The 57,671-nt window shown below is 43.8% G+C and carries 63 protein-coding genes and 1 pseudogene (1 of these 64 only partly in view); 53 read left to right on the top strand and 11 right to left on the bottom strand.

Annotated elements, in window-relative coordinates:
* From AC0VXY_RS16245 to ppsA, 7 genes are all read left to right on the top strand, one after another.
* A protein-coding gene (locus AC0VXY_RS16245) for an AraC family transcriptional regulator (RefSeq protein ID WP_475525854.1) crosses the window boundary here: on the top strand, window positions 1–20 show its 3' end. The gene continues 643 nt to the left of window position 1, outside the view; only the last 20 of its 663 coding nucleotides appear in the window; the start codon falls outside the window, past its left edge; it ends in the stop codon at window positions 18–20.
* Between the two features lie 75 nt (window positions 21–95).
* Complete coding sequence (locus tag AC0VXY_RS16240; protein ID WP_475525853.1) at window positions 96–311, top strand: hypothetical protein; 216 nt, start codon at window positions 96–98, stop codon at window positions 309–311.
* Between the two features lie 60 nt (window positions 312–371).
* The gene (locus AC0VXY_RS16235; RefSeq protein WP_475525852.1) at window positions 372–770 is read left to right on the top strand and encodes a VOC family protein; all 399 of its coding nucleotides are present in this window, start codon (window positions 372–374) and stop codon (window positions 768–770) included.
* A gap of 16 nt (window positions 771–786) precedes the next feature.
* Window positions 787–1,329, top strand: a complete 543-nt coding sequence (locus AC0VXY_RS16230; protein ID WP_475525851.1) for a ribonuclease FAU-1 family protein — start codon at window positions 787–789, stop codon at window positions 1,327–1,329.
* A gap of 183 nt (window positions 1,330–1,512) precedes the next feature.
* Window positions 1,513–1,863, top strand: a complete 351-nt coding sequence (locus tag AC0VXY_RS16225) for a PadR family transcriptional regulator (protein WP_475525850.1) — start codon at window positions 1,513–1,515, stop codon at window positions 1,861–1,863.
* Complete coding sequence (locus AC0VXY_RS16220) at window positions 1,850–2,677, top strand: permease prefix domain 1-containing protein (protein WP_475525849.1); 828 nt, start codon at window positions 1,850–1,852, stop codon at window positions 2,675–2,677. Before AC0VXY_RS16225 ends, AC0VXY_RS16220 begins: the two co-directional genes overlap by 14 nt.
* A gap of 200 nt (window positions 2,678–2,877) precedes the next feature.
* Window positions 2,878–5,466, top strand: coding sequence for a phosphoenolpyruvate synthase (gene ppsA, locus AC0VXY_RS16215; RefSeq protein ID WP_475525848.1), 2,589 nt, complete (start codon window positions 2,878–2,880; stop codon window positions 5,464–5,466).
* 52 nt (window positions 5,467–5,518) lie between these two features.
* Here ppsA and AC0VXY_RS16210 read toward each other — a convergent pair whose 3' ends face one another.
* The gene (locus AC0VXY_RS16210) at window positions 5,519–7,219 is read right to left on the bottom strand and encodes a pyruvate oxidase (RefSeq protein WP_475525847.1); all 1,701 of its coding nucleotides are present in this window, start codon (window positions 7,217–7,219) and stop codon (window positions 5,519–5,521) included.
* Window positions 7,220–7,333: 114 nt separating this feature from the next.
* Between AC0VXY_RS16210 and gpmA the strand changes: the two genes are divergently transcribed.
* Window positions 7,334–8,101 (top strand): 2,3-diphosphoglycerate-dependent phosphoglycerate mutase, encoded by a 768-nt coding sequence (gpmA, locus tag AC0VXY_RS16205; RefSeq protein ID WP_475525846.1) that lies wholly within the window; start codon window positions 7,334–7,336, stop codon window positions 8,099–8,101.
* A 79-nt stretch (window positions 8,102–8,180) separates the two neighbouring features.
* On the opposite strand, the gene AC0VXY_RS16200 is transcribed toward gpmA, so the two are convergent.
* The 3 genes from AC0VXY_RS16200 to AC0VXY_RS16190 form a co-directional block, all read right to left on the bottom strand.
* Entirely contained in the window at window positions 8,181–8,519 is a 339-nt protein-coding gene (locus AC0VXY_RS16200; protein ID WP_475525845.1) for a type II toxin-antitoxin system PemK/MazF family toxin, read from the bottom strand.
* On the bottom strand, window positions 8,509–8,706 hold the full coding sequence (locus AC0VXY_RS16195; protein ID WP_475525844.1) for a DUF2281 domain-containing protein: 198 nt from the start codon (window positions 8,704–8,706) through the stop codon (window positions 8,509–8,511). Before AC0VXY_RS16195 ends, AC0VXY_RS16200 begins: the two co-directional genes overlap by 11 nt.
* Window positions 8,707–9,176: 470 nt before the next feature.
* Window positions 9,177–10,403 (bottom strand): TolB family protein, encoded by a 1,227-nt coding sequence (locus AC0VXY_RS16190; RefSeq protein ID WP_475525843.1) that lies wholly within the window; start codon window positions 10,401–10,403, stop codon window positions 9,177–9,179.
* Window positions 10,404–10,551: 148 nt separating this feature from the next.
* On the opposite strand from AC0VXY_RS16190, the gene AC0VXY_RS16185 reads away from it, so the two are divergent.
* The 14 genes and pseudogenes from AC0VXY_RS16185 to AC0VXY_RS16120 all read left to right on the top strand — a co-directional run bounded on the left by AC0VXY_RS16185 (window position 10,552) and on the right by AC0VXY_RS16120 (window position 17,764).
* On the top strand, window positions 10,552–11,022 hold the full coding sequence (locus AC0VXY_RS16185; protein ID WP_435989870.1) for a DinB family protein: 471 nt from the start codon (window positions 10,552–10,554) through the stop codon (window positions 11,020–11,022).
* A 137-nt stretch (window positions 11,023–11,159) separates the two neighbouring features.
* Complete coding sequence (locus tag AC0VXY_RS16180) at window positions 11,160–11,576, top strand: MarR family winged helix-turn-helix transcriptional regulator (RefSeq protein ID WP_435989871.1); 417 nt, start codon at window positions 11,160–11,162, stop codon at window positions 11,574–11,576.
* Window positions 11,567–11,935 (top strand): DUF3147 family protein, encoded by a 369-nt coding sequence (locus AC0VXY_RS16175; protein WP_435989872.1) that lies wholly within the window; start codon window positions 11,567–11,569, stop codon window positions 11,933–11,935. The genes AC0VXY_RS16180 and AC0VXY_RS16175 overlap by 10 nt, the downstream gene beginning before the upstream one ends.
* Window positions 11,936–12,038: 103 nt before the next feature.
* Window positions 12,039–12,584 carry an N-acetyltransferase family protein gene (locus tag AC0VXY_RS16170; RefSeq protein ID WP_475525842.1) on the top strand — a complete coding sequence of 182 codons (546 nt, stop codon included), beginning with the start codon at window positions 12,039–12,041 and terminating at the stop codon, window positions 12,582–12,584.
* 12 nt (window positions 12,585–12,596) lie between these two features.
* Entirely contained in the window at window positions 12,597–13,337 is a 741-nt protein-coding gene (locus AC0VXY_RS16165) for an HAD family hydrolase (protein ID WP_475525841.1), read from the top strand.
* A 78-nt stretch (window positions 13,338–13,415) separates the two neighbouring features.
* Window positions 13,416–13,766 carry a nuclear transport factor 2 family protein gene (locus tag AC0VXY_RS16160; protein ID WP_475525840.1) on the top strand — a complete coding sequence of 117 codons (351 nt, stop codon included), beginning with the start codon at window positions 13,416–13,418 and terminating at the stop codon, window positions 13,764–13,766.
* A 64-nt stretch (window positions 13,767–13,830) separates the two neighbouring features.
* Window positions 13,831–14,223: pseudogene (locus AC0VXY_RS16155) on the top strand (DinB family protein); the annotation flags it as partial.
* A 149-nt stretch (window positions 14,224–14,372) separates the two neighbouring features.
* Window positions 14,373–14,690, top strand: a complete 318-nt coding sequence (locus AC0VXY_RS16150; protein WP_475525839.1) for a hypothetical protein — start codon at window positions 14,373–14,375, stop codon at window positions 14,688–14,690.
* Between the two features lie 181 nt (window positions 14,691–14,871).
* Entirely contained in the window at window positions 14,872–15,069 is a 198-nt protein-coding gene (locus tag AC0VXY_RS16145; RefSeq protein ID WP_475525838.1) for a hypothetical protein, read from the top strand.
* 117 nt (window positions 15,070–15,186) lie between these two features.
* The gene (locus AC0VXY_RS16140) at window positions 15,187–15,648 is read left to right on the top strand and encodes an NUDIX hydrolase (RefSeq protein ID WP_475525837.1); all 462 of its coding nucleotides are present in this window, start codon (window positions 15,187–15,189) and stop codon (window positions 15,646–15,648) included.
* Complete coding sequence (locus AC0VXY_RS16135; protein WP_475525836.1) at window positions 15,645–16,406, top strand: hypothetical protein; 762 nt, start codon at window positions 15,645–15,647, stop codon at window positions 16,404–16,406. The genes AC0VXY_RS16140 and AC0VXY_RS16135 overlap by 4 nt, the downstream gene beginning before the upstream one ends.
* Window positions 16,407–16,521: 115 nt before the next feature.
* Window positions 16,522–17,046 carry a phosphoribosylanthranilate isomerase gene (locus AC0VXY_RS16130; protein WP_475525835.1) on the top strand — a complete coding sequence of 175 codons (525 nt, stop codon included), beginning with the start codon at window positions 16,522–16,524 and terminating at the stop codon, window positions 17,044–17,046.
* 54 nt (window positions 17,047–17,100) lie between these two features.
* Window positions 17,101–17,310, top strand: coding sequence for a hypothetical protein (locus AC0VXY_RS16125; RefSeq protein WP_098350720.1), 210 nt, complete (start codon window positions 17,101–17,103; stop codon window positions 17,308–17,310).
* A 49-nt stretch (window positions 17,311–17,359) separates the two neighbouring features.
* Window positions 17,360–17,764, top strand: a complete 405-nt coding sequence (locus AC0VXY_RS16120; RefSeq protein WP_475525834.1) for a hypothetical protein — start codon at window positions 17,360–17,362, stop codon at window positions 17,762–17,764.
* A 73-nt stretch (window positions 17,765–17,837) separates the two neighbouring features.
* Here AC0VXY_RS16120 and AC0VXY_RS16115 read toward each other — a convergent pair whose 3' ends face one another.
* Window positions 17,838–18,332, bottom strand: coding sequence for a hypothetical protein (locus AC0VXY_RS16115; RefSeq protein WP_475525833.1), 495 nt, complete (start codon window positions 18,330–18,332; stop codon window positions 17,838–17,840).
* A gap of 133 nt (window positions 18,333–18,465) precedes the next feature.
* On the opposite strand from AC0VXY_RS16115, the gene AC0VXY_RS16110 reads away from it, so the two are divergent.
* The 5 genes from AC0VXY_RS16110 (at window position 18,466) to AC0VXY_RS16090 (ending at window position 21,203) form a co-directional block, all read left to right on the top strand.
* Entirely contained in the window at window positions 18,466–19,266 is an 801-nt protein-coding gene (locus AC0VXY_RS16110; RefSeq protein ID WP_475525832.1) for a class I SAM-dependent methyltransferase, read from the top strand.
* A gap of 36 nt (window positions 19,267–19,302) precedes the next feature.
* The gene (locus AC0VXY_RS16105; RefSeq protein ID WP_475525831.1) at window positions 19,303–19,830 is read left to right on the top strand and encodes a chloramphenicol phosphotransferase CPT family protein; all 528 of its coding nucleotides are present in this window, start codon (window positions 19,303–19,305) and stop codon (window positions 19,828–19,830) included.
* A gap of 21 nt (window positions 19,831–19,851) precedes the next feature.
* Window positions 19,852–20,190: a hypothetical protein gene (locus AC0VXY_RS16100; RefSeq protein WP_475525830.1), complete on the top strand. Its 339-nt coding sequence runs from the start codon at window positions 19,852–19,854 to the stop codon at window positions 20,188–20,190.
* Window positions 20,191–20,271: 81 nt separating this feature from the next.
* A complete protein-coding gene (locus tag AC0VXY_RS16095) occupies window positions 20,272–20,466 on the top strand; it encodes a hypothetical protein (protein ID WP_475525829.1) in 195 nt (64 codons plus the stop codon).
* Between the two features lie 284 nt (window positions 20,467–20,750).
* Window positions 20,751–21,203 carry a GNAT family N-acetyltransferase gene (locus AC0VXY_RS16090; protein WP_475525828.1) on the top strand — a complete coding sequence of 151 codons (453 nt, stop codon included), beginning with the start codon at window positions 20,751–20,753 and terminating at the stop codon, window positions 21,201–21,203.
* A gap of 42 nt (window positions 21,204–21,245) precedes the next feature.
* Here AC0VXY_RS16090 and AC0VXY_RS16085 read toward each other — a convergent pair whose 3' ends face one another.
* Window positions 21,246–22,211 carry a quinone oxidoreductase family protein gene (locus AC0VXY_RS16085; RefSeq protein WP_475525827.1) on the bottom strand — a complete coding sequence of 322 codons (966 nt, stop codon included), beginning with the start codon at window positions 22,209–22,211 and terminating at the stop codon, window positions 21,246–21,248.
* A 305-nt stretch (window positions 22,212–22,516) separates the two neighbouring features.
* On the opposite strand from AC0VXY_RS16085, the gene AC0VXY_RS16080 reads away from it, so the two are divergent.
* From AC0VXY_RS16080 to AC0VXY_RS16060, 5 genes are all read left to right on the top strand, one after another.
* Window positions 22,517–23,791 (top strand): MFS transporter, encoded by a 1,275-nt coding sequence (locus tag AC0VXY_RS16080; RefSeq protein ID WP_475527881.1) that lies wholly within the window; start codon window positions 22,517–22,519, stop codon window positions 23,789–23,791.
* Between the two features lie 122 nt (window positions 23,792–23,913).
* A complete protein-coding gene (locus tag AC0VXY_RS16075; protein ID WP_475525826.1) occupies window positions 23,914–24,315 on the top strand; it encodes a cytidine deaminase in 402 nt (133 codons plus the stop codon).
* A gap of 199 nt (window positions 24,316–24,514) precedes the next feature.
* Window positions 24,515–25,555 (top strand): DUF4362 domain-containing protein, encoded by a 1,041-nt coding sequence (locus AC0VXY_RS16070; RefSeq protein WP_475525825.1) that lies wholly within the window; start codon window positions 24,515–24,517, stop codon window positions 25,553–25,555.
* Window positions 25,556–25,665: 110 nt separating this feature from the next.
* Entirely contained in the window at window positions 25,666–26,559 is an 894-nt protein-coding gene (locus AC0VXY_RS16065) for an alpha/beta fold hydrolase (RefSeq protein ID WP_475525824.1), read from the top strand.
* Window positions 26,519–26,920, top strand: coding sequence for a GNAT family N-acetyltransferase (locus AC0VXY_RS16060; RefSeq protein ID WP_475525823.1), 402 nt, complete (start codon window positions 26,519–26,521; stop codon window positions 26,918–26,920). The genes AC0VXY_RS16065 and AC0VXY_RS16060 overlap by 41 nt, the downstream gene beginning before the upstream one ends.
* A gap of 100 nt (window positions 26,921–27,020) precedes the next feature.
* Here the strand turns inward: AC0VXY_RS16060 and AC0VXY_RS16055 are convergent, their stop codons facing one another.
* The 4 genes from AC0VXY_RS16055 to ytrH form a co-directional block, all read right to left on the bottom strand.
* On the bottom strand, window positions 27,021–28,037 hold the full coding sequence (locus AC0VXY_RS16055; protein ID WP_475525822.1) for a DUF4179 domain-containing protein: 1,017 nt from the start codon (window positions 28,035–28,037) through the stop codon (window positions 27,021–27,023).
* Window positions 28,034–28,597 carry a sigma-70 family RNA polymerase sigma factor gene (locus tag AC0VXY_RS16050; RefSeq protein WP_475525821.1) on the bottom strand — a complete coding sequence of 188 codons (564 nt, stop codon included), beginning with the start codon at window positions 28,595–28,597 and terminating at the stop codon, window positions 28,034–28,036. Before AC0VXY_RS16050 ends, AC0VXY_RS16055 begins: the two co-directional genes overlap by 4 nt.
* A 393-nt stretch (window positions 28,598–28,990) precedes the next feature.
* Window positions 28,991–29,524 carry a sporulation membrane protein YtrI gene (gene ytrI, locus AC0VXY_RS16045; protein WP_475525820.1) on the bottom strand — a complete coding sequence of 178 codons (534 nt, stop codon included), beginning with the start codon at window positions 29,522–29,524 and terminating at the stop codon, window positions 28,991–28,993.
* Complete coding sequence (gene ytrH / locus AC0VXY_RS16040; protein ID WP_034756917.1) at window positions 29,494–29,829, bottom strand: sporulation membrane protein YtrH; 336 nt, start codon at window positions 29,827–29,829, stop codon at window positions 29,494–29,496. Before ytrH ends, ytrI begins: the two co-directional genes overlap by 31 nt.
* A gap of 137 nt (window positions 29,830–29,966) precedes the next feature.
* Between ytrH and dnaE the strand changes: the two genes are divergently transcribed.
* From dnaE to AC0VXY_RS16000, 8 genes are all read left to right on the top strand, one after another.
* Window positions 29,967–33,317, top strand: a complete 3,351-nt coding sequence (dnaE, locus tag AC0VXY_RS16035; RefSeq protein ID WP_475525819.1) for a DNA polymerase III subunit alpha — start codon at window positions 29,967–29,969, stop codon at window positions 33,315–33,317.
* A 163-nt stretch (window positions 33,318–33,480) separates the two neighbouring features.
* Entirely contained in the window at window positions 33,481–34,719 is a 1,239-nt protein-coding gene (gene ystJ / locus AC0VXY_RS16030; RefSeq protein WP_435989900.1) for an NADP-dependent malic enzyme, read from the top strand.
* Window positions 34,716–35,375 (top strand): FadR/GntR family transcriptional regulator, encoded by a 660-nt coding sequence (locus AC0VXY_RS16025; protein WP_475525818.1) that lies wholly within the window; start codon window positions 34,716–34,718, stop codon window positions 35,373–35,375. Before ystJ ends, AC0VXY_RS16025 begins: the two co-directional genes overlap by 4 nt.
* 128 nt (window positions 35,376–35,503) lie before the next feature.
* On the top strand, window positions 35,504–36,379 hold the full coding sequence (gene accD / locus AC0VXY_RS16020; protein ID WP_034756926.1) for an acetyl-CoA carboxylase, carboxyltransferase subunit beta: 876 nt from the start codon (window positions 35,504–35,506) through the stop codon (window positions 36,377–36,379).
* Complete coding sequence (gene accA, locus AC0VXY_RS16015; RefSeq protein WP_435989902.1) at window positions 36,373–37,353, top strand: acetyl-CoA carboxylase carboxyl transferase subunit alpha; 981 nt, start codon at window positions 36,373–36,375, stop codon at window positions 37,351–37,353. Before accD ends, accA begins: the two co-directional genes overlap by 7 nt.
* 330 nt (window positions 37,354–37,683) lie before the next feature.
* Entirely contained in the window at window positions 37,684–38,643 is a 960-nt protein-coding gene (gene pfkA, locus AC0VXY_RS16010) for a 6-phosphofructokinase (protein WP_435989903.1), read from the top strand.
* A gap of 30 nt (window positions 38,644–38,673) precedes the next feature.
* Window positions 38,674–40,434 carry a pyruvate kinase gene (gene pyk, locus AC0VXY_RS16005; protein ID WP_435989904.1) on the top strand — a complete coding sequence of 587 codons (1,761 nt, stop codon included), beginning with the start codon at window positions 38,674–38,676 and terminating at the stop codon, window positions 40,432–40,434.
* Between the two features lie 195 nt (window positions 40,435–40,629).
* On the top strand, window positions 40,630–41,016 hold the full coding sequence (locus AC0VXY_RS16000; RefSeq protein ID WP_475525817.1) for an FxsA family protein: 387 nt from the start codon (window positions 40,630–40,632) through the stop codon (window positions 41,014–41,016).
* Window positions 41,017–41,057: 41 nt separating this feature from the next.
* On the opposite strand, the gene ytvI is transcribed toward AC0VXY_RS16000, so the two are convergent.
* A complete protein-coding gene (gene ytvI / locus AC0VXY_RS15995; protein WP_475525816.1) occupies window positions 41,058–42,164 on the bottom strand; it encodes a sporulation integral membrane protein YtvI in 1,107 nt (368 codons plus the stop codon).
* A gap of 173 nt (window positions 42,165–42,337) precedes the next feature.
* On the opposite strand from ytvI, the gene AC0VXY_RS15990 reads away from it, so the two are divergent.
* The 13 genes from AC0VXY_RS15990 to coaE all read left to right on the top strand — a co-directional run bounded on the left by AC0VXY_RS15990 (window position 42,338) and on the right by coaE (window position 57,535).
* Window positions 42,338–42,781 carry a DUF441 domain-containing protein gene (locus tag AC0VXY_RS15990; protein ID WP_475527880.1) on the top strand — a complete coding sequence of 148 codons (444 nt, stop codon included), beginning with the start codon at window positions 42,338–42,340 and terminating at the stop codon, window positions 42,779–42,781.
* A gap of 324 nt (window positions 42,782–43,105) precedes the next feature.
* Window positions 43,106–44,224, top strand: coding sequence for a citrate synthase (citZ, locus tag AC0VXY_RS15985; RefSeq protein ID WP_475525815.1), 1,119 nt, complete (start codon window positions 43,106–43,108; stop codon window positions 44,222–44,224).
* Between the two features lie 116 nt (window positions 44,225–44,340).
* Complete coding sequence (gene icd / locus AC0VXY_RS15980; protein ID WP_435989909.1) at window positions 44,341–45,615, top strand: NADP-dependent isocitrate dehydrogenase; 1,275 nt, start codon at window positions 44,341–44,343, stop codon at window positions 45,613–45,615.
* A 78-nt stretch (window positions 45,616–45,693) separates the two neighbouring features.
* Window positions 45,694–46,632, top strand: coding sequence for a malate dehydrogenase (gene mdh, locus AC0VXY_RS15975; protein ID WP_435989910.1), 939 nt, complete (start codon window positions 45,694–45,696; stop codon window positions 46,630–46,632).
* A 570-nt stretch (window positions 46,633–47,202) separates the two neighbouring features.
* Entirely contained in the window at window positions 47,203–47,679 is a 477-nt protein-coding gene (locus AC0VXY_RS15970; RefSeq protein ID WP_060671058.1) for a MaoC family dehydratase, read from the top strand.
* Between the two features lie 222 nt (window positions 47,680–47,901).
* Window positions 47,902–48,621: a response regulator transcription factor gene (locus tag AC0VXY_RS15965; RefSeq protein WP_435989911.1), complete on the top strand. Its 720-nt coding sequence runs from the start codon at window positions 47,902–47,904 to the stop codon at window positions 48,619–48,621.
* Entirely contained in the window at window positions 48,618–50,417 is a 1,800-nt protein-coding gene (gene pnpS, locus AC0VXY_RS15960) for a two-component system histidine kinase PnpS (protein ID WP_475525814.1), read from the top strand. The genes AC0VXY_RS15965 and pnpS overlap by 4 nt, the downstream gene beginning before the upstream one ends.
* 271 nt (window positions 50,418–50,688) lie before the next feature.
* Window positions 50,689–51,651 (top strand): FtsH protease activity modulator HflK, encoded by a 963-nt coding sequence (hflK, locus tag AC0VXY_RS15955; protein WP_475525813.1) that lies wholly within the window; start codon window positions 50,689–50,691, stop codon window positions 51,649–51,651.
* Window positions 51,644–52,579, top strand: coding sequence for a protease modulator HflC (gene hflC, locus AC0VXY_RS15950; RefSeq protein ID WP_435989914.1), 936 nt, complete (start codon window positions 51,644–51,646; stop codon window positions 52,577–52,579). The genes hflK and hflC overlap by 8 nt, the downstream gene beginning before the upstream one ends.
* 139 nt (window positions 52,580–52,718) lie before the next feature.
* Window positions 52,719–55,349: a DNA polymerase I gene (gene polA, locus AC0VXY_RS15945; RefSeq protein ID WP_475525812.1), complete on the top strand. Its 2,631-nt coding sequence runs from the start codon at window positions 52,719–52,721 to the stop codon at window positions 55,347–55,349.
* A gap of 24 nt (window positions 55,350–55,373) precedes the next feature.
* Window positions 55,374–56,198, top strand: a complete 825-nt coding sequence (gene mutM / locus AC0VXY_RS15940) for a DNA-formamidopyrimidine glycosylase (protein WP_475525811.1) — start codon at window positions 55,374–55,376, stop codon at window positions 56,196–56,198.
* A gap of 68 nt (window positions 56,199–56,266) precedes the next feature.
* On the top strand, window positions 56,267–56,899 hold the full coding sequence (gene ytaF, locus AC0VXY_RS15935) for a sporulation membrane protein YtaF (RefSeq protein ID WP_435989917.1): 633 nt from the start codon (window positions 56,267–56,269) through the stop codon (window positions 56,897–56,899).
* 30 nt (window positions 56,900–56,929) lie between these two features.
* Complete coding sequence (coaE, locus tag AC0VXY_RS15930) at window positions 56,930–57,535, top strand: dephospho-CoA kinase (protein WP_475525810.1); 606 nt, start codon at window positions 56,930–56,932, stop codon at window positions 57,533–57,535.
* Window positions 57,536–57,671 lie beyond the last annotated feature (136 nt).

Raw genomic sequence — 57,671 nt, 5'->3', positions numbered from 1 at the left:
GTTGTCGTCAGAATCGATGACATTCTAACAAAAAATTCTTTAAATATAAATGTGTCCATTCTTTTAGTCATTTAAAAATTTAACGAGGTGATCTAATGGGTATTTATTATTTTGCTATTCTATTCATAGGTTTTTTTCTCATTTTCCGTGCAGGTTTGCAGGCGTTTAAACAGGGTTCATTCTTAAAGCCAAGAGTGTTTGTGTATGGTGTAATGGGTGCTGTGTTGATTGGAGTATCGATTTTCATGTTTACACCGGGGAGTGCGGAATTGGTTGCTGAACTTTTAGGGTTGGCTAATAAACCAGATTAGAAATACCATTTATATTCAATTATACTTTAGAAAAAAGTTGTTAAAAGGAGTAGGTCAACCATGAACAAGGTCACACCATTTTTAATGTTTCAAAACGGAGATGCCGAGGAAGCAATGAATTTTTACACCTCACTGATTGAGGATTCAGCCATTACCAATATTGCGCGATATGGAGCAAATGAAAGTGGAGATGAAGGAACGGTCATGCAGGCAACGTTCACGTTGAAGGGGCAGGAATTTATGTGCATTGATAGCAATGTGAAGCATCAGTTTGTTTTTACACCTTCTTTCTCCATCTTTCTAACGTGTGATTCGGAAGAAGAACTTGAGCTTATCTATGGGAAGCTAAGTGAAGGTGGTCAAGCACTCATGCCACTGGGAGATTACGGTTTTAGTAAGAAATTTGGCTGGCTGAATGACCGTTTTGGTGTTTCATGGCAGCTGAATCTGCCTAAATGAGGTAAGGAATGAATATATGCTTAAAAGAAAATACGGAAATCGTGCTGATTGGAAGAGAGTAGAACAAAGGAAATACGCTCAAACCCATCTAAATACGAAAGAATTTCAAGGGTATATTACTCTATTAGAGACAGTGAAAGTGAAGAAACCATTGCTCACCCGGTATGGAGACAAAGAAGTATGCATCGTTGATAACGGATATATGTGGCTTCAGCACTTTCCTTTTGGAAAACATTATTCCGTCACTACCATGTTTGAAGCAAATGGGGAGATCGTGCAGTGGTACATAGATATATGCCTGGAAAATGGAGTGGAGGACGGTGTTCCGTGGCTAGATGATCTCTACTTGGACATTGTGGTGCTGCCTTCTGGTGGAATCTTTCTACTTGATGAGGATGAGCTTGAGCAGGCGTATAAAAACAGAGCTACTTCTGAAAGCATGTATGGTTTAGCTTGGAATGAAAGCAGAGAGATTATGAAGCAGCTGCAAAATGACGAATTTATGTTAATAAAACTGGCTCATGAACATAAGGGAATGTTGGAGAACGAACTTAAGTAAACAACGTAACTTGAAAGGGTACATGGAGTATGGTGTCAATCTTAGAGCGTCGCTTGTTAAATAAATCTGAATAATAGCTCATTTAACAAAAATCATCCTTTCACTGAAGGATGATTTTTATATAAATGAATACCTTGCATTATTAGGTAATATATTATATAAATATGTAAGGGGGTGTAAAATTTGGGAATTAATAAAGAGGTTTTAAAAGGGCATATCGACACGTTGATCCTTTCACTTCTGAATAGCCGGGATATGTATGGTTATGAGCTGGCGAAAACGGTCCGTGAAAAAAGCGGAGATCAATTCGAATTAAAAGAAGGTACGCTCTATTTATCATTGAAAAGGTTAGAAAAAAACCAGTGGATCTCTTCTTACTGGGGTGATGAGCAGGGACCGGGGGGAAGAAGAAAGTATTACACTCTTACTCCATTAGGCCAAGAGGGTTTTGAAGAAAAGCGCAAAGAGTGGCATTTCGTTAAGAAAATCATTGATACCTTTATCGAAGGGGGAGAGAGCCTTGAGACAGATTGATGCATATGTAGATTCTGTTTATCAAAATATCGGGGGGAATCGAAAAGAAATTCAGGAATTGAAAGCTGAGATGAAAAGTCACTTGATGGAGGCTGTTCATGAACTAAGAGCTGAAGGAATGGGAGAGCAAGAAGCTGTCGATGTGGCCATTGAGCGTTTCGGTGGGGAGCAGGAAATGCGTTCGATTGTAGGACAGCTCTTCAAGGCTCAAAAAACGTTCGCTAAATGGGTGCTTTACCTTGCGCTTGCTGTTCTTCTTTTTACCGTTTCTGCGTTCGGGTATGTTTGGTCGATCGAAGAAGAAAATGCTTTGGAAAATGCTGAAATCGCTACACAGGTTGCTTATGTTTTAGAAAATAAAACAAGTCTCACGAATGAGATGCAAGTGAAAATAGATAGTTTAATTGAAATGACGGATCAAATCGCAAGTGTTGAAATTTATGATGTAAGTAGTGTGGAGAATACTAACATGGTATTTGATTATGTCAGAGACGCAAAGCCAGATTACCGGTTTGAACAAAAAGTGTGGAATCCAGAATGGCTCCAAGCAGATTTTTTTCCATACGGAAACGGGGATGGAAAACAGTGGTACATCCAAATGGAAACAAGGCATATAGGTGATTGGTTGGCGATCATTTTGTTCTCAGGAATGGCGACTTATATCACGTTGTTTACGATCTGGGCAACGATTAACGCATATCATCATAGACGATTAAACATTGGGTGGATTTTGGTGTTTGCTTTGTTTAATGTTTTGGGGTATTTGGTTTATTACGTTGTGGGGAGAAAGAAGCCTAAAGTTTTAAGTGAGTGACCTTATAAAGTTGAACTTAAAAAGCTCAGAAAAATTCTGAGCTTTTTTTATATGTATTCGTTTCAAATGCAATTTTCACACATCCAAACTTCTCTTCCTACTTCTATTATACCACGCTAAAAAAATTCATTACAGACTGTTTCTTCCTATGCACTACTGCTAAAATCAAAGAACATTGATGGATAGGGGGAGTTGCAATAATGGATTCACTGGTTCTCAGTTTTGAGGAAATGGAACAATCGGAGCTTTCACTTGTAGGTGGAAAAGGGTTGAATCTAGGGGTGTTATCAACGATTCAAGGTATACAGGTGCCGGACGGATTCAGTGTGACGACGGTTGGATTTCAACGCGCGGTTGAACAAAATGAGATGTATCACACATTGCTGGCAAGGTTGTCCAAACTCAAACCCGAAGATCGGAACCAAATCGGGGAAGTCAGCAAGGAGATTCGGGAAGTCCTCCTGAATGTAACGATTCCTTCCGATGTAGTGGAAGCTGTTACGCACTATCACTCTCGGTTTGGAGTGGAACATGCTTATGCGGTCCGTTCAAGCGCAACGGCGGAAGATTTGCCACAAGCCTCTTTTGCCGGTCAGCAGGATTCGTACCTCCATGTGATCGGCAAGGATTCCATCCTGGAGCATATCCGCAAGTGCTGGGCATCCCTTTTCACGGATCGGGCTGTCATTTACCGCATGCAGAACGGATTTGATCACAGTCAAGTTCACCTTTCCGTTATCGTTCAGAGGATGGTGTCCCCGCAGGTTTCTGGGATTCTGTTTACGGCTGACCCCGTGAGTTCCAATCGGAAAGTGGTATCCATCGACGCAGGATTTGGTCTTGGAGAAGCTTTGGTCTCCGGCATGGTTTCACCAGATTCCTATAAAGTTCAGGACGGATTGATCATAGAAAAGAAGATTGCAACGAAGAAATTGGCAATCATTGGGGTGGACGGTGGAGGGACGGAGACGCAGCCTATCTCTCCAAATCAGCAAAAGGCAGCGGCCCTAACGGATGAACAGGTTATACAGCTCTCCCGAATCGGCAGAAAGATCGAAGCCCATTTTGACTGTCCTCAAGATATTGAGTGGTGCTTGGATGATGGCACCTTCTACATTGTCCAAAGTCGGCCGATTACGACGCTATACCCGATTCCCGAAGCGGTTGATGAGGAGAATCGAGTGTATCTATCCGTCGGCCATCAGCAAATGATGACAGATGCCATGAAGCCACTCGGGTTGTCGTTTTTCCTGTTGACGACGCCTGCACCGATGAAAGTCGCCGGTGGAAGATTGTTTGTGGATTGCACACCTCGTTTGGCATCCCCTGCAAGCAGACAACCGTTCATCGAATTAATGGGCAAATCTGAACCACTTATAAAAGATGCCCTCACAAAAATTGTAGAGCGGGAAGGTTTCATCAAAACTGTAGAGGATGAAGCTATGGCTACTCCAAGGAAAGATGGAGTGGATCCAATCGACCCCGATCCTGCCATCGTTGCGGAACTAATAAAGAAAAGTGAAACCTCGATCGAACAGTTGAAACAAACCATCCATTCGAAAACGGGATCCGAGTTATTCGATTTCATCTTAAAAGATATGAAGGAATTAAAAAGGATTCTATTTGATCCGGAGAGTTCCCGGGTCATCATGGCCGCGATGGAAGCTTTATTCTGGATCAATAACCATATGTACGAGTGGTTGGGAGAAAAAAATGTGGCAGATACACTGTCTCAATCGGTCCCGAATAATATCACCTCTGAAATGGGGTTGGCATTGATGGACGTAGCCGATGTGATTCGTCCACACCAGGCGGTCATCGATTATTTGCGCCAGGAAAAAGACGACCATTTCCTGGATGAACTAGTGGAAGTCGAGGGTGGACAGGAAGCCAGGGAAGCCATCGAAGACTTTCTCTCGATATATGGAATGAGATGCAGCGGAGAAATCGATATTTCGAGAGTGCGCTGGAGTGAAAAGCCAACTACCATTGTTCCGATGATTCTGAGGAACATCCAACAGTTCAAGCCGCAGGAAAGCAAACGTAAATTTGAGCAAGGGCGACTGGAAGCGTTACAAAAAGAACGAGAATTGCTGGATAGATTAAGCTCATTACCGGATGGCGAACAAAAGGTAAAAGAGGCGAAAAAAAGGATCGACATCATCCGGCATTTCACCGGTTATCGGGAATATCCGAAATACGGCATGATTCAGCGCTACTTCGTTTATAAGCAGGCTTTATTAAAAGAAGCTGAACAGCTTGTAGAACAAAATATTCTTCAAGAAAAAGAGGACATCTTTTATCTTACATTTGATGAATTGCAGGACTTGGTGAGAACTAAGGAACGGAAAGAGGATTTCATTTGTAAAGGAAAAGAAGAGTACGACCTTTATGAAAAACTGACGCCGCCACGCGTAATCACGTCGGACGGGGAAATCATCACCGGTGAATACAAGAGGGAAGATCTCCCGGCACAAGCGATTGCTGGCCTGGCTGTTTCATCAGGAGTGATAGAAGGACGGGCACGCGTGATTCTCAATATGGAAGACGCGGATCTGGAAGAGGGCGATATACTCGTCACCCCTTATACCGACCCGAGCTGGACACCATTATTTGTATCCATCAAAGGATTAGTCACAGAAGTGGGTGGACTGATGACCCATGGAGCCGTGATTGCACGGGAGTATGGACTGCCAGCAGTTGTCGGGGTTGAACGTGCGACCGAGAGAATACAAGATGGACAAAGGATCAGGGTGCATGGGACAGAAGGGTACGTTGAGCTATTGTAAGAAAAAACACAAGAGGGACGGACCTTGCATTTCAAGGTCCGTCCCTCATCTTTTACAACGGTGGAAGGTCAAACTTTCCTTCTTCGAATAGTTGTTTAAGCATGTGTTTCGTATAGCCGGCGGCTTGGGAGAACTGGATTTTGGCCGGCATTGGTGCTTCGTCAGCGTCGACTACGACGTCGATGATGCATGGTTTCTTTTGTTGAGTCGCTTTTTGGAGTGAAGGCAGGATGTCCTCCGGGCGTTCGACACGGTATCCGACTCCACCACAGGCTTCAGCGTATTTGGCGAAGTCCGGGTTCTGTAAGTTGGTGCCGAACTCAATATTCCCCATTACTTCCTGCTCGAATTTGATCATAGCGATCTTATGATTGTTTAGGATCACGACAATGATAGGTAAATCATATTTGACTGCTGTGACGAAGTCCGCCATCGTCATGGCGAATCCTCCGTCCCCGCATATCGCGAACACCTGACGATCCGGATAGGCGATTTGACCGGCGATGGCACCAGGAAGGCCGCAGCCGAGGGTAGCGAGCCAACTCGAAATGACAAAGGACTGATTGGTGATCGGAAAATGCCTTGCCATCCACACCGTTACGTTTCCGACGTCAACGGACAGGACGGCGTCGTCGGACGCGACTTCCTTAAGAGCATGAATCAGTCGCTGCGGTTTGAGCGGGACCGATCCATCCTCCTCTTGTGATTCTAAGTTATCCCACCATTTAACCGTACGCTCCTGATTTTTCTCCAGGAATGTTCGATCTTCTTTCCTTAAGACATGTTCGGTGAGCCACTTAAGGGAAGTGCCGGCGTCCCCGGCAAGACCGACATCGACGGGGTAGCGCTTCCCTATTTGAGATGGGTCAATGTCAATATGAATCGTTTTGGCACTGTCAGGCAGGAATCCGGTGAAGGGGAAAGAGGTCCCGATCATCATGAGCATATCCGCTTCCTGCATCGCTTCATACGAAGGCTTTGTCCCAATCAGTCCGAGACCTCCCAGGCAATACGGATGCTTATCAGGGATGACCCCTTTACCAGGCAGGGTCAACACGATGGGTGCCCCCACTTTTTCAGCAAAGGATAATAGTGTTTCCCGGTGCCCGTGGACGCCTTTTCCGGCAAGGATGATTGGTCGTTCCGCACCCTCGATGAGTTCTTTTGCCCTTTGCAAATCCTCAGGAAGAGGTGAAATGTCCTGTTTCACTGAAAAATTTGCCGTAACACGAGCTTCTTTTCCGACTTCAAAACGAGGGATGTCATCGGGAATTGTTAGAACAGATACCCCTTTTTTCGCATAGGCGGTCCGGATCGCCTGATTGACGACGGCAGGGAGCTGATCTGCGGACATGATGCGTTGATTATAAACAGCCACATCGTCGAACATCCGCTCAAGATTCACTTCTTGAAAAGAGTCCGTCCCTAAAAGGTCCGTTTCGACTTGACCAGTGATCGCTAAAACAGGGGCTTTATCAAGTTTTGCATCGTACAATCCGTTGAGAAGGTGGATGGCTCCGGGACCTGCAATCGCCGTACATACCCCCAGTTTTCCCGTTAATTTCGCATATGCAGCAGCGGCCAGTGCCCCTGCTTCCTCATGCCTGACTTGGATGAATTTGATTTTGTCCTGTCTTTTCCGAAGTGGTTCTATAATGGAATTGATGGAGTCCCCGGGCATGCCGTAAATATGGTCGACTCCCCATTCAATTAAGAGATCAATTAATTTTTCTCCAGCGTTTTGTTTGAACATTACATCGTCTCCTCTCAAAAATGGTTATTCCTATTTTGGTACAATACTCCCTAAATTACTCAATATTTCTATTCCGAGATGCACATACTGAAAAAAAGATCTGGAGTGATGAAAATGAAGAAGCTTGTGTTCCTTCGTCACGGCGAGAGCCTCTATAATCTTGAAAACAGGTTCACCGGTTGGACGGATGTCGATTTAACCGATGACGGCTATACAGAAGCAAGAAAAGCAGGGGCGGTCCTGAAGAAACACGGGTTCATTTTCGATGTTGCCCATACATCGGTCTTGAAAAGGGCGATCCGGACGCTATGGATCGCTCTCCACGAAATGGACCTGGTCTGGATTCCCGTGTATAAATCATGGAGGTTAAATGAGCGGCATTATGGGGGTCTGCAGGGACTGGATAAAGATGAAGTGACGGAGCAATTCGGGGAAGAGCAGGTTCATGAATGGAGAAGGTCGGCCGATATCCGGCCACCGGCCATTTCAGAAGAGGGTCATCGCGGCAACCTGTCCGATCCGAAATACGCCACCGTTGGCAAGGAGAATATGCCACTATCAGAAAGTCTCCTCGATACAGAAAAAAGGGCTCTCGTCTATTGGCATGAGGAGATTGTCCCGAGCATCCGGAACAATAAGCGTGTCATCATCTCAGCACACGGAAACACGCTCCGGGCCCTCGTGAAATTCCTTGACCACATCCCAAATGACGGGGTTGTCAGTCTCAATATCCCCAATGGCATCCCACTCGTGTATGAATTGGATGACGACTTGAACCCCATCAGGCATTATTATTTGGATGACGAGGGAGAGGTTCCTCATGATCGAATTCCGCGGCATATGGATATGGAGGATAGGGAGAATTGGGATTGGATGGGGTGAGGGACAAGGGAAAAGGACAGTTGTTTAATGTATGAAAATGAGAAATGGCCAGTGGTTAGATGCCACTGGCCGTTTCTTGTTATTTAATTAACTCATTAAGTTTTGTTCGAACTTCTTCTAAAACTCTGTTATGAACTGCTCCAAATTTTTTTCTTACAATATCTTTTGATAATGTGTAAACTTTGTCGGCTCTAATTGCAGATGTAACCTTCAGCTCACCATCTTTTAAATCTTTTGCTTCAATTATCACTGAATAATCAAGGTTCCTTAATTGTGAGGTAACAGCCATAACTACAATATCGTCAGTTGTTTTATTATAACGGTCACTTGAAATTACGAGAACAGGACGTTGCTTTCTATTTGTTAAATCACTGAATGGAACAGGTAATAAAACTATATCACCTTGTTTATACATCATTCCACACCTTATCATCAATGTCATTATCCCAAAAATCCAGGCTACTTTCACTGGCTTTTGCTAAATCATCTGATAAGCTTTTTTCTCTTTTTATTTTCAGGTACTCTGCGAAGTCCAAAATTTTATTGACTTCTTGTTCAGGTATTTCATCAATTATCTTAAGTAAACGCTCTTTAGCTGTATTCATATTGCGTTCACCTCTTCCGTAAGAGTAGTTTATTCTATTATATTATCATGACATGTTTTCTTCAACGATATTCCAAATGTAAAAGATTCTCATGTTATACATGTATTCTTTACTTAATAAAGAATTGAAAATTGATTGTGAGGTTCTATTAGGTTTGGGTTGGATGCGAAACTCCCATATTAGACTGCAGATTGTCTCCTTTTCAGCTGGGAGTTGTCTCCAAAGACCTCCATCCTGCCCGAATATGTGATGATTTCTCTGGTAGGAAGCATTTTCCCGGGAGGATCATGCGAGATTAGGGATGAATCATGCCAGATGGAAGATTTTAGAGCGGGATCTGATTTTTTCATGCGGGTATAGTATTTATCATGCGAGAATTCGAATAATCCTGCCAGCATGTCGAATTTCCTTTATATACTTTTGGGAAGTAAAGCACATCCCTGGCATAAAATCACTATCCATTGACTCAATCACCCTGGGTAAAATACGATCTCCTCTATATCCAGAAGCCACTCCTTAGCTTCAGTCCCATCCGTATTACCAATCCACAGATCCCTTTTCATATCAGTAAGGGATTTCCCCCTTAACCAAGAGAGTTTTCCAATGGAAGGGATATACTGAGGAGCATAGTCCCCATACCCTTTAGGAGGACTCGTTATCTTCGTTTGTTTCTTCGAATCGATATTCAAGGTGTAAAGGACGGGCAGCGGATGCTTGTTAAAGTCGTTCGTCCACTCCTGTTCCTTAATCCTCGACACGACCAGTGATTTGTCAGTCATCCAATCAAAGTCAACATCAGCATAATCAGCAGGTGTGTAAGTTCCTGACGCAGGCATTTCTTTCACCTTTATATCCTTGTTTTTGAAGCCGAACACGATTCTTCCGCCGCCTGCGATATAGGCTAAAGTATCGGTTGAAGGTGACCATTTGGGCTGTCCTACCTGCAAAATCATTTCATCCAATACCTCGAAATTCTTCCCGAGATTATCAATGACACAGACCATATCGCTGTCCATGGACCAGGAAGCGGTGGGAGATACGACAAATGAAATCCAGTTGCCGCTGGGTGAATAGGTCAGCTCTTCTGCATTGACGGCAATCAGTTTGTTTTGTTCATTTGTCCCGATTTCTTTAGGTAGTGTGAAAAACGGCTCCACGCCTCCGAACAAAACAATATCCTCATAGTTTTCGCCGACTTTTTTAGTAAACAAAGAGGCGCTTGACCATCCATCCGGGTTAAGGGTTCCTGATGAAGAAAGAAGGAATCCACTGCCGTCCGGAAGCCACGTGAAATCACTGACCCCGGTTGCGATGTTGTAGAAGCGGTTGAGGTCAGAGATATCTAATATCCCTTTGTCATTATAGGCGATATGGTTTTTATGGGGAGCCCATTCCGGTGTGGTGCCATTATATGAAATTCGATTCTCTTGTCCGGTTTGGAGATTGTAAGTCCATAGTTCTGACTGCCCTTCCGATGCTGTCTCTACTTGATAGGCAAGGAGGGTGCCATCAGTCGACCATTTGGGCTTAGAGTGAACATTACCGGTATTGGTTAGTTGTTTTTCCTTTCCATCTACCAAGGTCCACACATTCCCCTCCCTGACAAAAGCGGCTTTCACTTGATTTACTGGGGCTGCAGATGTGGCTAATGGAAAAAGTAGAAACAGGACGATGGTCAGGAGGATTGCTTTTTTCATTTGGTAAGGCTCCTTTTTTGTAGATGGTCTTACTATTTTCCTTAAGGGAAAACTTTATGTGACAAAGAAGGTATTTCAAAAGAAGGAGTTCTTCCCTTTATGATGAAATACTATCCATGGCACGACAATATAAAGGAGGCAGACGAAAATGAATCGTACCGATCTACTCTTAAGAATGCTCGACACTACATACGACCAGGAAAGTTGGTATGCACCGTTAAAAACAGCAATTGAAGGGCTCTCTGCAGAACAGGCTTGTTGGAGACCGGATGGAGAAGCGACGAAAACCATTTGGGAGAATGTGAATCATCTGATTTATTATAAAGAGAGAATGACGGCAAAGTTGGAAGACCGTGAATGGACGAATACTCTTGATGGCAATGATACTTTCTACCTGACCGAGCAACTAAATGATGACAAGGAATGGGGGGCAGTCGTTGCACGTGTTGAGGCGGCTCATCGGGGATTAAGAGAGGCGCTTGGTAAAACAACCGAGGCAAAGATTGAAGAGGATTCCCTTGAGGAAAAGCTACTGGACATCATGCTTCATGATGCTTACCACACCGGGCAAATTATGCAATTGAGGAAGATGCAGGGGTCGTGGCCGTCGCATCGGTGAGTGGCGGGAGAGAAATTTATAAAAAAGCTGGGGATCAAAAATGATCTTCAGCTTTTTTCTATGTAGAAAATAAAACCCTTTATTTTACATCGTATATTACGATATAATCTTTAGTAACGATATAAAGGGGTGTTTTTTTGAAAGATAAAGTTATGTTGGTAAATCAGTATTGGACAGATATTTATTTTCACTTGCATTATCTCCATAGAGAAAAAATTTCTCATCAGGTGGTGCGTATTCTTCAACTTGTAGACAAGAAGTCAGGGGTTGGAGTAAATGAAATTGCTTCATACTTACAAATTTCTCATAATACTGCGTCAGAACATGTGAAGAGAACGATTGAAAAAGGGTATTTAGTGAAGGTGAGAGATCCCCTTGATGAACGAAAAGTAATTCTGAGTTTAACTGAATCTGGGGAAGAGGTTCTGTATCGGAATACAAGCCTTGATGAAGAAAAGCTAGGAAAGGTTCTGGAGCAACTGAACGATCATGAAGGAGAACTGGTTGAACAAGCTCTCAAAATACTAAGTAAGAGGGCAAAAAAATGTACGTAATGGCGAAAATTATTGTATCAGCAATTGTTATAGGTGTGGTGACTGAAATTTCAAGAAGGTTTCCTTCATATGGTGGAATAATCGCTGCACTGCCTTTAGTGAGTTTACTGAGTATTATTTGGCTCTACGTTCAAGGAGAACAATCCACTGAAATAAGCAAATTTGCATTAGGGGTCCTTTGGGGATTCCCGGCTACCGCTTTCCTTCTGGTAATCGTTTATGTAGCGATTCAGCATTCGATCAATCTATTTTTATCTATTGGGATAGGAATATGTGGCTGGGGATTGTTCTTATCCATTCAAGAGTTGTTTTTGAAATATTTTAAAGAATCTTTTATAAATTGGTTCGTTCAGAAATAGGACATGTGCAGTTTTTTCTCTAGTAGATCAATAGTGTTGTTATGAATTAGAAATTATTGGATAATGGGTATAGGCTTAATCATCAAAGTTGGGAGAAATTAAAATGATCATTAATCCAATAAAATTTCATAATCGAAATCTAACCTATACCATAAGATCAGCAAAAGTAGAAGATGCTCAGAAATTGTCAGAAGTACGGCTGCAGGTAGACGGAGAGACGGAAAACATGGATAGGGAAAAAGGTGAAGCGTACATAGATGAAGCGGGTTTTAAACAAATAATCAGAGAAGATACAGAGAGTCCCCTGAATCTCTTTTTGGTTTGTGAAGTGGGGGACAGGATTGCAGGTTTCTCCAGGTGTGAAGGGAAATCATTAAAGCGCATCGCTCATAAAGTTGAGTTCGGTGTAGGAGTATTACAGGAATTCTGGGGATACGGCATTGGAAAAAATCTATTAAAAGAGAGCATACGCTGGGCAGATGAGAACGACATTAAGAAGATCACTTTGAATGTACTTGAAACCAATGAAAAAGCCATCATGCTCTATAAGAATAAAGGTTTTGAAGTTGAAGGAGTATTGAAGAGAGATAAATTATTATCGGATGGACGTTACTACAATACTGTGGTGATGGGACGATTTCATCCGTAAGGGGTGGTTCCTATGAATCTGACATATAAGCCAATGAAAAAGTATAGCCTTCTTTTATTTGACCTGGATGACACGTTGCTTGAAAATTCCTCATGGTTTGACGATGGACTGGTTCAGACTCTTGCGGAACATCCATTGACAAAGGGAATGGATGGACAACAATTTTTGAAGAGAATAAAACAACCTCCAAGATTTCTAATAGATAAACTTGTAAGTGGTGAACTAACTACATTTGAATTTAAAAGAGAAAGATGGAAGAGTGCTCTTGATTCCTTTGATGTGAAAGCAGACATTGAGGAAATTGATCGACTGGAATCACTCTTTAATAACGCAAGTATGAACTTTATAACGGTTGACGAATCAGTGTTAAATTTAATGAATGAACTGAATAAGCATTTTGAAGTTGGAATTGTTACAAACGGACTTTATGACCCTAAACAAAAGATACTCAACATGGGTTTAGGAGATATATTCAGCCAGGATAAAATATTCCATGCAGAACCATTAGGTTTTAGAAAGCCTGATTCCAGAATCTATACTACTGCTCTAGAAGCATTTAATAAGAAACCTGAAGAGACGATATTCATAGGTGACTCGTGGACGCATGATGTTGTTGGTCCCATGGAAGCAGGGATGGAAGCGATATGGGTCAATTTCAGAGGGGAAGAAAAGCCAACGCATCATACTCCGTATGCAATTGTGTCTTCTATTATGGAAATAAGAGATATTTTGGTGAGTGGCAGTGGTAAATAGTCAGATACGAGCGAAAAAAAGAGATATTAGATAAGTACGGAATTCTATGGAGCCGTACAAAAGGAGGAGAAGAAAGTTATGAATGAAACTTTAAAAGAACAACTCCACCAGCTAGAAGAGAACCTATTGAAACCAGAAATTCGCTCATCCAAAACAGAGCTCAACAGAATTCTAGCAGATGATTTTTTTGAAATTGGGAGTTCGGGTAAGATACTTTATCAAGATGAGGAGATCAGTGAAGAAGGTATTGGTTTAGTGAAGATGACAATGGATCACTTTGAAGTTCATCCATTATCTGATGAAATCGTACTGACTACATATAGAATTTTCAACGAGGAAACTCAACAACATTCGTTAAGAAGTTCGGTTTGGAAATTGGCAGATGAAAGATGGCAAATGGTATTTCATCAAGGTACCAGGGTAAGTTAGGATACAAATTTTTTCTTAGGGGTGAAAATATGCAAAATGCTAAGCCTAGAAGGGGTTATCTAATGATGATTTGGACTTGGTTAGAGCTGAAGGGAAATGGTCCATTCGACAAACCGTGCTGCATTTCATTGATTCGGACTTGACCATGTTCCATCGTATTAAGTTTGCGCTCGCTGAAGACGGTAGAATTTATAAGAATAATCCATTCGACCCCAATCTATGGGAAACGGGAACGAATTACAAAGGTCGTTCAATTGAAACCGAGGTATCCCTTTTTAAATTGATACGGGAACACGTACTCAATCTTTGTGAGAGCTTACCGGACTCCCTCGATAGAAAAATTCAAACGGAAGACCAGGGTGAGCTGACCGTTAGAAAAATGATCAAGATGGTAGCAGGACATGCAAAAGGTCATCTCGAACAGATTGAAGAAACAAGAGACATTCATCACGTGTGAGGCGAGAAGCTTATCAAATTCTAATGATAAGCTTCTTTTTTATAACTATATATTGAGTTGTTGTCAGTAAACTGGAATAATTGGAATTGTCAGTAATAAAGCTATTGTATCAGGGGGGGGAACTTTATTTGAAAAAAATTAGCATTTTTATGATTAGTATTTTAGTTGTCCTTTCTCTGTTCGGCTGTGGAAATAATGGAATCAGCAGCAAGGAAGCGGAGAACATTGCAATGGAACAATTTGAAAAGGATGTAAAGAAACACAATGAAACTGCCGTTAAAAAAATCAATCTAAACGATGTCGAACTCCTTTCGAAAGAAACCAATTTCAGCAGCTCGTCCAGGGCTTGGGAGCTTACATTTAATTATAAAGACTGGTTTAAGAGAGAAGATAATGTCTCGAATTCGATTGCTCAATATAGTGTGAATCTTGATGGCGAGATCATTCGTAATTCGAATTCATTTTAAGATTTGTAGACGCAATAATCACATGTTAGGAGTGTATCCTTATGATTAGAAAATTCGTCATACTAATAGGAACGATTCTTCTATTAAAATGAGTGAAGACACTAAGGTTAAGGTAACGGTGAAGTGGGATGATCAAGAGGAAACATTTCCTCTAGAAAAAAATTAAAAAAGGATGGATTCTATGTCAGAGAAACCGTTTCAAGTGGGGTTGTGGTTGACAGCCGTGCTGGGCTCGCTTGCCCTGTTTGTTGCGACAAAAATCATCTGGAATGAAGCGAATGATGTCCTTTTACTGGTTTATTTAGTTGTTGGGTTTCTGATGAATTTGGTTGTTTCGAAAATCACAAAATGGAAGACTGAGGAAGTAGATGAAAGGTAAATTCAAATGATCTTGAATCAGGTTGAATTATATTATTTTTGAAATACGGATAAATAGTTGTTCAAACTGGTTGAATAAGTGTAAATGGCTGGTTTTTCATGTCACAAGGAGGAAATAATGAACTACGTCAAAGACCTGCGTAAACTCGTTGGCACCAGACCCCTCATTCTCCCCGGGGCTGTCGTCATAATCCTAAATGACCAACAGAAAGTCCTTCTGCAGCACCGGACAGACGGTGGCTGGGGGCTACCGGGAGGATTGATGGAACTGGGTGAAAGTTTAGAGGAGACGGCAAGGAGAGAAGTGAAGGAAGAAACCGGTCTTGAGATTGGGGAGCTGGCTCTTGTAAATATCTTTTCCGGTAAGGACTATTATTTCAAAGTATCGAATGGGGATGAACTATATTCCGTCACGGCTGTTTATGTCACAAAGGACGTGAGAGGGAAAATGGACATCGATGAAACCGAATCGGTTGCAGTTCAATTTTTTAAACTGAATGAATTGCCGGATGGATTAACGGATGAATATAAAAGCTATATTATGCCATACATAGATCAATTAAAGAAGGTGCAAGAATGAACGCTTCAGAAAGCATTTTAAAAACATGGACAAAATTTAATGATTTTCCCATGGAAACATTAACGAAAGTCTGGTTTTATCAGCAGGGGACTGAGAAGAAACAGCGGGATGTCTCTCTTATGCGTGAACATCGGGAACAATTCGGCATGTCGGGGAATTGTTTCGATCTCGCTCTTTGGTTACTGGATGAGTTTAAAAGAGCTGGCGTGGAGGCATATCCTGTCGGCCATAACTTAAATTCGGAAGAGGCTCACGCAGCCGTCATCGCTTTGAATGAAAAAGGGGAACGATTTCTTTGTGACCTGGGCGATCAGTGGTTGAATCCTATTTTAATAGATACGAAGAGTCCCGATTACTCCAACGAAAAAGTAGATGGTTTCTTTCCTGCTGCAAAGGTGCAGGTTCAAGCTCATCCATCAGGTACTGAAATCCTCTATCATAGACCGAATGGAAAGGTATCGAAACAAGTTTTCCAGACTGAACGAATTGAGATGGATACCTTCTTAAAGGCTGCTGAGCATTCTCAACATATGATTAAGAATCATCCATTATTGGAGTGCAGAATCCCGTACCAATCCGAAACGGCGCATTGGGAGTTTTATAATTGGGAGAGCTTTCTGAGTACGACAGAAGGATTAATGAAAGACTCGAAGCTTGAGACGGTGTACGAATGGGCTGAAAGGATTCATGGGAAAACGGGATACAACAAAGCAATTCTAATCGAAATCTTAAAGTATTACAGAAACATTCAAGTATAAAGGGGAAAAACAGTAATGAAAACATCTCAATGGCCAAACATAACATTAAGGGAATTGACACTGAATGATGCCGTCGACCGACTACAGATGAGTATTCTTAGGGAGGGATTTTTCAATGAAGGCGAATGAAAAATTCAAGGAATTTATTAATATTGCCAGGAAGCTGAATGGTATCAGAATCACTCCATTGCTGATGGGATCGGTGGGATTGGAAGTGATCACCGGCAGGAGCTGGGATGCACAGGATCTGGACATCCATGTGCCTGGCGATAAGCGGGGATGGGAAGTACCTGCAGAAACATCCATACATAACTGGAGTGAAATTGTAGAGATCATGAATTCCTTGGACTATAAGCTGATAGATCTACATGAACATGAATTCTCGAAAGCTGGACTATCCGTGGAGTTTGGGATCATCGATACGCTGCCGGCATTTGCTAGAGTTCGTATGGAAGATTTAGAGATTCATCGAAAGGGAGAAGTGACCTATTATTTGTTGAATCAGGAACAATACTTGCGTGTCTATGAAGCGTCATCTAAAGACAGCTATCGGGCAGATCAGAATAATCATAAGGACTTGGAGAAGATCGAGTATTTGAAACGTGAGTTAAGATCTCATAGTGAAGAAGCAAACTCATAAACTGTTTATGTTACAGTAAAAATAAGGCAAATTCGAAATGAGGGAGGTGTAATCATGTATTTCTTGATCTTTCTGGGGATCGTCATCTTATATTTTGCCATCCGTATTTTCATCGGTTCAAGGAAAATGGAGTTTTATGGAGACAGCATTAAAAAGAATTCGTCAGATCCAAGAGACGAAGCTTATCAAAAGTCGGCTCAACATTCTCAACAAGCCACGAATGCCAATCATCAAACAGGTGGTGGCGGTGGTCCATCAGCTTAATTTTTCATCAATTTTCAAGGAGATATGAAAAGAAAGTGAGATGTTTGTCTTGAGAAGCTTGCCTTTCTCCCTCTCTCTCGTAGTAGGTTTGGTAGTTGGCTGTAATAACCATGAAGTTAAGCATAATAAAGACTTCGAGAAGTCCATCTATTCTATGGTTAAAGATCATAACAACAGGGAAATTGAGGTCAATTCAATAGCAGACTTCAAGTGGGACAAAGCTTACCTGTTTGAACCCTATTCCCCCGAAGAGCACATTGAAAAGCAGTTGGGGGTTGAATTTAACGACCCAAGCAATATCAGTAGTAGAGATGATATCTATTTACTTGTTTTTCTAAATGAGGGTATAGTGACTCAGTATGCAGAAATAAATCGTCAAAAAGGGAATTTTTCAACTGGGGGAAAAGAGTATCTGTCCCCAAGTGAGGATGGATTGAAGATTGAAAGCCAGTAACATCGTAGACTCTCTCATATTTGCCAAACTAAAAGGGAAATCCTTATTTCAGTCGTTCCCTTGGGTGTAAGGTTTACTGGTTCAATTTCTCCAATAATCCCCCATCATCCATATTCCGGATCGTCACAATTTCCCCATCGTCATTGAGATTCATTCGTCCACTGACCGTTGTGGTATTGGATTCACCATTTTTCTCATATTCCACTTTGACTTCATAATCATATGCGAGATCTTGATCTTTCTTAACTTCAATATTACTTGGATTCAATTGATACCCTTTTTCATAAGCGATACGCTGATAAAATAAAATATGATTCGTATTCAACATATCTTCCCAGTCCATCACCAGGGGCTTATAGTTCTCTTCTACATACCCTTTTAATTGTGGTGGAAAGGCACCATCTTGTTTAAATGCATCCGAGAGTTCCTTATCAGGTCCAGTGAATTCATTTTTCAAAAAGGTTTGGATGGTTTGCACATTCTCATCACTTTCCTTAGGTGCACTGCATCCTGCCACCAAAGTTAACAGAGCTGTTAATATGACCAATTTAATAGCCAGGTTTTTCATCTGCTAAACCCCCTTCTTATTATTCTATACGTGTTGAAGTGGGGAATGTTTCAAATTATTTTAATGAGTATTTGGACCTGAATGCAGTTGGGTCTTAGTAGGAATAAAAAAACAGTGTGTGGAGGGAGAAAACATGAATTCATTAGAAGAACAATACCGTAATCCAACGAAACTTAATACCCGGATCAACATTCACGAAAAATATAGTGAAAATAAAGTGGATTGGCATCGATGGCTTTTTGAACAAATAAACATATCTCCTAATAGCAGGGTTCTTGAAATCGGATGTGGAGACGGTACTTTTTGGTTGAAAAATAGAGATCGGATTGATTCTAGTTGGAGCTTAACTCTCTCTGATTATTCAGAGGGGATGGTCCAGTCTGTTCAACAGAATTTAATAGAAATACCTAATATCCAGTACACTCAACTTAACATCGAGGAAATTCCTTTTGAAGATAACCGTTTCGATGTGATCATTGCCAACCATATGTTGTATCATGTCCCGAATAGAAAGAAAGCTTTAAGTGAAGTAAGGCGAATTTTAAAGCCAGGTGGAACATTCTACAGTTCAACGATCGGTCAGAATCATTTGAAGGAATTTGGTGAGTTGTTAAAACGCTTTGATCCAAATCTCGACTTTCCATCTGCTAGAGAACATGCTTTGAACTTCGGAGTGGAAAATGGGGCTGAGCAGCTTCAGGGCTATTTCGATGAAATCGTCTATAAAAATTTTCCAGGTGGGTTGAAGATTACAGACGAAAAAGCCATTGTGGATTATCTGCTTTCTTCGAATACCGAACTTAGTGAAATCTTAGTCGATGACACGTTAGAAGAGTTTCTTCGTTTCCTTGCATCTGAAAAAGAAGCGAACAATGGAGTTATTCATATCACAAAGTCAACGGGATTGTTTGAGTCTAGATCATTTAGCTTGTAAGTCTATCCATTTTATAAGAAAAGCGAGGCAATCACTATGACCAATATCATCATCCTAAACGGAGGCTCAAGCTCCGGCAAAACGACCCTCGCAAATCGTCTCCAAAATTCGTTTTCAGAGCCATGGCTGAGATTCAGCATAGATGATCTGATCGAGTCAATGCCTGATGCCATGCTTAAGAAAGACAGCGGAATTAAATTGAATGAGGACGGATCGGTCAGTCCAGGTGCGAATTTTAGAGAGCTGGAATCGGCATGGATGCACGGTATTGGAGAGATGGCACAAAGAGGAGCCAGGATCATTATCGACGATGTTTTCCTTAATGGAGTGGAAGCCCGCAAACGATGGGAAGCTTCCTTGGAAGGATTACAGGTGCTGTGGGTTGGCGTCTTCTGTGATCCGGTCGTAGCGGCTACACGTGAGAAAGATAGAGGAGACCGCATTGAAGGCATGGCTGTCTCACAGGCTACTATCGTGCACAAAGGTATGAATTATGATGTAACGGTGGATACATCCAAGTCATCGGCTGAGGAATGTATTCAATTGATTAAACAAAAAGTGTAAGTTTATTAAAGGTGGTATATTGTGTTATCAAAAAAGAGAATGTTCATTTCAGGAATCGTTATATTCATCATGTTATTTGCCATATTGGATTATACATCTCCAACTAGCGAAGAAATGGAACAATGGATGTTGGATGAGAATGACATTGTTTGTACAAATGATGAAGGAGTTAATTACTGTGAAAAAGACAATCAAGCCGTCTGGGGACGATCCGGACACTTTAAAAATGTTGGATTTTTTTCTTCATACGAGAGGAATTATGAGTATGATACGGGAGAACAACTGACCTTCAGAACCTTTGGCTTTCTAGGTAAGATCATCCCAATGGAAGGTGGTCGAGTTTGGGAGGTAGTGAATTAATTCATATCGAAAGCAGCACCTATCGATAATGGATATTTATGTTAAAATCTATTATATCTTATTTTTCCTGGAGGAAGATTCATGACTAATGTATCAAAGGGTATCGTATTTGTTTTAACAGGAATTTTATTCTTATTATTATCATTCATTCTTCCGCTCCCAACCCCGTTGTGGGCTGTCATCCTTAGTGCGAGTATTATTCTAAACTGTGCAGGGACTGCGTTTCTTATAAGGTTCATTCAGGAAACTGATCAGAAGGAGAAGGAGTTGGAATAGAAAGTTATATGAAAAGCGGCAGAAGTTATGTGGCATTCTTTCTATTTTAAAGTACAAAAAAATAGCTTACCAACAACATTGGTAAGCCGCTACAAATAAGGAATTTTTCGATTTACATAAGGGGTCCTGCCTTAAACCACTATCTTCAAGATGAAGAATAATTTCAGTATACTATTTATTTCAGGTTAGTAAAGGTGATATGCCTAGATGAATATTTTTTTCTTAATATGTTGTTCAGAATAAGTTATGTTTGAAAATCTTTAGGAATTCAGTGGAGGTAGGAAATGATTATTAGAAAGCGAAACAAAGATGAAGAACTTCCCATGGAGTTGCTTCTCCTGGCAGATCCTTCAGAGACAATCGTGAAGGAATATACTACCAGAGGAGAATGCTTTGTAGCGGAGCTCGAAAAGAAAATCGTAGGCGTTTACGTCTTACTGCCAACAAGACCGGAAACGATCGAGCTAGTGAATGTCGCGGTTGCCGAAGAGCTGCATGGGAGAGGGATAGGTAAGCAGCTTGTGATGGATGCCGTAAAGGTGGCCAAGGAGAAAGGGTACAAGACCATTGAAGTGGGGACCGGGAATGCAGGCGTTGGCCAATTAGCCCTTTATCAAAAATGTGGTTTCAGGATCGTTGGGGTGGATTTGGACTTCTTCATCAGACACTATCCTGAAGAAATTTATGAAAACGGAATTCAGTGCAGGGATATGATCCGGTTGTCTCAAGATTTATAGAAAGAGACCCTTCCGAGTTGGAAAGGGTCTCTTTCGATTTTTTTAAGGGGTCAATAAAATCTTCCCTGTGCTTTTCCTGCTTTCCAAATACTCGTGTGCTTTTGCACCCTCGCTTAAAGGAAAGACCGTTGGTTCAGAGACCTTTAACTTTCCTGCTTGGATCCAGCCGAACAATTCGTGGGAACGGTTCACCCGTTCTTCGTGAGACGTCAATACATTCCATAAGTCCCCGCCGGTCAGGGTTTTCGAGGTGTCCATCAGCATCCGTGGATCAACTGAAACAGGATCGCCTCCTGCCATACCGAAGAAGACGACCGTCCCACCGATGCGAGTTGATTCGAAACTGTCCATCAGAGTCGAACCGACTGATTCATATACCAAGTCCACGCCGTTACCATCTGTTACATCCTGCACGCTCTGTTTCCAGTCTTCCCTGTATAAAAACATATGGTCGGCTCCAACAGCCAACGCTGCCTGTCTTTTTTCTTCCGTAGATGTTAACCCGATGACAGTTCCGCCCATTATCTTAATGATTTGGACAAGCAGCTGCCCGACCCCGCCTGCTGCTGCATGGACTAAAACGGTATCCCCACTCTTGATACTATAGCTGTCTTTCGTTAAGTAATGGGCTGTAAGGCCTTGTAACAAAAGGGATGCAGCCGTTTCATACGATATGTCATCCGGCAGTGGGATGGCTTTATCCTTTGGTACGGCCACCAGTTCCGCATTCGCATAAGGTACATCGGCAAAAGCGATGCGGTCCCCAACAGCTATTCCTTGCACGTTGGCCCCAACCTTTTTGACGACGCCTGCTCCTTCATACCCACATATGTACGGTGGATCTCCTGCTAAGTGGTAATTCCCTTTTCTTCTATATACATCGGCGAAATTCAACCCAATTGCCTTCATCTCCACGAACATTTCATCCGGTCCCATTTGGGGAGAATCAATCTCCTGATAGTGAAGGACATCCGGTCCGCCGAACTTTTCAAATACAAGTGCTTTCATTATGTAATCTCCTCTTTAACATCATTCTCTTTTAGTGTAACCAGTTGTTTGGTTTTTGACTAGGGAAGAGCTTATCTTTCAGCCTCATGGGTACTTCCAGGTGCCTATGCCACTTCAAAGTGCGTTCTTCCCAAAAAGGTAGCTGGCCCTCATAATTCAATTTAGCTTTTCAAACAGTACCTGCCTATTTTCATTGAAGAGGTTTGAAAGGCATATAGGCACCTAGAAGTCCCTAGGTTACAAAAAAGTACCTACATGACTTTAAAGTACGTACTTCTCATAAATGATTGTACCCATTATCATATGTGTACAGAGAAACGGAAGGCGCCTTCGTTTTCTCATTTCAATTAAAAAAATTAGGAGGAAGTTACGTTATGAGTTCAACTTCAGCTACTATACATCAGTCAAAAACGAAAGGCAGCACACCGGCGTTACTTGCCCTTGCCATCAGTGCCTTTGGAATCGGGACGACAGAGTTTGTTCCCGTTGGATTATTATCATCGATTGCCGATGATTTATCGATATCAATCACACTCGCAGGATTATTGATTTCAGGTTATGCCATAGGAGTCGCCATCGGGGCACCGGTATTAACCGCATTAACAAGTAAGATGAGCAGAAAATCTCTGTTAATGTCTTTGATGCTCTTATTCATTGTAGGAAACTCGGTTGCGGCCATGTCCACAAGCTTTGGGCTATTGCTTGTAGCCCGTTTTATCACAGCATTTTCACACGGGATTTTCTTCTCGATCGGATCAACGATTGCGGCCGATCTCGTACCTGCCCATAAGCGGGCCAGTGCCATTGCCTTCATGTTCACAGGATTAACGGTTGCGACTGTTACAGGAGTACCACTTGGAACATTTATTGGTCAGGCATTCGGATGGAGAGCCACATTCTGGGGAGTTGCTGTTCTCGGTATTGTCGGAATCATTGCCAGTTCCATCCTTGTACCAAAGAACCTTAAAGAAGCACCACCAACCAAGTTCAGTGAGCAATTGAAGATTTTAACAAACGGTCGATTATTATTAGCTTTTGCCATCACAGCCCTTGGATATGGCGGAACATTCGTCGCGTTCACATATTTAACGCCTTTACTACAAGACGTAACAGGATTCAGCGCGAAATGGGTAAGTATCATCCTTCTTGTATACGGAATTGCCGTTGCTATTGGAAATGTTGTCGGAGGAAAAGCATCCGATAAAAATCCGTTAAAAGCATTATTCTGGATGTTTGCTATGCAAGCCATCATTCTAGTAGTTCTTACATTCGCAGCACCATTCAAAGTGGCGGGTCTCATCGCGATCTTCCTGATGGGATTATTCGCATTCATGAACGTGCCTGGACTGCAGATCCTTGTGGTGAACCTGGCTGAAAAATATGTCCCTTCAGCGGTCAATGTAGCATCTGCCCTGAACATCGCCGCATTTAACGTGGGGATTGCCATCGGTTCCTTTGTCGGAGGACTTATCGTGGATGGAATCGGTTTGATTCATACGCCTTGGATTGGTGCCATCATGGTGGCTGGAGCGGTTGTGTTGACCGCATGGCTGCGAGGTATTGAACGGAAGAGGGCTTAAAGGCGAAAATGTAAGAATGATAGAGAGTAAGCTCTTTGATGACAGGACTCTGAATTCCCCTGGTAAAATGGAAAACTTAACCGTAGTATTGGAAATATAGTATTTTTAACAGGGGGCAAGAGATGAATATTGAACAAACCATATTTGATGCAGCGGTAGCTTTAATCGAAAAAAGATACCCAACTGGTTGGGGCGGTGCTGCGGCCATGTATACAAAAAGCGGGGAAATCCTGACCAGCGTTTCCCCGGAAATCATCAATGCGTCGACGGAGCTTTGTATTGAAACGGGGGCCATATTGGAGGCACACAAGTTGGATACGGAAGTGAGTCATTCAATCTGTGTAGTACGTGATGATGAAAACTCCGAGTACAAAGTATTAACGCCTTGTGGAATTTGCCAGGAGAGGCTTTTTTATTGGGGAACGAATGTGAAGGTAGGCATCTACCATCCAGAAGGCGAACTCGAATTTAAAACATTAAAAGAAGTACAGCCTTTTCATTGGTATGAAGCCTACAGGAAGTAAATGTCAGGAACATTTCAAAAATACGAAATGTTCCTTTTTTTAATGCTATAATATGGTTGGATAAAAAAGGGAGTTGTCATCGTTAAGTATCCCGGGTTCATATTATATCGCCTGGATGTCTCAGTTTTTTGTGTAATAGCAAACCGCTTGTAACGGGAAATGGTATGTAAGTCAATTTTAGAATATATGGGGGGAGTCTATGAAACATCCAAAATGGTTATGGATATTTGCCATCATCTTGGTCTTTCTCACAGCATGCAATGAATCCAATCAGAAAGCAGAACCTACTGCAGAACCTACTGAAGAAAACGATTCTGAACTTAGTGCAGATGTAGTGAACATGCATGGTGGGATTTCAGGATTGGATAAAATGGAGAACTATTTTCAGCAGGTAGCGAAGCAGAAAAAAGGAGATTTGAGAGTCGTATCCTACACGATCGAGGGAGATCCCATACTCACGGATTTAGCTTACGATGGGAAACACATCAATGTGACATTCGACCACACAAGAGACCAGTATGGCAATGGAGAGGTGAAGTCCTTTCAATGCGGAAAACTGAAACGGGAAGAGAATCCCACCAATCTGTCCTATTATCTGACAGATTGTGATGGGGTAAAGGGTGAAACCTGGGGGGTTCTCGAGACTTCTTATGACGTAAAGCGCCAGGATGTGTTTGAGGTGGAGTTAAGGTATGGACCCAAAGAAGGAGAAAAACAAACGATTCAACTAAATGATGAGGATAAGCAGGAGGTCTATAAGCAGTTAGTGTTGGCAAATTATCTAAACTCCAAGCCTACGAGCGATGAATGTCCTAAAGAAAAACAGGCGGACAACTATCTGATGAAAGTGAAGATAAATGGAGGAGGCCGCACGCTTAACTGGAATGCATGCGGATCTCATGAAAGTTCTAAACCGTTCACTGACATTGCTGAGTACATTATTTATGCATCCAAACACCCTACAAAAACCAGTGAAAATGTCGTCTACGGTTACATCTTGGAGGTGAAGGAAAATCAGATCTTGATTGGAGAAGATTTGACGGCCGCTGATTTAGTGTCTCTGGAAAAGGTAAAAGTGGAAGATTTAGCGAATATGAACATTACGTTTTTATATGTAGAAACGGAAGACGCACAAGAATTTTCAAAGGGAGACAAAATTATCATGAAAGTCGATGAGGTGTTGGAGGAAGGTTCACCTGGAAGGGTTAGGGCAAGTGATATTAAGAAGGTAACTGAATAGATATAGGTAATGATCAACCTTACTTATAGGGAATCCCAGGTTGAAGAATCGTGAGTAATCAGGTTTCCCATTTCGGGAAGCCTTTTTTAAAGCTGATTAGGGGTGTAAGAATGAAGAAATGGAAAAGAACGTTATTGAATACAGAACGGGGGACATTTGAATTGTTCACTAAGGGGGAAGGGGACCCTCTATGTGTCACCCACCATTACTCGGAGTTCAATGAGACTGGAGACTATTTCGCGGAGACGTTCACAGAGACCAACCAGGTTTTCTTGATCAACTTGCGGGAAGCGGGAGAATCAGAAAAAGCCCATGAACCTTATCACTTGAGTATGCTGGAAACGATATTTGACCTGGAGGCGATCCGGGAAGCTTTAGGATTTCGTCAGTGGGGGTTTGCCGGTCATTCAACGGGTGGAATGTTAGGGGTACTTTACGGCATTCATTTTTCAAGAAGTCTGGATTACACGGTGATTGTCGGGGCGGCGGCAAGAGAGTATATGACCTTCTCGAAGGACTGCATATACAACGAATCTCATCATGACTTTAGCAGGATGCAGGAACTGATTGAAGCGTTAAAACAACCGGGCTTACCACATGGAAAAAGAAAAGAGCTATCAGTGGAAAGGACCAAGTTGTCTTTACATAAACCTGAAAGGTATAGTGAGCTATTTTCCCTCGGTATTCATAAAGGGATGTCGGCAGCACGGATGAACTTCTTTATCCGAGAATTGCCAATATATGATGTTACGAGAAAGCTGGAGTTTATTGGGGTCCCGACGTTAATCATGTGTGGCCGTTTCGATGTGCAATGCCCATTGAAGTACTCGATTGAAATGGCTGAGGGGATACCGGATTCGAGACTGGTCATCTTTGAGAGGAGTAATCATTATCCGTTTCTGGAAGAGGCAGAGCGGTTCACAGAGGAGTACGGGTTGTTTTTGAAGAAAAGGGGGGATGCTTATGGAAGAAATCAAAACAAAATCCATTCACCCGGATATTAAAAAACTATTATCCTTTGCAACTTCTGTAGAAAAAGTTGAAGAAGAATATGAGCGGTACATCCATTCCACCGAACGAAAATTATATGGGTTTACGGCTGGAGATGAAATGGTCGGATGTATAGGAGTTGAATTCCTGAATGAGGGAGAGTGTGAAATAAAGCATTTAGCCGTGATGCCGAAACACCGGGGCAAGGGGATAGGTCATAAGATGATCGATAATATCGTCCATTGCACTAGGATTACTGCTGAAACAGATCGGGAAGCAGTTTTGTTTTATAAGAAACTTGGGTTTGAGATTACGAGTTTGGGTGAGAAATACCCTGGGGTGGAGCGGTTTAGGTGTGTGATGGAAAAGCTTTAGTCAGATAGTTAATAGAAAGTGTGACCATCTGGTAAGATCACACTTTTATAAAAAACAAATCCCCTATTAAAATCGTTCAATTTCAATAGGGGAATGGGAATTATTTTTCTAAATCAAAGATGATCGGTTCGAGTTCAATTTCTGTATGACCTTTCCCCGACCCGAGACTGGCGATTTCAATGGGTTCGATGATGAGTCGGCTGGCTCCATCCTGGATGGTTCCGAATTCTGTTGTCCCTTCGTATGTTTTTCCGTTATCTGTTGAAAAACCGCCACCGCCCGTTCCGTCCATATACACATGACCCAGGTCGTCGGTCACTTTGAAGACGGGTGAAACCTCAGGCCACTCCTCTAGCAGATTGTCCGTCGCCACTTGTTTGTATGCAATGACGGTTGATACATCGGTGAACTCAACAGATTTCAACGTGAAGGTTACATCTTTACTCTGAACCGTTTCATTGATTAGCTGCAGGTCGCCTTCCAGCCGTTTTAATGAGAAGGCGAAAGACCAGTCTCCTTTGACTTCTGTATCATTGGACGTGCTGTAAAGAGTCTGAGGTTCCCAGGTTATCTCCACCTTCTCCGGAAAGTCGCCGCCTTTAAAGCTTGGGGTGATGGTGGACAGTCCGACATAGCGGGTAGGGCTGATCTTGGTGAGTTGACTGCTGCCGCCGCTTCCGTTCGCACCCTTAACGTCAAACCAATTCCCTCCGCTGTGTATGTCTTCCCCGAAGTCTTTGTCTGTTTCGATGGCATAGGATATTTTAATATTCGTGCCGTCATAAACGGCGTTATCAATCAGGATGGTCACACCATTGCTTGTTTCGGTAAGACCGATATCAGTCGAGTAGTCTTCAAACTCTTTGTACGGTTCATCAGTAAAATAGCGTATGACATCGTCCATAAACGGGAGTTGTGTGGCAAAAGACGGATACGCAAAGCTTGCGGCTGTGGAGACGCCGATCAGCATAACGGACGCGACGGCCATATTCCTCCAAACATTTGTCTTTTTACGTTTATTTAATATATGTTGTTTGACCCGCTTTTTTTCCAACTCCGTCACTTCTTCAAGTTCAAGTGAATCTATATCTAAATCCATCCATTCCTTCATGCTCATACCAGCCGCTCCTTTAATTTCACATTCGTAGCTAATTTTTTCTTTCCGCGGTATAACCGGTTATCCACCGCCGCTTTCGAAAGGTTGAGGTGATCTGCAATCTCCTTATTGGTTAAATCTAAATAATACTTCATCATGAAAATATCCCGATCCAGTTCCTCCAGCTGACTGATGGCTGCCAATAATTCGTTTTTTTCTTCCCGATGCAAAATGGATATATCGGTCCCGGGAGTACTTGATTTTGCAAGGAGGGATTCGTCCTGCTGTTCACGGGCATTCCGTTTTTCGGCCTGCCGGTATCGGTCGATTGCCTTGTATTTCGTGATCATCCCGATCCACTTTCTAAAGTCTTCACGCTCTCCTTTAAACTGATTTGCGTTTTGCCAGACTGTCAGGAAGACATCGTTGATACATTCATCGACGTCCAGACGATTTTGATTGTGTAGGATTTTTGTAGCGATTGTTTTCACAAGCGGCATGTATGCATCGATGATATACTCCAATGCATCCTCTTTTTTCTTTTTTAACCTGGTGATGAAATTGGTCGGTGAACTTTTCATTGAATTCGCTCCTTATATGGTTGAAAGGCCTTTACACTATATACAACGAAAGGATGTGGAAGTTATTCTCAGGTAAGTTGGAATTTTTTTGGACTTATTCCAGTATACAATTAAGGCTGGGTATGGAAGTGGGTAATTTTGTAATTTGACGCAATTATCGGTGGGAATTGGAAATGACGCAATCAAGGACGTTTTTGACGCAATTATCAAAATAATGACGCAATAAATTGAATTTTGACGCAATTGCGGTCGGAAATGACGCAATCATGATGAAAAAGAAGAAGATGTCTCTCAGAAAGCGTGTCAAAGAGGCAATCAAACAACCATTTCAAAACCATCGCGAGCAAATTAAACAAAAAAGAACCCATCACACGACAGGTTCATCCAACAAATCTAATCATCCTCATACTTCAACTCCAGCGTAATCTGAGTAGTCGTGTAAAAGTACATTTCCTTCACTTTCAGCCGGAAGTTCTTATCATTCAGCTTGACGGTTTTATTTTCAATGATTTTCTTGATGAGCTCTTTATTTCCGTACACCGTTTCTAAATCCTTGGTCAAAAGGCTCCGCAAATCTTCGCTCAGTTTGTCCTCGGTTTCATGAATACTGAGCAGTTCCACTTTTGTCTTGGTGTTATTGATGATCTTAATCTTGACTTCCTGGATGATCAGTTCGTTTTCGTTTTCCTGATTTAACTGTTTATATTCTTCCTGTAAGTAGGACAGGGTGTTTTTCAATTTGCTGATGTCGTTTTTTTGCTCTTCTATTTTCAGGGCCTGTTTTTCATGCATGGTGCCGAACATGAAGAGGAAGATCATCCAGCTGATGATGCCTCCTACGACCATTCCGGCGAAGAACCGCTGCCAGGAGGGAAGCCGGTAGAAAGGAGGGATCCTCATGACGGCATATGTTCCTGGGTGAGCCACGTGATGATCATGGCAGCGGTGTTCGCTCCTCCGAGTGCAGAGAGGATCCACAGGAATTGTTTGAAGAGTTCTTTTGTCTCCCCGTTCAGGAAGCCTTTTTCAAAGCTGTACACTGTATCGAATGTTCCGCCGATCGCTGCGATGATGGCCCAGATGCGCAGGAAATCGGATAGTCGTCTCATTTCAATGAACAGGGGCTGCCCCATGGCAAACGAGGCCAATCCGCCGAGCAGTGATCCGCCGAGCAATACCCCCATAGCGATAAAGAAGCTTTTGAATAATTCCGGAAAGAAAGCTTCCGCCATTTCATCATCTCCATCTATTACGTGTCTTTACGATAACTATATGGGATTCGGGGACAAGATATGAGGGAGAACATATTTTCTTTTTTGCGGTTTCTTACCTATAATAAAGGTATATTGAGAAAAAGGTTGTGCATAACATGTCATTTGTTCATTTACAAATAGCGAGTGCCTATAGTCTCTTGTCTAGCACGATTTCGATAAATGGACTTGTACATAAAGCGAAGAAGTCAGGGTATAAGGCGCTTGCCTTGACCGATAAGAATATGATGTATGCCGCGATCCCTTTTTATAAGGCGTGTATAAAAGAAGATATCAAGCCGATCATCGGATTGACCGCAGATATTGCCTCAGATGAAGGTTCCCATCCCCTTGTTCTCCTTGTGAAAAATCAGACGGGCTATCAGAATCTATTAAAAATCTCGAGTGCCATCGGGGCGAAGTCGAAAGAAGGACTACCGCTGAAGTGGCTTTCATCCTACAGTAAGGGATTGATCGCCATCACTCCAGGCGTCTCTGGTGAGATTGAGAGTCTGCTATTACATGATCAAACTGAAAAAGCGAAGGAGTGCATCCGCACCTATCAGCAGATGTTCGGACGGGACTCCTTTTACTTGAGCATTCAAAAGCACGGCATTGCCTCTGAGGATGCGCTTATCCCAATACTACAACAGGTAGCGGAAGAGACCGGGACGGAAATGGTCGCCACCAATGATGTGCAGTACCTGGAGCAGGAAGATCATTTTGCCCATGAGTGTATGGCTGCGATTCGGGACGGGGTGAAATTGGCTGAGGATGACCGGGACGTACTCGGATCACAGGAGTATTACTTCAAAAACAAGGATCAGATGGTGGAGATGTTCACTGATCATGTTGAGGCACTGGAAAATACGATGAAGATTGCCGACCGCTGTCATTTGACCATTCCTTTTCATCAACAGCTCCTACCGAAATATCCTCTGCCTGAAGGAGTCACCGCCCTCGAGGAATTGACTCATCTTTGTGAAAAGGGGTTAAGTGAGCGGGTGGAATCTGTTTCCGATGAGTATATTGAGCGCTTGGATTATGAGCTTGAAGTCATCGGCAGGATGGGGTTCAGCGATTACTTCCTGATCGTGTGGGATTTCATGAAATATGCGAAGGACAAAAAGATCCTGACCGGACCGGGACGTGGGTCGGCAGCAGGTTCCCTCGTTTCTTACGCTCTCCGGATCACGGACGTGGATCCCCTGGAGCATCAGCTGTTGTTTGAACGATTCCTGAATCCTGAACGGGTGTCAATGCCGGATATCGACATCGATTTCCCGGATCATCGGCGCGATGAAGTGATCGAATATGTGGAAGGGAAGTACGGCAGCCTGCATGTCGCCCAGATCATCACGTTCGGGACGTTTGCAGCGAAAGCGGCGCTCCGTGATACGGGGCGTGTGTTCGGACTCAATATGAAGGAGCAGGAGCAGGTATCGAAGCTCGTGCCGAATCAGCTGGGGATCACGCTACAGGAAGCGTATGAAAAGTCGAAGGGGTTCCGAGAATTTGTGACGGGCTCTGATCATTATAAAAAGTTGTTTCAGACGGCCCTTAAACTGGAAGGGCTTCCGAGACACACCTCCACCCATGCGGCGGGAGTTGTGATGAGTGAAGCTCCTTTAGTGCAATGGGTGCCGATCCAGGGGAGTTCATCTGGTATTCATCTGACACAGTATTCTATGGATATATTAGAAGAGATCGGATTGTTGAAGATGGATTTCCTCGGACTTCGCAATCTGAGTATATTGGAAAGAATCGTGAAGAACGTTGAAATCGGGACGGGAAAACCGTTTGCTATCGAGTCGATCCCGATGAATGATGCCAAAACGTTCGAACTGCTCACTAAAGGGCAGACGAATGGGATCTTCCAGCTGGAATCGGATGGGATGCGAAATGTGCTGAAAAGGCTCAAGCCTAATTCCTTTGAAGACATAGTGGCGGTGAACGCCTTGTACCGTCCGGGTCCGATGGAGAACATCCCGATGTATATCAATCGGAAACATGGAAAAGAACAGGTGGAATATCCTCATCCCGATTTGAAACCGATCCTTGAAATGACGTATGGGGTCATCGTGTATCAGGAGCAGATCATGCAGATCGCTTCGAAAATGGCCGGGTTCTCACTCGGCGAAGCGGATCTCCTCAGACGAGCCGTTTCGAAGAAGAAAAAGGACGTCCTCGATCAGGAGCGGGAGCATTTTGTTTCCGGTTCGATCCGTAAAGGCTACAAGGAAGAGGTCGCCCATACGATTTATGACTTGATCGTCCGCTTCGCCGATTACGGTTTCAACCGGTCGCATGCCGTTGCCTACAGCATGATCGCCTATCAGCTCGCTTACCTGAAAGCACATTATCCTGCGTTCTTCCTATCATCCCTCCTGACGTCCGTCGTTGGGAATGAAGCGAAGGTGGCTCAGTATATACGGGAAGCCACACAGTACGACATTGAGATCCTTCCCCCGTCCATCAATAGCAGTCAGTTTGTTTTTACAGTAGAAGGAAAGAATGTGATCCGCTACAGCATCGGGGCGATTAAAGGTATCGGGGCTGCGGCTCTAAAGGAAATCACCCGTGCGAGAAAGGAAAAGCCGTTTCAGGATCTGTTCGATTTCTGCATGAGGGTGTCATCGAAGACGATCAACCGGAAGATCTTAGAGAATCTTGTTCTCTCCGGGGCGTTTGATGAATTCGGGATTGACCGCGCTACCTTGCTTGCAAGCCTTGATGTGGCAGCGCAGCATGCAGAGCTTGTGAATCCTGATGACGATCCTGACTTGTTCCATGAGGAAGAGGCGTTTATGCTAAAGCCTAAATACGTGGAAGTGGATGACATGACGATCGATACGAAGCTTCAGTTTGAGAAACAGGTACTTGGACTATACCTATCGGATCATCCGGTTTCTTCTTACCGGCCTTTATTTGAAAATCTCGGATTGCAGCAGATAGCCGACCTTCAAAAAGGATCGAAAATGTCACTAGGCGGTTATATTACCGGGATGAAATCGATTCGAACAAAAAAAGGGGAAGTGATGGCTTTCCTTGAGATCGGGGACGAAAGCGGTGAGATGGAAGCCGTCGTGTTTCCGAATGTGTACAAACATAATATGCCATTACTGAAAGAAGGGAATATTCTCCTATTCGGGGGCAATGTGGAAGATCACAACGATAAGCTTCAGTTCATCGTGAACCAGCTCGAAACGATGGAAGACGTTCAGGCAAGGGTGAAAGAGAGCAGCCAAAAGCTCTATTTAAAAATCGCCGCGGGTCAGGACGAAGAAGCTTGTATGGAGAGGATCCATCAAGCCATTAACCGGTTCAAAGGGAAGATTCCGGTCATCGTCTACAACGAGCAAGCCAAAAAGAGTATAAGGCTTCCGGATCATCTGCGCATCAATCCTTCACAAGGGGCTCTTAGGGAATTGTACCGAATTCTTGGGGAGTCAAATGTGATATTGCAATAACATACTTTACTAAAACCATAATTTATATTATTGTTTAATAGAAAAAGGTGGTCTGACCACCTCTGAACTTATTATTTTATTTATCCATTTTTACATTTAGAAGAGTCGTCTTTGGCACGATTCGATCCATAGCATGTAAAAGAATCAGAAGGAGTGAGCCAATTTGTCATTACGTGAAGAAGCTCTGCATATGCATCGAGTGAATAAAGGGAAATTAGAGTCGAAATCCAAGGTGGAAGTCCGAAATGCGGATGACTTGAGCTTAGCTTACTCCCCCGGGGTGGCGGAACCTTGTAAGGTGATTTATGACAAGCCTGAAACCGTCTATGATTACACGATGAAAGGGAATATGGTCGCGGTTGTTTCCGATGGTACGGCTGTTCTGGGTCTTGGGAATATCGGACCTGAAGCGGCTCTTCCCGTCATGGAAGGAAAAGCGGTACTATTCAAGAGTTTTGCAGGAGTAGACGCATTCCCGATCTGTTTGAACACAACGGATGTGGACAAGATCGTTGAAACCGTCAAGCTCCTTGAGCCGACGTTCGGAGGCGTGAACCTTGAAGATATCGCCGCTCCGAATTGCTTTGAAATTGAAGAGCGCCTGAAGAAAGAAACGAATATCCCTATTTTCCATGATGATCAGCATGGTACGGCAATCGTTACTGTGGCGGGACTTGTGAACGCTCTCAAAATTGTCGGGAAGAAAATGTCCGAAATCAAAGTCGTGGCGAATGGCGCCGGTGCTGCCGGTATGGCCATCATTAAGCTTCTCTACCGTTACGGGGTAAGGGACATCATCATGTGTGATTCCAAGGGTGCGATTTATGAAGGTCGTCCTGAAGGGATGAACAGCACGAAAGACGAAGTGGCGAAATTTACAAATCGTGACCATATCAAGGGCGGCTTAGCTGAAGTATTGAAAGATGCCGACGTATTCATCGGTGTATCTGTTGCCGGTGCACTGACGGAAGAAATGGTTTCTTCCATGAAACAGGATCCAATCATCTTCGCCATGGCGAACCCTGTTCCTGAAATCATGCCGGAGCTTGCGAAAGCAGCGGGAGCCAAAGTGATTGGAACAGGACGTTCTGATTTCCCTAACCAGGTGAACAATGTCCTTGCCTTCCCTGGGATCTTCAGGGGTGCACTGGACGTACGTGCAACACACATCAATGAAAAAATGAAGCAGGCTGCTGTAGAAGCGATTGCTTCTTTAATCACGGAAGACGAACTGAACGCGGACTATGTCATTCCTGCGCCATTCGATAAACGCGTCGCACCGGCTGTAGCTGCTGCCGTAGCCAAGACGGCTATGGAAACAGGGGTTGCCCGATTAAAGGTGGACCCGGAAGAAATCCGTAAGAAAACAGAAGATTTAGCAGTCATCGGGAAGAGTGAATGATGACAGAAGTGAACTCTCTCCAAACTCACGCTAAGGTATATATTGGAATTGTTCACCAGCTTAGAGAAATGATATCAAAGGATTGTCTGAAGCCTGGAGATAAAATCCCGTCCGAAAGGGAGCTGTCCGAGCGCCTGAACGTCGGACGCTCCTCAGTAAGGGAAGCACTCAGGGCCCTAGAACTGTTAGGGCTGATTGAAACCCGCAGAGGGGAAGGTACCTTCCTTCGGGATTTCAGGGACCACCATCTGATCGACCTTCTGGGCATGTTTATCCTCCAGGATGACATGGCTCAGGAAGACATCCTTCAGACGAAGATGATGATTGAAAAAGAAGCATTGAAGGCTTTGTATATAGATAAAAAGAAAACAGATTCCCTGCATGTGAACGTTTCAGAATCAGAGAATCTGGACGACGTGTTCAGGGAGATCGTCATGATGAGTTCGAATTACTTATCCCAACGGATCTGGAATATCCTGAATGATTTCGAGACGTTGATCTGTGGTGAGAAGAAGCTCACGGCAGCTATGAGGGAAGAACTGATCTCAATGCTTAATGGCATCGATCACCAGGAGAAAGAGACTGTGCAAGAGACGTATAGAAGAGTTAGGAAAATTGTCGATGAAGACGCGACAATTTCCAACATCTTTTTTTAAACACTTCCATTAAACTGATAGTCAAGCAGTTAAAGCACTTACTATAGAGAAGCGAATGGGCAGCTGTCATGTAAGGGAATATTTCCCCGCTGAAGCAAGCTAGTGTCATTCGGTAAGGAGGTTTCACCTTGCTAAAGGAACTTTTTAACAAATCAAAAAAAGAAAAGAAAAAATATGCAACGATACCTTCTGAAGCGGCCAAACATGACGTTCCGGAAGGCATCATGACAAAATGTCCTGATTGCAAAAAAATCATGTACACGAAAGAACTTCAAAAAAACTTAAAGGTGTGCATCCATTGTGGATACCATCATGGCATGAGCTCACCAGAGAGAGTCGATAGTTTTATAGATGAGGGCACGTTCAAGGAGCTCGATCATGACCTGACTTCAGGTAACCCCCTGAACTTTCCTGATTATGAAAGTAAAGTGGAAAAGGACCGTAAGAAGACGGGCATGAATGAAGCCGTCCTGACAGGTTCAGGAAAGGTTAATGGAGTGGAAGTCGTGACAGCCATCATGGATTCCCGTTTCCGGATGGGAAGCATGGGATCGGTGGTCGGAGAAAAAATCACGAGAGCCATTGAAGAAGCAGATAAACGGAAGGTACCATTCATCATTTTCACGGCTTCAGGCGGAGCGCGTATGCAGGAAGGTGTCCTTTCCTTGATGCAGATGGCGAAGACCAGTGTAGCGTTGAAACGTCTGAGCGATAACGGTGGGCTCTTCATCTCGATCATGACCCACCCTACGACAGGCGGAGTATCCGCGAGTTTCGCATCCGTCGGGGATTATAACTTTGCGGAGCCGGGAGCACTGATTGGATTTGCAGGCAGAAGGATCATCGAGCAGACGATCCGTGAAGACCTGCCTGAGGACTTCCAGACATCCGAATTTTTATTAAAGCATGGACAACTTGACGGAGTCATCTCGAGACTCGAGTTGAAAGAGAAAATCGGGACAATACTTGATATACATCAGTGGGACGGTGATCTGCCATGGTAAATGAGATGGAATTTGAAAAGCCTGTATACGAACTCAAGAAGAAAATTGCCGAACTGAAGGAGTTCACCCAGAAGTCGGACGTCGATTTATCGAAGGAAATCGAGAAGCTTGAGAACCGTCTCACAAAGCTTCAAAATGATATCTACGAAAACATGAAGCCATGGGAAAGGGTTCAGGTGGCCCGTCATCCGGAGCGTCCGACGACTCTGGATTATATCAAATATCTCTTTACGGACTTCATTGAAATGCACGGAGACCGTCTGTATGGGGATGACGAAGCGATTGTTTCAGGCGTCGGGAAGTTTCACGATGTCCCTGTGACGATCATCGGTCACCAAAGAGGGAAAGATACGAAAGAAAACATCCGCCGGAACTTCGGGATGCCTCATCCTGAAGGGTACCGAAAAGCACTGCGCTTGATGAAGCAGGCCGACAAGTTCAACCGTCCGATCATCTGCTTTATCGATACGAAGGGTGCGTATCCCGGGAAAGCGGCAGAGGAACGCGGTCAGAGTGAAGCCATTGCACGGAATCTAGTGGAGATGGCCGGCCTAACGGTTCCCGTCATCTGCATCGTCATCGGTGAAGGAGGTAGTGGCGGGGCACTGGCCCTTGGAGTGGGAAATCATATTCATATGCTTGAAAACTCCACCTACTCCGTCATCTCACCTGAAGGGGCAGCGGCCATCCTCTGGAAAGATTCCACCCAGGCGAAACGCGCGGCTGAATCCATGAAGATCACGGCTCCCGATCTTAAGGAGCTTGGGATCATCGATGACATCATCACGGAAGTAAAAGGTGGAGCCCATAAAGATGTAGAGGAACAGGCGAAGTATATCAACGACGTCCTTAAGAGCTCATTGAAAGAGTTGGTTCCGATGAAAAAGGAAGAGCTCATCCAACATCGTTATGAAAAATTCAAGGCGATGGGTGAATATTCGGTTTTAAATGATCTTATCGGGGTAAAATCATAACAAACGATGGACTGACAAATAGGAGATACCATTTGTCAGTCTTTTTCATTCAAACGTTAAAAATAAACGGTTTGTGACGATATTTTGAAGGTTTTAACAATTAAAACGCTTCCATTTAATAGATTATTTCGTCTTTTGCTTTTCCTCCTAGTAACTTGTTGAGAACCTTGAACCTTCGTGTTATTTTAGAAATAATCCAAAGTCTATTGGTCCATAATAATGTAATGAATGAAACCTGTAATTTTCCTTTTCTTTGATTTATGTGAAACGATTAACAAGTAGTCCCATTCATTTACATATAAAGGCATATTTCTTAATGAGGTGATCGTAGTGAAAAAGATTGGTGTATTGACGAGTGGTGGAGATTCACCCGGTATGAATGCAGCCGTCCGTGCAGTTGTGCGTAAAGCCATTTTCATGGATATAGAGGTATACGGTATATATCAAGGGTATAATGGATTAATCAACGGGAACATCAAGAAGCTTGAGCTTGGTTCTGTCGGTGATATCATCCATCGTGGCGGAACAATGCTTTATACAGCCCGCTGTGAAGAATTCAAAACAAAAGAAGGCCAGAAAAAAGGGATCGAGCAATTAGAAAAACACGGCATTGAAGGACTTGTTGTCATCGGTGGGGACGGTTCTTACCAAGGGGCAAAAGCCTTGACGGAATGGGGATACCCATGTGTCGGTGTACCGGGAACGATTGATAACGATATTCCCGGGACTGAGTATACAATCGGTTTCGATACAGCGCTGAATACGGTTATCGATGCGATCGATAAAATCCGTGATACGGCTACATCCCATGAGCGGACGTTCATCATTGAAGTAATGGGACGCAACGCGGGGGACATCGCTCTATGGTCAGGTCTTGCCGGTGGAGCTGAAACGATCCTGATCCCTGAGGAGAAATTCGATCTTGATGACGTTGTCGGTCGTTTGAAAAAAGGACAGGAACGCGGAAAGAAACATAGTGTGATCATTGTTGCAGAAGGTGTCATGTCTGCAAATGAATTTGCGAACCGCTTCACAGAAGAAACAGGAATGGATACGCGTGTCTCCGTCCTTGGTCATATTCAGCGCGGTGGAACACCGACAGCTGCAGACCGTGTCCTTGCAAGCCGCTTAGGGGCTCATGCCGTTGAGCTATTGGCCCAGGGTAAAGGCGGAAGAGCGGTAGGAATTGAGAAAAATCAATTAGTTGATTACGATATCATTGAAGCACTTGCCAAGCCACATCAAATTGATTTAAACATGTACAGACTTTCCAAAGAGCTTTCAATCTAAATTGTTGTAAGATTTCAGGAGGTAAAGAAAATGAGAAAAACGAAAATAGTATGTACGATCGGTCCTGCCAGTGAAACTGTAGAAAAGTTATCACAACTGATCGAAGCCGGAATGAACGTTTCCCGCTTGAACTTTTCACATGGTGACCACGATGAGCACGGACAGCGTATCATCAATATCCGCGAAGCAGCAGAAAAAGCCGGTAAAACAGTCGGGATCCTGCTTGATACAAAAGGTCCGGAAATCCGCACAAACAATATGCAGGACGGAGCTATCGAATTAACACAAGGATCCAACATCATCGTTTCCATGAAAGAAGTACTGGGAACAACTGAGAAATTCTCCGTTACATACGAAGGATTGATCGATGATGTTCATGTCGGTTCCAAAATTCTTCTTGATGACGGTTTAATCGGTTTGGAAGTGACGGAAATCGACAAAGCGAACGGCGAAATCCATACACATGTTGCCAACAGCGGCACCCTTAAAAATAAAAAGGGTGTAAACGTACCGGGCGTATCTGTGAACCTGCCGGGAATCACTGATAAAGATGCCAGCGATATCGTATTCGGTATTGGACAAGGCGTTGACTTTATCGCAGCATCATTCGTACGTCGTGCATCCGATGTACTTGAGATCCGTCAATTATTGGAAGAGCACAATGCTTCACATATTCAAATCATCCCTAAGATCGAAAACCAAGAGGGTGTAGACAACATCGATGAAATCCTTGAAGTATCTGACGGATTGATGGTTGCACGTGGAGACCTTGGTGTGGAAATCCCTGCTGAGGAAGTACCACTTGTGCAGAAAATGCTGATCAAGAAATGTAATTCTCTTGGTAAGCCTGTCATCACAGCGACTCAAATGCTTGATTCTATGCAGCGCAACCCAAGACCGACAAGAGCCGAAGCAAGTGACGTAGCCAACGCCATATTTGATGGTACAGATGCGATCATGCTTTCTGGTGAAACGGCAGCAGGTACTTACCCTGTAGAAGCGGTTCAAACGATGCATAACATCGCGTCGAGAGCAGAAACGGCGCTAGATTACAACGCGATCCTATCTTCTCGCAGCAAAGACAGCGAGCACAATATGACGGATGCCATCGGTCAATCCGTTGCCTATACAGCTCTAAATCTTGATGTGAATGCCATTGTCGCTCCGACTGAGAGTGGCCACACGGCACGCATGATCTCTAAATACCGTCCGAAAGCACCAATCGTAGCCGTGACTGGTACAGACTCTGTATCACGCCGCCTGGCACTTGTATGGGGCGTATACCCTACAGTCGGCCGCAAAGTGACGACAACCGATGAAATGCTTGATATGGCAGTAGAAGAGAGCGTCAACTCAGGTATGACGAAGCACGGAGACCGCATCGTCATCACAGCGGGTGTTCCGATTGGTGAATCCGGAACGACGAACCTGATGAAAATCCACGTAGTGGGCGATGTCGTTGCAAAAGGTCAAGGAATCGGACGTAGATCTGCATACGGTAAAGCAGTAGTTGCCACATCAGCTGAAGAAGCTGTGAAGAACATGACTGACGGTGCCGTCCTTGTCACAATCGGCACGGATAAAGAAATGATGCCTGCCCTTGAAAAATGTTCAGCACTGATCGTTGAAGAAGGCGGTCTGACAAGTCATGCAGCCGTAGTCGGAATCAACCTTGGAATTCCTGTCGTGGTCGGAGTCGATCATGCCACTTCATTATTCAAGAATGGCCAGGAAATCACGGTGGATGCGACTCATGGTGTGATTTATAATGGGTATGCGAGTGTATTGTAAGTAAGTATTAGTAGGGAAACCAGAGTCTTTTTGTGGGCTCTGGTTTTTTTTATGGGGTGGAGAGGTGTGGAGCCAACCATTCAAAAGCACCACAACAACAGTATCACGTACTCAATCCACCAACATAAAACACAACTTCTCTAATATGCTATAATAAATACCAAGCAAGTATTAAATCAAATGGAGGAATCCATCATGAGATATATGTTATTACTATTGATTATCATACCTGCCCTTGAAATCGGGTTATTGGTTCTATCCGGCCAGGCGATTGGTCTTGTGCCGACGGTCCTGTTGATCATCACGACGGGAATTCTGGGTGCTTATTTAGCTAAAAAGCAGGGAATCGAGACGATAAGAAAAGCGCAGCAGGACATGCAGTATGGCCAGATGCCCGGGGATGCCATCATGGATGGTGTTTGTATACTGGTGGGCGGGGTCGTCCTGCTGACACCGGGATTCATTACGGATGCCCTTGGGTTTCTATTATTACTCCCGGCCACAAGAAGAATGTTCAAGCCATTCTTCTATCGTTTATTCAAGCGCTGGATCAACAAAGGGAACGTCATTATATACAGATAACAAAAAAACGCACTGCTCAGTCGTTAGAGCAGTGCGTTTTCTTATTTTACACCCATAATGAATTTCCACGTATCTTCAAATACCCCGGCTCTTTTTAAAGTGGAGAGGATCACGAGTACAACAGGTCCGACAATCAGTCCGAGAAACCCGATCAGTTTAAACCCGACAAATAATGCAATGAGGGTGGCCAAGGGATCGAGGCCGATGCTTGAAGACAATACTTTCGGTTCCATGATCTGCCGCTGGACGACAACGACCAGGTACAGGACCGACAGGCCGATCCCCAAGCCTGTATTTCCCGTAATGAATTCATAAATGATCCACGGCACGAACACTGCCCCTGTCCCAAGATAAGGCAGGATATCCACGAGACCTGTCACGAGTGCAATGGTGATTGCGTAATCTACTCTGAGGATGATCAATCCAATCAGTACGATGATAGCCGTGATGGAAATGAGCGTAAATTGAGCACGGATGAAGCCGAACAGTGCCCGTTTTAAGTCGACGAACACTTTCCTTCCGCTGCTCATCGCCTTACCCGGAATGATTTTCTCCGCTTTGGCGGATAATGTATACCAATCCTTACTGATGAAGAAAGTGGCGAGTGCAGCGAAGATCAGGACGGACGCAGCGTTTGGGATCCAAGAGATCAGCTGGGGCAGCTTGGTGAAAAAGTTTTGCAGGAAATCACCAGCCGACGTCGCGATTTTCGTTCCCGCTGTCTGGACATTTTCGAGGATCGTATCCTGCTGACCGGCTTCAAGATTTTTAAATAATCCTGCGAGCTGATTGTATAGAGGGATGACGTGCCCAACGATGATATCCTCTGCATATGTAACAAGGGTTTGAACATGCTTGGGCAGTTCTTCTGCCAAATAATTGGCTCCCGAAACGATTTCGGCAATCAATAACGTAATGAGCCCTGCGAAGATGGCGACAATCAAGATGAGGGACACGGTGACCGCCCATATCCTAGGGAGCCATTTCTCCAGTCCGTTCACCAGGGGATTGATCAACAAGGCGATGGCAACGGCGATGATGAATGGATAAGCAAGTCTCCATATGTAATAGAGTGAAATCAATGAGAGAATGATGATCGAGAGAACGATCAGAAAGCGGATCGTTCGATAAACATAATCTAAATTCAAGGGTTTCCCTCCTACCGGGTCTAGTACTTCTATTTTATAGGAGACAGGAAATGAAAGGAAGATATATTTGCAGTGGTTGGAGCATTTTATGAATGATGTGAAAAGTTGATATGGTAGGATAATGATTGGAGTACATAAAGGAGAGGCAGGGGAATGATTTGACTCAGCCATTTATGTTTTTACTGCTTTTATTGGGAATTGGGCTGATGGCGAAAAATCAATCCATCATTATAGCTGTAGCATTTCTAATTGTATTAAAGCTGCTTGGGCTGGATGAGAAGATTTTCGCGGCGATTCAGTCTAAAGGCATTAACTGGGGTGTGACGATTATTACGATTGCCGTACTCGCGCCGATTGCAACAGGGGAAATCGGCTTTAAAGATCTCTTTGATTCATTGAAGTCCCCCTATGCCTGGATTGCACTCGCCTCTGGGATGGCAGTGGCATTGATTGCAAAGAACGGGTTGATTCTACTGGAAGATGACCCACACCTGACGACGGCCCTCGTTCTTGGTACGGTGTTAGCCGTTGCTCTTTTTAAAGGGGTTGCCGTCGGGCCTTTGATCGGCGCGGGGATCGCGTATCTTGCTATGAAACTGTATGAATTATTCCTGTAAACATGCATTGAGGTTTATCCGATTCGACCCTCTTTTTTTTGATGGTTTATTTTTCTAGAAAAATAATTTTTATAGAAATTGATGCGTTTCCGTTCACAAAAGTCAGATAATTGTTTATAATAGGAAATGTAAGCGCATCCCAAGCTCTCATGATAGAATAGGAAGAGCCGGGAATCATTTTTTGTATAGGAATTGAGCAATCGCTCAGCGTTTTTTTACGTTCTTTTTAAACAAGCCTACTAGACTTGATAGATCGTTCTGTAGGGTTTTATACTCATATGAAAATGGGTAAAAGAGAAGTATATAACAAAAGGAGAGGTTATTATGACAGCAACTCGCGGATTAGAAGGAGTTGTAGCGACGACATCGTCCATCAGTTCGATCATTGACGATACCCTTACATATGTTGGCTACAACATTGATGATTTAGCAAATAATGCAAGCTTCGAAGAGGTTATCTACCTATTATGGCACCTGAAACTGCCAAATGCATCAGAACTTAAGGAATTTACAGAGCTGTTAGCAGCTAACGCTGAATTGCCTAAGGAAGTCATCGAGCATTTCAAAATGTACAAGATCAAGGAAGTTCATCCGATGGCCGCTTTACGTTCAGCTGTATCCCTACTTGGGTTGTATGATGATAAAGCTGACGTGATGGAAGAGAAGGAAAACTATCTGAAAGCCGTTCGCCTTCAAGCGAAAATCCCGACGATCGTCACGAGCTTTGCACGTATCCGCAATGGTCAGGAACCGATTGCACCACGTCAGGATTTAGGTTTTGCAGCTAACTTCCTATACATGCTGACAGGGAAAGATCCTGAGCCTGTTGAAGTCGAAGCATTCAATAAAGCGCTTGTCCTTCATGCGGACCATGAGTTAAACGCTTCCACGTTCACAGCACGTGTGTGTGTTGCGACTCTATCTGACGTGTATTCAGGTGTTACCGCTGCGATCGGTGCCTTAAAAGGACCGCTTCACGGTGGGGCCAATGAGCAGGTTATGAAGATGCTTACTGAAATTGGTTCTGTTGATAAAGCAGAAGAGTACATCCTCGACAAATTAGAGAAGAAAGAAAAAATCATGGGCTTCGGTCACCGTGTTTACCGTCAGGGAGATCCACGTGCCAAGCATCTGAAAGAAATGTCCAAGAAATTAACTGAATTAACGGGACAAAGTAAATACTACGAAATGTCCGTTAAGGTTGAAGATGTATTCACATCAAATAAAGGTCTACCGCCAAATGTTGATTTCTACTCAGCATCTGTCTACCACAGCTTAGGCATCGATCATGATCTATTCACGCCGATCTTTGCAGTAAGCCGTGTATCCGGCTGGTTGGCACATATCCTTGAACAATATTCCAACAACCGCCTGATCCGCCCTCGTGCTGATTATGTAGGGCCTGGCAAGCAGGAATATGTACCTGTTGATCAAAGAGGTTAATCATCAATATTTACAAACAGTAAAAATATTGGTGTAATAATAAGAGAAGGGGAATGACTCAACATGCTTAACAAATGGGTCATCCCCTTTGATAATGAAAAAATGGAGGTTACATAATGACACAAGGTGAAAAAATTACAAACGAGAATGGCCAACTTAATGTGCCTAACAATCCAATCGTCCCATTCATTGAAGGTGACGGAACGGGTCCAGATATTTGGGCATCAGCGAAGCGCGTCCTGGATGCTTCTGTAGAGAAAGCATACAAAGGCGAACGCAAGATTTCATGGAAAGAAGTATATGCTGGGGAAAAGGCATTCAACAAAACAGGCGAATGGCTTCCAAACGATACGCTTGAAGCAATCCGTGAATACTTCATCGCGATCAAAGGTCCACTTACGACTCCTGTCGGCGGCGGAATCCGTTCATTGAACGTTGCGCTCCGTCAGGAATTGGATCTTTTCACATGCCTGCGTCCAGTACGCTACTTCGAAGGTGTTCCTTCACCAGTTAAGCGCCCTGAAGACACTGACATGGTCATCTTCCGTGAAAACACTGAGGATATCTATGCAGGTATTGAGTACGCAAAAGGTTCTGATGAAGTGAAAAAATTAATCACTTTCCTTCAAGATGAAATGGGTGCTAACAAAATCCGTTTCCCAGAAACATCCGGTATCGGAATCAAGCCTGTTTCTGAAGAAGGGACAAATCGTCTTGTGCGTGCAGCGATCAATTACGCGATCACAGAAGGCCGTAAATCAGTAACGCTTGTTCACAAAGGGAACATCATGAAGTTCACTGAAGGAGCTTTCAAAAACTGGGGTTACGAGCTTGCTGAGAAAGAATTCGGCGATAAAGTATTCACTTGGGCTCAATATGACAAGATCAAAGATGCTGACGGATTGGAAGCAGCGAACAAAGCTCAATCTGATGCTGAAGCAGCTGGTAAGATTATCGTGAAAGATTCAATCGCTGATATCTTCTTACAACAAATCCTTACTCGTCCTGCTGAGTTCGATGTTGTCGCAACAATGAACTTAAACGGGGATTACATCTCTGATGCACTGGCTGCTCAAGTAGGTGGAATCGGTATTGCTCCTGGAGCAAATATCAACTACGAATCAGGACATGCGATCTTTGAGGCAACTCACGGAACGGCTCCTAAATATGCAGGTATGGATAAAGTGAATCCTTCATCTGTCATCCTTTCAGGTGTACTTATGCTTGAACACCTTGGTTGGACAGAAGCTGCTAACCTGATCACAAAATCAATGGAAAAAACAATCGCTTCTAAAGTGGTAACATATGACTTCGCCCGTCTGATGGATGGAGCGACAGAAGTGAAATGCTCTGAGTTCGGTTCTGCGTTAATCGATAACATGGAAGCATAATAATTAGACATAAGGTTGGGGTGCTTCGTATAGGAGCACTCCTTCCTTTACATAATGAGACGAATAGGAGGAATCATGATGGCAATTAAACGTAGAAAAGTATCTGTGATCGGTGGGGGTTTCACCGGGGCGACAACGGCATTGATGCTCGCCCAGAAAGAGCTTGGAGATGTTGTATTGGTTGATATTCCGCAAAACGAGGATCCAACGAAAGGGAAAGCACTGGATATGCTTGAGGCAAGTCCTGTACAGGGGTTTGATTCAACCATCATCGGTACGTCCAATTATGAAGATACTAAGGGTTCAGATATCGTTGTCATCACTGCAGGGATTGCCCGTAAACCAGGTATGAGCCGTGATGATCTGGTTCAGACCAATCAAAAGGTCATGAAATCAGTGACTCAGCAAATCGTGAAGCATTCACCTGACTGTTACATCATCGTTCTGACCAATCCCGTGGATGCCATGACCTATACAGTGTTCAAGGAATCCGGTTTCCCGAAAGAGAGAGTGATCGGTCAATCAGGAGTCCTGGATACAGCCCGCTTCCGGACGTTTGTCGCACAGGAATTAAACCTGTCCGTAAAGGATATAACAGGCTTCGTCCTGGGTGGTCATGGTGATGACATGGTTCCTCTTATTCGTTACTCATACGCTGGAGGAATCCCTCTGGAGACATTGATCCCTAAAGAACGCCTGGACTCAATCGTTGAGCGCACCCGTAAAGGCGGAGGCGAAATTGTCGGGCTACTCGGGAACGGAAGTGCCTACTACGCCCCGGCCGCTTCCCTCGTCCAAATGGTCGAAGCCATCCTTAAAGACCAACGCCGCGTCATCCCGGCCATCGCCTACCTCGAAGGCGAATACGGATTCGAAGGCATATACCTCGGCGTCCCAACCATCCTAGGTGGAAACGGCCTCGAGAAAATCATCGAACTCGAACTCACAGAAGACGAAAAAGCAGCACTATCCAATTCAGCTGACGCAGTTAAAAACGTCATGGCTTCATTGGCTTAACGACATAACTAAAAACTGACTTCCATTACGGGGGTCAGTTTTTTTATTGTTTTAACTCTATTTAAGACTGCGTTTATTTTAGGATTATTAGAAGGGGACTAGATTATAATAGATTTTGAAGTAGTATAAACATATGCCCCGATAGTTGATTGAAGCGGAAGGTGTTCGACTCCTGCGGGGAACAACGAAAAGCGGAGGCGGCTTGCTCAGCCCCGACAAGCATAAGATGAATGAGCCGGGAAGGCGTTTTTTGCCTTCATGGACCATTTAGCTTATGACCTCGAGGGGCTAGCCGCCGTAGCTGGACAAGGTAGGACACCACTTGCAGCCGAGGAGGCTCACCGCCAGCCCCGCGGAAAGCGAGCACCTGCAGCGGAAATCAACCAGCACATGCTCCGTATAATTTCACAAAAAAATATCAGCCATTCAGAGAACATGAATTTCCCACACCCACGCGTAAAAATTCTTTGTATGGTAACCCTAAAAATGATAAAATACTAATAGACAGACAATAAAAACAATTTTTATTATTTAAAATTGTAATCGTTTGCATACTTGGAGGTGCTTCTTATGTTATTAGGGAAAAAGAGAAAACTGGGAAGAAAAATCGACGAAATGACGGTCGGTGAAAAACTGACCCTCACAGAAAAAATTGAAGACAATGAACTTCTTCTATACCTTGGGCTCACAAATGATGCCAATCCATTATATATCCAGCACGACTATGCGTCACAAACGCCGTTTAAAAAGCCGATCGTTCCATCAATCATGCTGACGGGGATCATTACATCGGCCGTATCCAAATATCTGCCGGGGCCGGGCTCCCATATCGTGGAGCAAACCATTGAATTTCCAAAACCGGTCTATCATTACGCAACGGTTCAATTCCTTTTTGAAGTGACAGAAGTAAATCCACATAATCATCTGGTTACCATCCAGGTATCGGCCACGAACGAGGAAGATGAAAAGGTGATTAACGGAACCATCAAAGTTTGCCCGCCTCACCGCCTGGAAAAAATGAATAGTCATGCATTGGAAAACTTCTAATGCCGGGAAGGAGCTATGGCAAATAGCTCTTTTTTTTTATGCATGAAAAATGATAAAGAAAATGATCGAAGTGCATCCTATAAATAAGTAAAATGAAAAACTAAAAAGGATTAAATCTCTCTAAATGATGGTAAGCCCCGAGAATTATATTATAATGAGGATACAATTACATAAACAGTTTGGATGTTGGGGTTAATTTTCTTTGGTATGGAGGCACAACAAATGAGCAAAAAAATCTTGGTAGTCGACGATGAACAGTCCATTGCAACACTCTTGAAGTACAATCTGGAGCAATCTGGATATTCGGTGACAACGGCACATGACGGAGCAGAGGGAAGGGACCTGGCGATTGAACAGTCCCCGGACCTGATCGTCCTTGACCTGATGCTTCCGTCCATGGATGGCATCGAGGTATGCAAAGAACTGCGTCAGCGAAAAATCAATATCCCGATTCTGATGTTAACGGCTAAGGATGATGAATTTGATAAAGTCCTTGGCTTGGAGCTTGGAGCTGACGACTATATGACAAAGCCGTTCAGCCCCCGTGAAGTGGTTGCGAGGGTGAAGGCGATCCTGAGACGCAGCCAGGCCATTCGGGAAACGGCAGAAGCGGCTGCCGAGGAACCTACCGATTATAAGGAAGTCGGGGAACTAAAGGTGTATCCTGAACAATATGAGGCGTATTTTCAGGGGGAATTACTAGAACTGACACCGAAGGAATTCGAGCTTTTATTATATTTGACGGATAATAAAGGAAGAGTTCTGACAAGAGATCAGCTACTGAGTGCTGTATGGAACTATGATTTTGCCGGAGATACGAGAATCGTGGATGTGCATATCAGCCATCTGCGTGAAAAGATCGAATCCAATACGAAAAAACCTATCTATATCAAAACCATCCGTGGTCTCGGGTATAAATTGGAGGAGCCTAAAAATCGATGACCAAATTTAGAACAAAGCTCCTATTTGCTCTAATTACTCTGATCATCGCTGTCTTAATAGGGCTGGGTCTGCTTTTGGGCCAGATTTTCAAGAACTTCTATTTAGATACCTTTAACTCCAGGATTCAAAAGGAGGCCAGGTTACTGGCGAGCTCCATTGAAGAAAACGGAGCACCGAAAGAAATCAATCCCGATATGATTAAAGAATTGAGCGACATACTGGATGTCCGGATTACGGTGCTTGACAAGGCCGGTGATGTGGTCCACGACACGGACACGTCTGATTCACTGGTCGGTCCCCAGCAAAAGAGGATCGTACAGGAAATCCAAAAGAACTGGGATGTGAAAGAGAAGCATAAAAAACTTGTCACGTCGGGAAATGAATACCGATATTATTGGTATCCATTAAAAAATACCAATGATGAAATGATGGGTCTTCTCATTATGAGCACGGAAGTAGAAGCCTTGCAAAAAGGGAACCAGCAAATCTGGTTTGTCTTATCCGTTTCATTGGGCCTTGCCCTGGTCCTCATCATCATCCTGGGTTCACGGATTACGGTGAGATACACAAAGCCCATCGAATCAGCGACCAATGTGGCCATGGAGCTTGCCAAGGGGAATTACCGTGCGAGGACATACGAGGATCGTCTGGATGAAACGAGTATGCTCAGTACTTCCATCAATATTCTGGCGAGAAACCTTCAGGAAATGGTGAATGCCCAGGAAATGCAGCAAGACCGCTTAACGACTTTGATTGAAAATATGGGGAGTGCTCTCCTATTGATCGATCACCGGGGTTTTGTCGTCTTAACGAACAGGACGTTCAGGGAATTCTTTAACCTGGAGGAAAGCCAACTGAAAAAAGTACGGTATCATGAGGTGATTCACTATTCGGAAGTGAATAAGCTCGTAGAGGAAATCTTTATGACGGAGGAGCGATTGCGAAAGCAGATTCTCCTTCCGTACAAGCTTGATCGAAAGCACTATGAAGTGTATGGTGCACCTATTATCGGCAACAATGACGTGTGGAAAGGGATCGTCGTCGTATTCCATGACATAACGGAGCTAAAAAAGCTTGAACAGATGCGTAAAGATTTTGTGGCGAACGTGTCACACGAATTAAAAACGCCAATCACCTCGATCAAAGGATTCTCAGAAACACTATTGGACGGAGCAATGCAGGAGCCTGAAACGCTGAAATCTTTTTTAGACATCATTCTAAAAGAAAGTGACAGGCTGCAATCCCTCATTCAGGATTTGTTGGAGTTGTCTAAAATAGAGAAGCAGGGATTCCAGCTATTTATTGAAGAGGTTGAAGTGGCAGGGCTGATAGAAGATGTGATCCCTATTTTAAAAGAAAAAGCGAAGCCGAAGGACATTTCACTTCAAGCCGATTTCGAATCAAGGGGAATGGCAGAAGTGGATTCATACCGGTTAAAGCAGGTCTTCATCAACCTGATCAGCAATGCGATCGTGTATACTCCAAAAGGCGGAAATGTGTCGGTCACGGTAAAGGAAGATCAGGAAATGGTCTATGTACAAGTAAAGGATAACGGAATGGGAATCAGCCAGGAAGAGCTCCCCCGCATCTTTGAACGTTTTTACCGGGTGGATAAAGCGAGAAGTCGCAATTCAGGTGGAACCGGTTTGGGCTTGGCCATTGTCAAGCACATCATTGAAGCTCATGAAGGTGATATTGAAGTGGAAAGCGAACCGGATAAAGGAACGACTTTCACTGTCACATTGAATAAACGATCTTCATCCATCGCTCACCGTGGAAATCAAGGAAAACCTTAGTCGTTTTTCACCTTATTTACATTGTTTTTACAATAGCTTTAAATTCAATTAACAATGGGGTGGTACGATACTAAGTGAAACCCCTTCATCCAAGGTGTTACGAAAAGACGAGAACCAACCCCGTTCTCGTCTTTTCGCTATTAAATTATGAAAGCGCTTTCTTATTATCTCTTGTCATCTTCTCTTAATATTCTTGAAACCTTTTTGTCTTACGCCCGTATATCTTAGTAAGCAGAAAATACGATATAGAGATGGAAAAGGGAGGGTGCATATGAGCTTGAAGCGTGTTTATACTCTTGCAGGAATGGTGCTCGCAGCCATTATTTTAATTGTTGTCCTACTGACATCGTGGTATACCGTCGACGAATCAGAACAGGCACTGGTGTTGACGTTCGGGGATGCAGGCGAACCGGTTGTCGAGCCTGGACTGCATTTCAAGATGCCGTGGCCGGTACAGTCAGTGGAAGTCCTGTCGAAAGAAACCTTCAGTCTTCAATTTGGATATGAAGAAAAAGACGGGAAAATCAAGGACTTTCCAAAAGAAACAAAGATGATCACTGGGGATGAGTACATTGTGCTGGCTGATCTTGTGGTTCAGTGGAAAATCACGGATCCTGAAGGTTATTTATTCAACTCGGATAATCCTAAAGAAATCCTGTACGATGCAACTTCATCTTCGTTAAGAAGCATTATCGGAAGCTCCTTGATCGATGATGCCTTAACATCAGGAAAAGCCGAAATCGAGGCAGATGTAAGGGATTTATTGACTGAGTTGATCGATGATTACGATATTGGAATCTCCATTCTTGCGGTGAAGCTGCAGGATGTTGAGTTGCCGAATGCAGAGGTCCGCTCGGCGTTTACAGCCGTAACGGATGCAAGGGAAACGATGAATACGAAAATCAATGAAGCCAAGAAATACCGAAATCAGCGGACTAACGAAGCCCAGGGTGAAAAGGATGCCATCATATCAAGAGCCAAAGGGGATAAAATTGCACGTGTGGAGCAGGCGCGTGGAGATGTAGCGGTATTTGATAAATTGTACAATGAGTATAAGTCAAATCCCGAGATTACAAGAAAGCGTCTCGTGTTGGAAACACTTGAAAATGTCCTGCCGAATGCAGAAATCTACATTATGAAAGACAGCGGGGACACATTGAAATATTTCCCGATCCGTCAAATGGAGAATCAGACTCCTCCAGCGAAACAGGAAGGAAGTGATGAGAATGAGTGATCAAAACGTATTTGATATCAATACAAAGAAAAAAGAACCGATCGAGTGGAAACGTTATACGAAATTAGGTATCTTTTTCGTGATTCTCATCGCTGTCCTCCTTATCCTGTTTACGAGTCTCTTCATTGTCAAAGAAGGAGAATACAAAGTCGTCCGTCAATTTGGGGAAGTGGTACGAATCGATAAGGAACCGGGTATGAAATATAAGATCCCCTTCATCCAATCCGTCACTACCTTACCGAAGCATCAAATGACGTATGACGTGACAGAAGCAGAGATCAATACGAAAGATAAAAAGCGGATGCTCATCGACAATTATGCCGTGTGGCGCATTGAAGACCCTCTTAAAATGATCAAAAATGCCAGAACGGTGATCAATGCAGAGACAAAGATGGAAGAATTCATCTATTCCGTTGTCCGCTCAGAGCTTGGTCGGTTGGAATATGATGAAATCATCAATGATGAGAAGTCCTCAAGAGGAAGCTTAAACGATAAAGTGACAGACAAGGTGAATGAGCTGTTGCAGCGGGACAATTATGGAATCGTCGTTCAGGATGTTCGCATGAAGCGGACGGATCTTCCTGAAGCGAATGAAAACTCCGTCTATACCCGTATGATCTCGGAACGTGACTCGAAAGCACAGGAATACCTGTCCATGGGGGATGCCGAGAAACAAAGGGTGACAGCTGAGACCGATCGTGAAGTAAAAGAGCTGCTTGCAAAAGCCGGTGCCGAAGCCAATGTAATCCGGGCGGAAGGAGAATCAGAAGCGGCGCAAATTTATAACAAATCCTTCTCGAAGGATCCGAGCTTCTATGACCTTTATAAAACGCTCGAAACCTATAAGAAAACCGTGGATGATAAAACCGTCATCATTTTACCATCGGATTCACCGTATGCACGGCTGTTGATGGGGTATACGGAATAACGTGAAGAAACTCTTGGGATGGGTAGTTTACCTGATTTCCGGGAGTTTTTTTCTTGGATAAGGTCCCCGTTTTTCCTTTCATTCCTCAACATGATAGAATGACTATATAGAAACAGAAGCCTTTACAGGAGGTACTTATATGTCCAAAAAATTAGTCCTGATTGACGGTAACAGTATTGCTTACCGTGCATTCTTTGCACTGCCTTTATTGAATAACGACAAGGGTGTACATACAAATGCAGTGTACGGCTTTACCACCATGCTGCAGAAAATATTAGAAGATGAAAAGCCGTCTCATATCCTGGTGGCCTTTGATGCGGGAAAAACGACTTTCCGTCATAAGACATTCACGGAATACAAAGGCGGCAGGCAGAAGACCCCGCCTGAGTTGTCCGAGCAATTCCCTTATATTCGGGAACTGTTGGATGCTTACGGGATCAAACGGTATGAAAAAGAAAATTATGAAGCGGACGATATTATCGGAACCCTCTCCCTTCAGGCTGAGTCCGACGGGTTCGAAGTGAAAGTGTATTCAGGGGATAAGGATTTAACCCAGTTGAGTTCCAAAGATACCACGGTGTGCATCACGAGAAAAGGAATCACGGATATCGAGGTGTATACACCCCAGCACATTAAAGAAAAATGGGAGATCACCCCTGACCGGATCATTGATATGAAAGGCTTGATGGGGGACAGCTCTGATAATATCCCTGGTGTACCCGGTGTCGGTGAGAAAACGGCGATTAAGCTCTTGAAGGAATTCGATTCCCTTGAAAAACTTCTGGAGTCGATCGACAAAGTGAGCGGTAAGAAACTGAAAGAGAAGCTTGAAGAAAATAAAGATCAGGCGATCATGAGTAAAGAACTGGCAACGATTCTGAGAGAAGCTCCCATCGAAGTCACGGTTGAAGAACTGAATTATGATGGATGGGATGAAGTGAAACTGAAGGAAGTGTATCGGGACCTTGGATTCAACTCCCTTCTTGAGAAAATGGGTGAATCCGTTCAAGAGGAGCCCCAGGAGCTGGACGATATCTCCTATGAAGTGGTGGAAACCATTACAGAAGAGCAGCTTTCAAGTGAGAGCTCCCTATACATCGAAATGCTTGAAGAGAATTATCATCTTGGTAAAGTCATCGGCATGAGTCTTCATAATGATAATGGGACGATTTTCTTTACCCTTGAAACGGCATTGAATTCAGAAGCCTTTAAAAAATGGGCAGAAGACGAATCGAAGTCGAAGAACGTCTACAACTCGAAAGAGACCGTCGTTGCCCTGAAACGCCAAGGGATCGACATCAAGGGGATCGAATTTGACCTGCTGCTTGCGTCTTATATCATCAATCCTTCTGAATCGAGTGAAGACTTTGCCTCCATTGCGAAAGGGCATGGTCAGCCATCCATCGAATCGGATGAAGCGGTGTATGGAAAAGGGGCCAAGCAGAAGGTCCCTTCCACGGACGTGTTATCCGAGCATCTGGCAAGAAAGGCCTTCATCCTTCAAGACTTGAAGGACACATGCATAAAAGAGCTGGAAGAAAATGATCTCTATGATTTATACATGAATCTGGAATTGCCTCTTGCCCTTATCCTGGCCGAGATGGAATTCAACGGTGTAAAAGTGGATCAGGAACGTTTGATGACCATGAAGGAAGAGCTTGCCCTCCGACTGGAAGAATTGGAAAAGAACATTCATGAACTGGCAGGGGAGAGTTTCAACATCAATTCACCGAAGCAACTCGGCGTGATCCTTTTTGAAAAACTGGGTCTACCGATTGTGAAGAAAACGAAGACTGGTTACTCCACTTCTGCTGACGTATTGGAAAAACTGCAGTCCAAGCATGAAATCATTGACCATATCCTTCATTACCGTCAGTTAGGAAAGCTGCAATCCACTTATCTGGAAGGGTTACTGAAGGTCGTTCATAAAGATTCAAGCAAGATCCATACGCGGTTCAACCAGGCACTTACCCAAACAGGCCGGCTAAGCTCAACGGATCCGAACCTGCAAAACATTCCGATCCGCCTTGAAGAAGGCAGGAAGATCCGTCAGGCGTTCATTCCTTCTGAAAAGGGATGGGTCATGTTCGCTGCCGATTATTCCCAGATCGAACTTCGGGTACTCGCCCATATAGCGGGGGATGAGAAATTGGTGGAAGCCTTCCGTAATGATATGGACATCCATACGAAAACGGCCATGGACGTCTTTGGAGTGGAGAAGGGCGAGGTCACGTCCAATATGAGAAGGCATGCGAAAGCCGTTAACTTCGGGATCGTGTATGGAATCAGTGACTACGGACTGTCACAAAGCCTTGATATAACACGAAAAGAAGCAGGGGAATTCATTAAGAAGTACTTAGAAAGCTTCCCCGGCGTGAAAGAATATATGGATGATATCGTACAGGATGCGAAACAGAAGGGGTATGTGACAACACTAATGAACCGACGCCGCTACCTTCCTGAAATCACAAGCCGTAATTTCAATTTACGGAGCTTTGCAGAACGTACAGCGATGAACACACCGATCCAGGGAAGTGCAGCAGATATCATCAAGAAAGCTATGATCGATATGGCGGCCCGTTTAAAGGAAGAGAAACTTCAAACAAGGATGCTCTTACAGGTGCACGATGAATTGATCTTCGAAGCTCCTGAGGATGAAATCGAAACATTGAAGAAAATTGTTCCTGAAGTGATGGAAAACGCAATGGAGCTCGAAGTTCCATTAAAGGTTGATTACTCTTACGGACAAACATGGTATGACGCGAAGTAGTTTTATGAAGAAGGAGGTGGCCTCATGCCAGAGCTGCCTGAAGTAGAAACGGTCAGAAGGACATTGGAGCTTCTTGTATCAGGGAAGAAAATAAAGGATGTCAGTGTGTTTTGGCCAAAAATGATCAAGAATCCACTTGAAACGGATGAATTCATCCATAGCTTGAGAGGTCAGGAAATTCATGAAATGAGAAGAAGAGGGAAGTTCTTGATCTTCTATTGTGATGATGTTGCCCTCGTTTCCCATTTAAGAATGGAAGGGAAGTATAATCTGGCTGAACAGGGGAATCCCATTGAAAAACATACCCATGTCATCTTCCACTTTACGGATGGAACGGAACTCAGATACCGTGATGTCCGGAAGTTTGGAACGATGCATCTGTTTAAGAAGGGGGAAGAACTACTCCACCTTCCCCTCCTTCAGTTGGGGCCGGAGCCGTTTCTATCGGAGTTTACACCAGACTATCTGGCTGAAAAGCTCAGCAGGACGGAGAGAATCGTGAAGGCCACCTTATTGGATCAAACGGTGTTGGTGGGCCTTGGAAATATCTATGTAGATGAAGCTCTATTCCGTGCAGGTATACATCCCGACCGGAAATCAAAGTCCCTGTCACAGGAAGAAATCGAACGGCTCCACAGTGAAATCATCCACACGTTGACAGAAGCGGTGGAAATGGGTGGCAGCACGATCCGGTCTTACGTGAATTCTCAGGGACAGATGGGAATGTTCCAACAGAACCTTTATGTTTACAGCAGGAAAGAAGAGCCGTGCCGGAACTGCGGTACAGCCATCGAGAAGAAAGTAGCGGCTGGGCGGGGGACCCATTATTGCCCTCGCTGTCAGCGGTAGAAAGAACGTTTAACATTTGATAAGCCCTTACCATATAGTATTGTAATGATTTTCGGGGGGGCTATTAGATGAGTGAAACAATCTCCTTATTACTGCTGGCGTTCGCTGTAAGTCTCGATAGTTTTAGTACCGGTTTAACTTATGGATTGCGAAAAGTGAAAATCCCTACAAAATCAATCAGCATCATATCGATCTGTTCAGCGAGCTCTTTATTGCTTGCGATGTTACTCGGTCAAACCATCGGGTCCATCATCACCCCGGTCTGGGCAGGAAGAATCGGCGGACTGATCCTTGTCGTGATTGGCGCAGCCGTTCTTTATCAGTTCTTCAGGCCGCAAAAAGAAACGGTACTGTCACATGAAAAAACATTGATCAATTTTGAAATTAAATCCATAGGTTTAGTAATTCAAATATTAAGAAGACCGCTCACGGCGGACTTTGATAAATCGGGCACGATTACCGGAATCGAGGCATTCATGCTTGGAATCGCCTTGTCACTGGATGCCTTTGGTGCCGGAATCGGTGCCGCATTATTACATTTCTCGCCACTACTACTGACCCTGGCGATTTTTATGATGAGCTTTGCGTTCTTATTTTCCGGATTAAAGATGGGGGAATTCTTCTCTCACCTGCGCTGGATTCACCGCGTTTCATTTCTTCCGGGCGTTCTGCTCATCCTGATCGGGATCCTGAGGTTCTAGTGCCCGGCGAGTATTGGAAAGGACACGATCATGGCACGTATTATAGGATTAACAGGTGGAATTGCAAGTGGTAAAAGTACAATCTCAACCATGTTACATGAAAAAGGATATACTATAATCGACGCAGACCTCGCAGCCCGTATGGTGGTCGAGGTGGGGCAGCCTGCATATCTTGCGATAGTCGAAGAATTTGGTGAAGGCATCCTCCACGAAAACGACGCGACCATCAATCGCGAAAAACTCGGTCAAATCATCTTCAACTCTGAAGAGAAAAGGAACGTGCTGAACAGCATCGTGCACCCTGCCGTCAGAAGCATGATGCTCCAGCATAAAGACGAAGCTATCGCATCCGGCAAGAACACCATATTCATGGATATTCCCTTGCTATTCGAAAGCGACCTCACGTGGATGGTAGAACGTACCCTCCTCGTTTACGTAAACGAAAAAACCCAGCTATCACGCTTAATGGAACGCAATCACTTAAAACGTGAAGATGCAGAAGCGAGGATCGCGTCCCAATTCCCACTAAAAGACAAAGTCAACCTCGCCGACGCAGTCATCGACAACAACGGAACCCTGCATGACACAAAAGAACAACTAGAAGCTTTATTAACAGAATGGGACCTACAACCATAACAACACAAACGACCGACAAGAAACCCTTGTCGGTTTTTTATGTTGTCTAAGAGTAACATTTGGTGGATTGATCTGACATTTACTATTCGTATTATCATAATACCCATGTTGAGTGTAGCGGAAGGTTGCTCGACTC

The organism is Rossellomorea sp. QJM3NY_18 (assembly GCF_056173145.1).
The sequence above is the reverse complement of the archived record's forward strand: the minus strand, read 5'-3'. Positions and strand labels throughout refer to the sequence as shown.

Coding starts and splice junctions, on each gene's coding strand:
- AC0VXY_RS16240 (WP_475525853.1), top strand. CDS start 96: ATGGGTATTTATTATTTTGCTATTCTATTCATAGGTTTTTTTCTCATT.
- AC0VXY_RS16235 (WP_475525852.1), top strand. CDS start 372: ATGAACAAGGTCACACCATTTTTAATGTTTCAAAACGGAGATGCCGAG.
- AC0VXY_RS16230 (WP_475525851.1), top strand. CDS start 787: ATGCTTAAAAGAAAATACGGAAATCGTGCTGATTGGAAGAGAGTAGAA.
- ppsA (WP_475525848.1), top strand. CDS start 2,878: ATGGATTCACTGGTTCTCAGTTTTGAGGAAATGGAACAATCGGAGCTT.
- AC0VXY_RS16210 (WP_475525847.1), bottom strand. CDS start 7,219: ATGTTCAAACAAAACGCTGGAGAAAAATTAATTGATCTCTTAATTGAA.
- gpmA (WP_475525846.1), top strand. CDS start 7,334: ATGAAGAAGCTTGTGTTCCTTCGTCACGGCGAGAGCCTCTATAATCTT.
- AC0VXY_RS16200 (WP_475525845.1), bottom strand. CDS start 8,519: ATGATGTATAAACAAGGTGATATAGTTTTATTACCTGTTCCATTCAGT.
- AC0VXY_RS16195 (WP_475525844.1), bottom strand. CDS start 8,706: ATGAATACAGCTAAAGAGCGTTTACTTAAGATAATTGATGAAATACCT.
- AC0VXY_RS16190 (WP_475525843.1), bottom strand. CDS start 10,403: ATGAAAAAAGCAATCCTCCTGACCATCGTCCTGTTTCTACTTTTTCCA.
- AC0VXY_RS16185 (WP_435989870.1), top strand. CDS start 10,552: ATGAATCGTACCGATCTACTCTTAAGAATGCTCGACACTACATACGAC.
- AC0VXY_RS16175 (WP_435989872.1), top strand. CDS start 11,567: ATGTACGTAATGGCGAAAATTATTGTATCAGCAATTGTTATAGGTGTG.
- AC0VXY_RS16170 (WP_475525842.1), top strand. CDS start 12,039: ATGATCATTAATCCAATAAAATTTCATAATCGAAATCTAACCTATACC.
- AC0VXY_RS16165 (WP_475525841.1), top strand. CDS start 12,597: ATGAATCTGACATATAAGCCAATGAAAAAGTATAGCCTTCTTTTATTT.
- AC0VXY_RS16160 (WP_475525840.1), top strand. CDS start 13,416: ATGAATGAAACTTTAAAAGAACAACTCCACCAGCTAGAAGAGAACCTA.
- AC0VXY_RS16150 (WP_475525839.1), top strand. CDS start 14,373: ATGATTAGTATTTTAGTTGTCCTTTCTCTGTTCGGCTGTGGAAATAAT.
- AC0VXY_RS16145 (WP_475525838.1), top strand. CDS start 14,872: ATGTCAGAGAAACCGTTTCAAGTGGGGTTGTGGTTGACAGCCGTGCTG.
- AC0VXY_RS16140 (WP_475525837.1), top strand. CDS start 15,187: ATGAACTACGTCAAAGACCTGCGTAAACTCGTTGGCACCAGACCCCTC.
- AC0VXY_RS16135 (WP_475525836.1), top strand. CDS start 15,645: ATGAACGCTTCAGAAAGCATTTTAAAAACATGGACAAAATTTAATGAT.
- AC0VXY_RS16130 (WP_475525835.1), top strand. CDS start 16,522: ATGAAGGCGAATGAAAAATTCAAGGAATTTATTAATATTGCCAGGAAG.
- AC0VXY_RS16125 (WP_098350720.1), top strand. CDS start 17,101: ATGTATTTCTTGATCTTTCTGGGGATCGTCATCTTATATTTTGCCATC.
- AC0VXY_RS16115 (WP_475525833.1), bottom strand. CDS start 18,332: ATGAAAAACCTGGCTATTAAATTGGTCATATTAACAGCTCTGTTAACT.
- AC0VXY_RS16110 (WP_475525832.1), top strand. CDS start 18,466: ATGAATTCATTAGAAGAACAATACCGTAATCCAACGAAACTTAATACC.
- AC0VXY_RS16105 (WP_475525831.1), top strand. CDS start 19,303: ATGACCAATATCATCATCCTAAACGGAGGCTCAAGCTCCGGCAAAACG.
- AC0VXY_RS16095 (WP_475525829.1), top strand. CDS start 20,272: ATGACTAATGTATCAAAGGGTATCGTATTTGTTTTAACAGGAATTTTA.
- AC0VXY_RS16090 (WP_475525828.1), top strand. CDS start 20,751: ATGATTATTAGAAAGCGAAACAAAGATGAAGAACTTCCCATGGAGTTG.
- AC0VXY_RS16085 (WP_475525827.1), bottom strand. CDS start 22,211: ATGAAAGCACTTGTATTTGAAAAGTTCGGCGGACCGGATGTCCTTCAC.
- AC0VXY_RS16075 (WP_475525826.1), top strand. CDS start 23,914: ATGAATATTGAACAAACCATATTTGATGCAGCGGTAGCTTTAATCGAA.
- AC0VXY_RS16070 (WP_475525825.1), top strand. CDS start 24,515: ATGAAACATCCAAAATGGTTATGGATATTTGCCATCATCTTGGTCTTT.
- AC0VXY_RS16065 (WP_475525824.1), top strand. CDS start 25,666: ATGAAGAAATGGAAAAGAACGTTATTGAATACAGAACGGGGGACATTT.
- AC0VXY_RS16060 (WP_475525823.1), top strand. CDS start 26,519: ATGGAAGAAATCAAAACAAAATCCATTCACCCGGATATTAAAAAACTA.
- AC0VXY_RS16055 (WP_475525822.1), bottom strand. CDS start 28,037: ATGAGCATGAAGGAATGGATGGATTTAGATATAGATTCACTTGAACTT.
- AC0VXY_RS16050 (WP_475525821.1), bottom strand. CDS start 28,597: ATGAAAAGTTCACCGACCAATTTCATCACCAGGTTAAAAAAGAAAAAA.
- ytrH (WP_034756917.1), bottom strand. CDS start 29,829: ATGGCGGAAGCTTTCTTTCCGGAATTATTCAAAAGCTTCTTTATCGCT.
- dnaE (WP_475525819.1), top strand. CDS start 29,967: ATGTCATTTGTTCATTTACAAATAGCGAGTGCCTATAGTCTCTTGTCT.
- AC0VXY_RS16025 (WP_475525818.1), top strand. CDS start 34,716: ATGATGACAGAAGTGAACTCTCTCCAAACTCACGCTAAGGTATATATT.
- accA (WP_435989902.1), top strand. CDS start 36,373: ATGGTAAATGAGATGGAATTTGAAAAGCCTGTATACGAACTCAAGAAG.
- pyk (WP_435989904.1), top strand. CDS start 38,674: ATGAGAAAAACGAAAATAGTATGTACGATCGGTCCTGCCAGTGAAACT.
- AC0VXY_RS16000 (WP_475525817.1), top strand. CDS start 40,630: ATGAGATATATGTTATTACTATTGATTATCATACCTGCCCTTGAAATC.
- AC0VXY_RS15990 (WP_475527880.1), top strand. CDS start 42,338: ATGTTTTTACTGCTTTTATTGGGAATTGGGCTGATGGCGAAAAATCAA.
- citZ (WP_475525815.1), top strand. CDS start 43,106: ATGACAGCAACTCGCGGATTAGAAGGAGTTGTAGCGACGACATCGTCC.
- icd (WP_435989909.1), top strand. CDS start 44,341: ATGACACAAGGTGAAAAAATTACAAACGAGAATGGCCAACTTAATGTG.
- mdh (WP_435989910.1), top strand. CDS start 45,694: ATGGCAATTAAACGTAGAAAAGTATCTGTGATCGGTGGGGGTTTCACC.
- AC0VXY_RS15970 (WP_060671058.1), top strand. CDS start 47,203: ATGTTATTAGGGAAAAAGAGAAAACTGGGAAGAAAAATCGACGAAATG.
- AC0VXY_RS15965 (WP_435989911.1), top strand. CDS start 47,902: ATGAGCAAAAAAATCTTGGTAGTCGACGATGAACAGTCCATTGCAACA.
- pnpS (WP_475525814.1), top strand. CDS start 48,618: ATGACCAAATTTAGAACAAAGCTCCTATTTGCTCTAATTACTCTGATC.
- hflK (WP_475525813.1), top strand. CDS start 50,689: ATGAGCTTGAAGCGTGTTTATACTCTTGCAGGAATGGTGCTCGCAGCC.
- hflC (WP_435989914.1), top strand. CDS start 51,644: ATGAGTGATCAAAACGTATTTGATATCAATACAAAGAAAAAAGAACCG.
- polA (WP_475525812.1), top strand. CDS start 52,719: ATGTCCAAAAAATTAGTCCTGATTGACGGTAACAGTATTGCTTACCGT.
- mutM (WP_475525811.1), top strand. CDS start 55,374: ATGCCAGAGCTGCCTGAAGTAGAAACGGTCAGAAGGACATTGGAGCTT.
- ytaF (WP_435989917.1), top strand. CDS start 56,267: ATGAGTGAAACAATCTCCTTATTACTGCTGGCGTTCGCTGTAAGTCTC.
- coaE (WP_475525810.1), top strand. CDS start 56,930: ATGGCACGTATTATAGGATTAACAGGTGGAATTGCAAGTGGTAAAAGT.